The organism is Spirosoma litoris (assembly GCF_054776755.1).
Genome location: NZ_BAAHBI010000050.1, coordinates 1 through 53,595 on the forward strand (window position 1 = coordinate 1; position 53,595 = coordinate 53,595).

The 53,595-nt window shown below is 46.9% G+C and carries 39 protein-coding genes; 22 read left to right on the plus strand and 17 right to left on the minus strand.

Annotated elements, in window-relative coordinates:
• Together ACYVGR_RS27175 and ACYVGR_RS27180 are read left to right on the plus strand one after the other, a co-directional pair.
• The coding region (locus ACYVGR_RS27175) for a hypothetical protein (protein WP_460962746.1) at positions 1-489 on the plus strand (489 nt) is incomplete at its 5' end.
• Entirely contained in the window at positions 486-884 is a 399-nt protein-coding gene (locus tag ACYVGR_RS27180) for an OsmC family protein (protein WP_460962748.1), read from the plus strand. The genes ACYVGR_RS27175 and ACYVGR_RS27180, both read left to right, overlap by 4 nt.
• Before the next feature lie 6 nt (positions 885-890).
• Here the strand turns inward: ACYVGR_RS27180 and ACYVGR_RS27185 are convergent, their stop codons facing one another.
• Positions 891-1,916, minus strand: coding sequence for a LacI family DNA-binding transcriptional regulator (locus tag ACYVGR_RS27185; protein ID WP_460962750.1), 1,026 nt, complete (start codon positions 1,914-1,916; stop codon positions 891-893).
• A gap of 440 nt (positions 1,917-2,356) precedes the next feature.
• Here ACYVGR_RS27185 and ACYVGR_RS27190 point away from each other — a divergent pair, with 440 nt between their 5' ends.
• The 4 genes from ACYVGR_RS27190 (at position 2,357) to ACYVGR_RS27205 (ending at position 8,770) form a co-directional block, all read left to right on the plus strand.
• Positions 2,357-2,950: an RNA polymerase sigma factor gene (locus ACYVGR_RS27190; protein ID WP_460962752.1), complete on the plus strand. Its 594-nt coding sequence runs from the start codon at positions 2,357-2,359 to the stop codon at positions 2,948-2,950.
• 34 nt (positions 2,951-2,984) lie between these two features.
• On the plus strand, positions 2,985-3,752 hold the full coding sequence (locus ACYVGR_RS27195; RefSeq protein WP_460962754.1) for an SDR family NAD(P)-dependent oxidoreductase: 768 nt from the start codon (positions 2,985-2,987) through the stop codon (positions 3,750-3,752).
• A 158-nt stretch (positions 3,753-3,910) separates the two neighbouring features.
• A complete protein-coding gene (locus tag ACYVGR_RS27200; protein WP_460962756.1) occupies positions 3,911-7,141 on the plus strand; it encodes a DUF1553 domain-containing protein in 3,231 nt (1,076 codons plus the stop codon).
• Between the two features lie 180 nt (positions 7,142-7,321).
• Entirely contained in the window at positions 7,322-8,770 is a 1,449-nt protein-coding gene (locus ACYVGR_RS27205; protein WP_460962758.1) for a DUF1501 domain-containing protein, read from the plus strand.
• A gap of 140 nt (positions 8,771-8,910) precedes the next feature.
• Here the strand turns inward: ACYVGR_RS27205 and pafA are convergent, their stop codons facing one another.
• Positions 8,911-10,536: an alkaline phosphatase PafA gene (pafA, locus tag ACYVGR_RS27210; protein WP_460962760.1), complete on the minus strand. Its 1,626-nt coding sequence runs from the start codon at positions 10,534-10,536 to the stop codon at positions 8,911-8,913.
• The gene (locus tag ACYVGR_RS27215; protein WP_460962762.1) at positions 10,502-10,813 is read right to left on the minus strand and encodes a hypothetical protein; all 312 of its coding nucleotides are present in this window, start codon (positions 10,811-10,813) and stop codon (positions 10,502-10,504) included. The genes pafA and ACYVGR_RS27215 overlap by 35 nt, the downstream gene beginning before the upstream one ends.
• Positions 10,814-10,875: 62 nt before the next feature.
• Between ACYVGR_RS27215 and ACYVGR_RS27220 the strand changes: the two genes are divergently transcribed.
• The 4 genes from ACYVGR_RS27220 to ACYVGR_RS27235 all read left to right on the plus strand — a co-directional run bounded on the left by ACYVGR_RS27220 (position 10,876) and on the right by ACYVGR_RS27235 (position 14,262).
• Complete coding sequence (locus tag ACYVGR_RS27220; protein WP_460962764.1) at positions 10,876-11,904, plus strand: sensor histidine kinase; 1,029 nt, start codon at positions 10,876-10,878, stop codon at positions 11,902-11,904.
• Complete coding sequence (locus ACYVGR_RS27225) at positions 11,904-12,701, plus strand: LytR/AlgR family response regulator transcription factor (RefSeq protein ID WP_460962766.1); 798 nt, start codon at positions 11,904-11,906, stop codon at positions 12,699-12,701. Before ACYVGR_RS27220 ends, ACYVGR_RS27225 begins: the two co-directional genes overlap by 1 nt.
• Before the next feature lie 150 nt (positions 12,702-12,851).
• Entirely contained in the window at positions 12,852-13,793 is a 942-nt protein-coding gene (locus ACYVGR_RS27230) for an extracellular catalytic domain type 1 short-chain-length polyhydroxyalkanoate depolymerase (protein ID WP_460962768.1), read from the plus strand.
• 85 nt (positions 13,794-13,878) lie between these two features.
• A complete protein-coding gene (locus ACYVGR_RS27235; RefSeq protein ID WP_460962770.1) occupies positions 13,879-14,262 on the plus strand; it encodes a hypothetical protein in 384 nt (127 codons plus the stop codon).
• A 48-nt stretch (positions 14,263-14,310) separates the two neighbouring features.
• Here the strand turns inward: ACYVGR_RS27235 and ACYVGR_RS27240 are convergent, their stop codons facing one another.
• On the minus strand, positions 14,311-15,837 hold the full coding sequence (locus ACYVGR_RS27240) for an RtcB family protein (RefSeq protein WP_460962772.1): 1,527 nt from the start codon (positions 15,835-15,837) through the stop codon (positions 14,311-14,313).
• A gap of 347 nt (positions 15,838-16,184) precedes the next feature.
• Between ACYVGR_RS27240 and ACYVGR_RS27245 the strand changes: the two genes are divergently transcribed.
• On the plus strand, positions 16,185-17,213 hold the full coding sequence (locus ACYVGR_RS27245) for a helix-turn-helix transcriptional regulator (protein ID WP_460962774.1): 1,029 nt from the start codon (positions 16,185-16,187) through the stop codon (positions 17,211-17,213).
• A 7-nt stretch (positions 17,214-17,220) separates the two neighbouring features.
• Here the strand turns inward: ACYVGR_RS27245 and ACYVGR_RS27250 are convergent, their stop codons facing one another.
• The 6 genes from ACYVGR_RS27250 to ACYVGR_RS27275 all read right to left on the minus strand — a co-directional run bounded on the left by ACYVGR_RS27250 (position 17,221) and on the right by ACYVGR_RS27275 (position 25,721).
• The gene (locus ACYVGR_RS27250; RefSeq protein WP_460962776.1) at positions 17,221-18,402 is read right to left on the minus strand and encodes an ATP-binding protein; all 1,182 of its coding nucleotides are present in this window, start codon (positions 18,400-18,402) and stop codon (positions 17,221-17,223) included.
• Positions 18,403-18,456: 54 nt separating this feature from the next.
• Entirely contained in the window at positions 18,457-19,884 is a 1,428-nt protein-coding gene (locus ACYVGR_RS27255) for a GDSL-type esterase/lipase family protein (RefSeq protein ID WP_460962778.1), read from the minus strand.
• A 249-nt stretch (positions 19,885-20,133) separates the two neighbouring features.
• Positions 20,134-20,961, minus strand: a complete 828-nt coding sequence (locus ACYVGR_RS27260) for an alpha/beta hydrolase (protein WP_460962780.1) — start codon at positions 20,959-20,961, stop codon at positions 20,134-20,136.
• 150 nt (positions 20,962-21,111) lie between these two features.
• Positions 21,112-22,161 carry an LLM class flavin-dependent oxidoreductase gene (locus tag ACYVGR_RS27265; RefSeq protein WP_460962782.1) on the minus strand — a complete coding sequence of 350 codons (1,050 nt, stop codon included), beginning with the start codon at positions 22,159-22,161 and terminating at the stop codon, positions 21,112-21,114.
• A 103-nt stretch (positions 22,162-22,264) separates the two neighbouring features.
• Complete coding sequence (locus ACYVGR_RS27270; protein WP_460962784.1) at positions 22,265-23,221, minus strand: SGNH/GDSL hydrolase family protein; 957 nt, start codon at positions 23,219-23,221, stop codon at positions 22,265-22,267.
• Positions 23,222-23,234: 13 nt separating this feature from the next.
• Positions 23,235-25,721 carry a glycoside hydrolase family 95 protein gene (locus ACYVGR_RS27275; protein WP_460962786.1) on the minus strand — a complete coding sequence of 829 codons (2,487 nt, stop codon included), beginning with the start codon at positions 25,719-25,721 and terminating at the stop codon, positions 23,235-23,237.
• Between the two features lie 672 nt (positions 25,722-26,393).
• Here ACYVGR_RS27275 and ACYVGR_RS27280 point away from each other — a divergent pair.
• Both ACYVGR_RS27280 and ACYVGR_RS27285 read left to right on the plus strand, forming a co-directional pair.
• Positions 26,394-26,921 carry a YbhB/YbcL family Raf kinase inhibitor-like protein gene (locus ACYVGR_RS27280; protein WP_460962788.1) on the plus strand — a complete coding sequence of 176 codons (528 nt, stop codon included), beginning with the start codon at positions 26,394-26,396 and terminating at the stop codon, positions 26,919-26,921.
• Between the two features lie 78 nt (positions 26,922-26,999).
• Positions 27,000-27,866, plus strand: a complete 867-nt coding sequence (locus tag ACYVGR_RS27285) for a helix-turn-helix domain-containing protein (RefSeq protein ID WP_460962790.1) — start codon at positions 27,000-27,002, stop codon at positions 27,864-27,866.
• Between the two features lie 472 nt (positions 27,867-28,338).
• Here the strand turns inward: ACYVGR_RS27285 and ACYVGR_RS27290 are convergent, their stop codons facing one another.
• Positions 28,339-30,606, minus strand: a complete 2,268-nt coding sequence (locus tag ACYVGR_RS27290; RefSeq protein ID WP_460962792.1) for a TonB-dependent receptor — start codon at positions 30,604-30,606, stop codon at positions 28,339-28,341.
• Positions 30,607-30,675: 69 nt separating this feature from the next.
• Complete coding sequence (locus ACYVGR_RS27295; RefSeq protein WP_460962794.1) at positions 30,676-31,365, minus strand: sensor histidine kinase; 690 nt, start codon at positions 31,363-31,365, stop codon at positions 30,676-30,678.
• A gap of 907 nt (positions 31,366-32,272) precedes the next feature.
• Between ACYVGR_RS27295 and ACYVGR_RS27300 the strand changes: the two genes are divergently transcribed.
• Together ACYVGR_RS27300 and ACYVGR_RS27305 are read left to right on the plus strand one after the other, a co-directional pair.
• Positions 32,273-33,853, plus strand: a complete 1,581-nt coding sequence (locus ACYVGR_RS27300) for a Na+/H+ antiporter (protein WP_460962796.1) — start codon at positions 32,273-32,275, stop codon at positions 33,851-33,853.
• A gap of 201 nt (positions 33,854-34,054) precedes the next feature.
• A complete protein-coding gene (locus tag ACYVGR_RS27305) occupies positions 34,055-35,140 on the plus strand; it encodes a glycoside hydrolase family 43 protein (protein WP_460962798.1) in 1,086 nt (361 codons plus the stop codon).
• A 102-nt stretch (positions 35,141-35,242) separates the two neighbouring features.
• Here the strand turns inward: ACYVGR_RS27305 and ACYVGR_RS27310 are convergent, their stop codons facing one another.
• The 3 genes from ACYVGR_RS27310 to ACYVGR_RS27320 all read right to left on the minus strand — a co-directional run bounded on the left by ACYVGR_RS27310 (position 35,243) and on the right by ACYVGR_RS27320 (position 38,869).
• Positions 35,243-36,370 carry a hypothetical protein gene (locus ACYVGR_RS27310; protein WP_460962800.1) on the minus strand — a complete coding sequence of 376 codons (1,128 nt, stop codon included), beginning with the start codon at positions 36,368-36,370 and terminating at the stop codon, positions 35,243-35,245.
• On the minus strand, positions 36,367-37,002 hold the full coding sequence (locus tag ACYVGR_RS27315; RefSeq protein ID WP_460962802.1) for an ABC transporter ATP-binding protein: 636 nt from the start codon (positions 37,000-37,002) through the stop codon (positions 36,367-36,369). Before ACYVGR_RS27315 ends, ACYVGR_RS27310 begins: the two co-directional genes overlap by 4 nt.
• 154 nt (positions 37,003-37,156) lie before the next feature.
• Entirely contained in the window at positions 37,157-38,869 is a 1,713-nt protein-coding gene (locus tag ACYVGR_RS27320) for a PQQ-dependent sugar dehydrogenase (protein ID WP_460962804.1), read from the minus strand.
• Between the two features lie 407 nt (positions 38,870-39,276).
• Here ACYVGR_RS27320 and ACYVGR_RS27325 point away from each other — a divergent pair, with 407 nt between their 5' ends.
• The 3 genes from ACYVGR_RS27325 to ACYVGR_RS27335 all read left to right on the plus strand — a co-directional run bounded on the left by ACYVGR_RS27325 (position 39,277) and on the right by ACYVGR_RS27335 (position 41,900).
• Complete coding sequence (locus ACYVGR_RS27325; protein WP_460962806.1) at positions 39,277-40,182, plus strand: NmrA family NAD(P)-binding protein; 906 nt, start codon at positions 39,277-39,279, stop codon at positions 40,180-40,182.
• A gap of 12 nt (positions 40,183-40,194) precedes the next feature.
• Positions 40,195-40,917 (plus strand): SDR family oxidoreductase, encoded by a 723-nt coding sequence (locus ACYVGR_RS27330; protein WP_460962808.1) that lies wholly within the window; start codon positions 40,195-40,197, stop codon positions 40,915-40,917.
• Positions 40,918-40,979: 62 nt separating this feature from the next.
• Positions 40,980-41,900, plus strand: a complete 921-nt coding sequence (locus ACYVGR_RS27335) for a helix-turn-helix domain-containing protein (RefSeq protein WP_460962810.1) — start codon at positions 40,980-40,982, stop codon at positions 41,898-41,900.
• A gap of 166 nt (positions 41,901-42,066) precedes the next feature.
• On the opposite strand, the gene ACYVGR_RS27340 is transcribed toward ACYVGR_RS27335, so the two are convergent.
• The gene (locus ACYVGR_RS27340; protein WP_460962812.1) at positions 42,067-43,296 is read right to left on the minus strand and encodes a multidrug effflux MFS transporter; all 1,230 of its coding nucleotides are present in this window, start codon (positions 43,294-43,296) and stop codon (positions 42,067-42,069) included.
• A 273-nt stretch (positions 43,297-43,569) separates the two neighbouring features.
• On the opposite strand from ACYVGR_RS27340, the gene tpx reads away from it, so the two are divergent.
• The 4 genes from tpx (at position 43,570) to ACYVGR_RS27360 (ending at position 48,913) form a co-directional block, all read left to right on the plus strand.
• Positions 43,570-44,163 (plus strand): thiol peroxidase, encoded by a 594-nt coding sequence (tpx, locus tag ACYVGR_RS27345; RefSeq protein ID WP_460962815.1) that lies wholly within the window; start codon positions 43,570-43,572, stop codon positions 44,161-44,163.
• A gap of 331 nt (positions 44,164-44,494) precedes the next feature.
• On the plus strand, positions 44,495-45,115 hold the full coding sequence (locus ACYVGR_RS27350) for a class I SAM-dependent methyltransferase (protein ID WP_460962817.1): 621 nt from the start codon (positions 44,495-44,497) through the stop codon (positions 45,113-45,115).
• A 302-nt stretch (positions 45,116-45,417) separates the two neighbouring features.
• Positions 45,418-47,172 (plus strand): tetratricopeptide repeat protein, encoded by a 1,755-nt coding sequence (locus ACYVGR_RS27355; RefSeq protein ID WP_460962819.1) that lies wholly within the window; start codon positions 45,418-45,420, stop codon positions 47,170-47,172.
• Positions 47,173-47,596: 424 nt separating this feature from the next.
• Positions 47,597-48,913 carry a family 1 glycosylhydrolase gene (locus tag ACYVGR_RS27360; protein ID WP_460962821.1) on the plus strand — a complete coding sequence of 439 codons (1,317 nt, stop codon included), beginning with the start codon at positions 47,597-47,599 and terminating at the stop codon, positions 48,911-48,913.
• Positions 48,914-49,557: 644 nt separating this feature from the next.
• On the opposite strand, the gene ACYVGR_RS27365 is transcribed toward ACYVGR_RS27360, so the two are convergent.
• The gene (locus ACYVGR_RS27365; RefSeq protein ID WP_460962823.1) at positions 49,558-53,526 is read right to left on the minus strand and encodes a DUF3320 domain-containing protein; all 3,969 of its coding nucleotides are present in this window, start codon (positions 53,524-53,526) and stop codon (positions 49,558-49,560) included.
• Between the last annotated feature and the right edge of the window lie 69 nt (positions 53,527-53,595).

Below are 53,595 nucleotides of genomic sequence, written 5' to 3' on the forward strand. Positions count from 1 at the left end.
ACCCAAAACTACGGCCCGACTGCGGTGTTTACTTGCCATCATTACTTTTTAAGGACTACCAAAAATAGCTATACCATGGAATCCCATTATGCCCTCAATGACGACTTGTTTGCGCAACAATTTGAGTCATGTCAATTAAATCCTGCTCTGTTTAGTCATGAAGCCCATTTACGGCTAGCCTGGATACACGTAACCCGGTACGGTGTCGAGCAGGCGATTGAAAACATTTGCACGCAACTGGTCCGTTTTGTCGATTCGCTAGGGGCGCTTGACAAGTACAACCAAACGCTCACCATTGCGGCTATACGAGCGGTCAATCATTTCGTCAACAAATCTGACTCCACGAATTTTCAAGACTTCATTGCCCAATTCCCCAGACTAAAATACAACTTCAAAGGGCTGATGGCCTGTCATTATCAACTGGATATTTACACGTCTGACTTGGCCAGAACAACCTATATAGAACCCGATTTACTACCCTTCTCATGAAACTATCGCCTAGTATAAAAAGCGCATTTAATCAGCAGGAAACCGTTGTGCAAACCAATGATGCGGCCAAAGAAATGCAGATTTCGGTCAAAGCCTCGGGTTTTGGTTCTGCCATCAACGGGGGCGAAATGCTCCTACTTTCGCTGGCAACCTGCTTTTGCAATGATATCTATCGGGAAGCCGGGAAACGGAACATAGCGGTATCAGGAGTAGATGTTGTCTGTAGCGGAGAATTTGGCAGCGATGGCGAGCCGGGCTCCAACTTCACCTATACCGCTCAGGTAACCTCCGACGCATCCCCTGAAGAAATCGATGCACTTATCAGGCACACAGATCAAGTAGCCGAAGTTCATAACACATTACGGAAAGGTCTCAGTATTACGCTGATGGTTTAAGTAAACTCATTGCTTCCGCATCGATGAGGCTCGGACAATCAGTTGGGTTTCCATCACTTTTGTTTCTTTAGGAACCATTGTGTCCGTTGCGTTTAGTTCGCGGAGTAACAGACGCACGGTTTCGGTACCCATTTCCTGAATTGGCTGGTTAATACTGCTTAAGGTTGGCGAAAATAGGGCCGAAACCGGTTCATTATTAAAGCTCACAATGGCCACATCTTCCGGAATTCGCAGCCCCTTCTGCTTCAACGCGTACATGGTTGAATAGGCCATCCGATCGCTGATCACAACAATGCCATCGGGAGGTTGCGGCAGACTCATCAAGGCTAGGGTCTGCATAATCGTATTTTCCTCTGTATAATCGCAGTGAAACACATATTGATCGCCAACCGACAAATCGTGCTTAGCCAGAGCCGCCCGATAGCCTGCTACGCGCTGATTACTCAGAACCAGTTGAGTCGGACCGGCCAGAAAACCAATCCGTCGGCAACCGTTTTCAATTAAGTGCTCGGTGGCCTTGAAGGCGGCAGCATAATTATCGACAATAACTTTAGATACGTCGATGCTCTCCGCATACCGGTCAAACAGTACGAGGGGGATGTTCTTACGCACCAGACGTTCTACGTGCTCATAGTTGTCGGTATCGCGCGACAACGAGATGATAAAGCCTTCCACCTGGCTCCGCAGTAGGTTCTGGATATTCGTGGTTTCCCGCAAATACGACTCATTCGTCTGGCAAACCAACACACTATAACCCGCCTGTAAAGCAGCCTCTTCAATGCTATTGAGCATCGCCGAGAAGTAGTGATAACTTAGGTTGGGCACAATAACGCCAATCGTTTTGGTCCGACTTTTCGCTAGATTCTTGGCAAGCTGATTGGGTTGATAATCCAGTTCTTCCGCCAGCCGCATCACCGCCTTCCGGGTATCGGGATGAATTTCCTGCATCCCACGCAATGCCCGCGAAACCGTTGAAATCGAAATGTTCAACGACCGAGCAATGTCTTTTATCGTAATCGGGGTGTTTTTCATGGACTTCAATCGATTAGCGTAGATAGCACTTTTAAAAGGCAAGGCCAGCTGCGATCTAAAAAACCTAAACTCCCAGCCTAATTTGCGTTAGCAAGTATACAAAGAAAATTTTAATCTTTTTAAGATAGTCACATCTAATGCAATCGTTACCGCAAACGTTTGCGGTAACGATTGCATACAAAAAGACATTTTTCGCAAAGAAAAGACCTTGATATGTTGTACTAAGCAAGTATGTTAGTAGAAAATAACCAGAATTGGACGTAATCGCGAGTTACATCAAATTCTACGCGGCAGCTATAGCAGAAATAGAATAATTGTACTTTACCATGAATCAAAGAATCACCTAAACTACTGGCGAATCTTAGTGAAGGCAACTAATTCCCTGACAGACTCTGGTTGGCGTATACCTAAAAACCTTAACAACTTTAGCTAACTACAAGATGACTAAGGCTCCATCAATTCCTTCTGATGAAGTGCTGATGGCACAACTCTGGGTTCGTTTTAAAGCCGACGACGAAGAGGCATTCAATCGGCTGATAGAAGCTCGTTATCGGCTGCTGTTTACTTATGCGACCCGCTTTACGAAAGACCGCGACCTGATTAAAGATTGCGTTCAGGACTTGTTTCTGGAACTGTGGAATCGACGCCAAGTCATTGCCGATACGCCCTACGTGACCATTTATCTAATCAAAGCCTTACGCAACAATTTGCTTCGAAAATTGCGACGGGAGATGCTCTGGCGTTCGACTACGGAGGAAAGCATCGAAACAGATATTCCCATTACCGATGGCTTGACGGCCGAAACGGAATGGATTGCGGAGGAAATGTTACTCAATACGGAACAGAGCCTTCGGCAGGCGGTGGCTCAATTACCCAAACGTCAGCAGGAAGTTATCTTTTTGAAGTTCTACGAAGGCCTTTCAAACGACGACATAGGCCAGGTAATGGCGGTTGGTAAACAGACCGTTGCGAATTTTCTCTACCGTGCTATGTCGCAACTGCGCAGTTGCCCACCTACCCATATTTTCTCGTAACGCAAAAGCATACCATCTCAAAATCGATTCATCAATGAGTTTTTTAGACCAGTTCAGTCTTGCCGGAAAAACCGCGTTAGTAACCGGTAGCAATACCGGATTAGGACAAGCTATGGCTATTGCTTTAGCCGAAGCGGGTGCCAATATTGTTGGCACGTCGAACACGGGCGTTATCAAAGGCGGAGATACGGAAAAGGCCATTACAGCCCTTGGTCGTACGTTTGATGGTTACCAGTTGGACATCTCAAATCGGGACGCATTATATCAGTTTATCAACGACGTAAAAGCCACCCTTGCCATTGATATTCTGGTCAATAATGCGGGGATGATTATGCGCAAACCAGCCGCAGAACACCCCGATGAGTACTGGGATAAAGTTATTTCGGTGAACCTCGATGCTCAGTTCATTTTAGCGAGAGAATTTGGCAGGGAGATGATTGCTCATGGTTCGGGGAAAATCATATTTACCTGCTCCTTACTTAGCTTTCAAGGGGGAATCAACGTACCGGCTTACACGGCCAGCAAAAGTGCGGTAGCCGGATTAGTCAAAGCATTTTCGAATGAATGGGCATCTAAAGGCGTGAATGTCAACGGTATTGCACCGGGTTACATTGTCACAAACAATACCGAAGCTTTACGAGCTGACCCCGATCGGTCAAAATCCATTCTTGATCGTATTCCCGCTGGTCGCTGGGGCGAACCCAATGATTTCAAAGGGCCGGTCGTTTTTCTGGCTTCGGCCGCAGGTGCCTATGTACACGGAACCATCCTGACAGTTGATGGGGGCTGGATGGGCCGATAGTCGGATTTGTGTAAAACAACCTCTTATTTGTGTATTTAAATTTACTTACTTAAATCCTATTTTTGCTATTGATTAGCCAATTGATAGCAAAAATGGTCAAGAGTTCATATTCAAGGTTTTTTCAGCGATCTGGCTATGCCATATCTCCAAAATATGGTATGGCTAGATCGCTGAAAAAACCTTTCTTTTTAGTTCTCACAAGTCTGACTTGCTTCTGCATCGTTGGCTTGCTACAAAGTTGTAATCATGTTGAAAAACCAGCCGCGATTGCCAAACTGGCCGATAAACTCCCCGAAACGGTTGATTATAACCTGCATGTAAAGCCTATTCTTTCCGACAAATGCTTTTTCTGCCACGGTCCCGATAAAAACAGTCAGAAGGCCGGTCTGGAATTAGCCACGCGCGAAGGTGCTCTGGCAGCCCTGAAAAAAGCCAAGGGTAAACACGCCATCGTTCCCGGCGATTTGGCCAATAGTGAAGTCTACCATCGAATTATTACGGCCGATGAGCATGACATGATGCCGCCTAAAGCGTCGAATCGTGCCTTGTCAGATTACGAAAAAGCCGTGCTTATCAAATGGATTGAACAGGGTGCCGAATACAAACCCCACTGGGCGCTTATTAAACCCCAGAAAGCCGACTTACCGACGGTTACCGATACGCGCTGGCCCAAAAACGGGATCGATAACTTCATTCTCCATAAAATAGAGGAAAAGGGCTTAAAGCCTGCACCCGAAGCCGATAAAGAAACGCTCCTTCGGCGGGTATCGCTCGACCTTACCGGCCTACCACCCACTCTCGCAGAAATCGATGCATTTCTGGCTGACACCGCTCCCGATGCTTACGAAAAGGTCGTTAATCGACTAGTGCAGTCGCCCCATTACGGCGAAAAAATGGCCGTCGATTGGCTCGATCTGGCCCGCTATGCCGATACGCACGGCTATACGGTTGATCGCTATCGGCCTATGTGGCCCTGGCGCGACTGGGTTATTCAGTCGTTTAATCAGAATCAGCCGTTTAGCCAGTTCCTGACATGGCAATTGGCAGGCGATCTCCTCCCCCAACCTACCCGTGAACAGCGATTGGCTACGGGCTTCAACCGAAACCATTCTCAAAATACGGAAGGCGGCATCATCAACGAAGAATTCCGGGTGGAGTACGTGGCCGACCGAACCAATACATTAGGGACGGCTATGTTGGGTCTGACGGTAGAATGCGCCCGTTGCCACGATCACAAATTCGACCCCATTTCGCAGAAGGACTATTATAGCCTGTTTGCCTTTTTCAATAATGTCGACGAAGCTGGACAAATCTCCTGGGATGATGCCATGCCCGTGCCGACGATGCTCCTCTCGGAGAAAAAGCAGGACAGCCTGCTCACGTTTATCGACACCAAAATCAAAACGGCAGAAACCGCGCTGACGCAAACAAAACAGACTGAACAAAAGGCGTTTATCCAATGGCAAACGAGTACGAACCAGAACGTATCGGTCGATTTGCGCAAGGGTTTACAGGCTCGATTTACTTTCGATAAGTTGGTTAATGGGCAGTTTGTCAGCGAAGTATCAAAAACGGACAAAGGCACTGTGCTAGAGCCTGTTCTGGCCGCAGGCAAGTTTGGGCAAGCCTTCCATTCCAACGGCGATGATATTCTGAATCTGGGCCAGGTGGGCGTTTTCAACCGGGCACAGCCTTTTTCAATTGGGGTCTGGGTGAATATTCCGACCGGCTTAAACAAAGGCGTGATTCTGCACAAAGGCCAGGGAGATATTCTGTACAATTTCCGGGGTTATTTCCTGAACATTCGCGATGGTAAAGCCGAACTTCTGATGGCCCACACCTGGCCATACAATAGTATCATTAAGGTTAGTCAGCAACTATTGCCCAAACAAAAGTGGGTTCAGTTGACCATGACCTACGATGGCTCAAGCAAAGCCAGTGGATTGAAGCTGTACATCGATGGAAAAGAGGCCCCCATGGTGACCGAAAAAGACAATCTGTACAAGGACATTATCTGGCCAAAGGGGAAACACATGGGCAAAGATCAGCCCGGTTTGCAAGTCGGTGCCGATATGCGGGGAACGGGTTTCAAAAATGGTTTGGTAGACGAGCTGGTTGTGTATAGCCGCGAACTCACAGCCCCGGAAGTAGCGCTCCTCCCTACGTTATCGGCAGCCACTAGCCCCGTCCAACTCCGCCAGCCAGATCCCAAAAGTCTGTTTCCGTATTACTTAGCGAATATCTCAGCGCCTTATCAGCACCAGCGCGACGAACTCCTGAAACTTCGGGCGGAGCGCAACCGAGTAGTGGAAGAGATTCCAGAAATTATGGTGATGGAGGATATGAAAACCCCTCGCCCGACCTATCTACTCAAACGCGGAGTTTATGACGCCCACGGCGAACGCGTTCGTCCAGACGTTCCGGCCAGTATTCTCCCCTATTCGCCAGAATTCCCTCGCAACAGATTGGGTTTAGCCAAGTGGCTACTTCATCCCGATAACCCACTTACGGCCCGCGTAGTCGTCAATCGGTATTGGCAAACGTACTTCGGAACAGGCCTACAGAAATCGTCCAACAACTTCGGCAATCAGGGCGGCTTGCCCACGCACCCCGAACTGCTCGACTGGCTGGCCATTACGTTCAGGGAATCTGGCTGGAACGTAAAGGCCATGCAGAAGCTAATCGTTATGTCGGCTACGTATCGACAATCGTCCCGCGTTACGCGCGAAGGGTTAGCCAAAGACCCGGAAAATACCTGGTTGGCTCGTGGGCCCATGTCGCGGCTGACGGCCGAAATGATTCGCGACAATGTCTTAGCGGCCAGCGGATTGCTCTCTCCAAAGCTGGGTGGACCAAGCGTAAAACCCTACCAACCCGAAGGCTTGTGGGCGGTTAATAGTGCAACCTACGATCAGGATAAAGGCGAAGGATTGTACCGTCGAAGCCTGTACACATTCTGGCGTCGAACGAACCCGCCCCCGTCGATGAATACGTTCGATGCGCCGTCCCGCAGCTATTGTGTAGTCCAGCGGCAGAAAACCAGTACGCCCCTGCAAGCCCTGATTCTGCTCAATGATCCGCAGTTTGTCGAAGCTGCCAAAGTCGTTGCCGAACGGTCATTCATTCAGAAAAAAACGTTACCCGAAGAGCTAACCGAGGTGTTCCGACTACTAACCAGTCGAAAACCCCAACCGAAGGAACTAGTCATTTTGACTCGACTCTATGAACAGGAGTACCAGAAATTCAGAAAGAATCCCGCGAAACTGACTGGCTGGCTTCAGGCCGGTGAACACAAATCAACGGGTATTAACGACCTACCGGCATTGGCCGCTGGTGCTGTCGTGGCGAGTACCGTGATGAATTCCGAAGCGTTTGTCACGAAGCATTGAGAGCGAGTACACTTTTTGTTAACTGTGGTGTCGGTTACTAATAACCGACACGGCGAGGTTTTAAGAAACCTCGTGTCATTAGGTTTTGAGAAACCTAACCAGCAGTCAGGTTAAAGAACCTGACTGCACAATCAGGCAACTGACACCACATATACAAAGTATCGAGTAACCCTAAAACCAATGAACGAGAAACTAACACAAAGTCTGGCCGACACCTTTAATCGACGGTCGTTTCTAACCAAAGCCTCTATTGGTTTAGGCTCATTGGCCTTAGGTTCGTTGTTGCCGCGCAATCTGTTCTCGACGCCCGGCCCTGAGTCGACATTGTTGGTTCCACACCGGGCACCGAAGGCAAAACGGATTGTGTATTTGTGTCAGAGCGGTGGCCCATCGCAACTGGAGATGTTCGACTATAAGCCATTTCTGACAAAAATGCATGGTAAAGACCTGCCCGAGTCGGTTCGGAAAGGGCAGCGATTAACAAGCATGAGCGCCCAGCAGTCGGCGTTACCGCTCGTGAGTTCGCCCTATGCGTTTGCACAACACGGCAACAGTGGAGCCTGGATTAGTGAGTTGATGCCCTACACCGGCAAAGTGGCTGATGACCTGTGTTTCATCAAGTCCATGTACACCGAGCAGATTAATCACGACCCGGCTTTGACGTTTTTCCAAACGGGCAATCAGCTTGCCGGACGCCCTAGTATTGGTTCCTGGATCAGTTATGGACTAGGTTCGGCCAACGAAAACCTGCCATCGTTCATCGTTCTGGTCTCCAACGATGCGCCAAAGGATCAGCCCCTCTATGCCCGACTTTGGGGCAACGGCTTTCTGCCGTCCAAGCATCAGGGCGTGCAGTTTCGCTCTGGTGCCGATCCCGTGTTGTACCTCAACAACCCAAAAGGTTTCACTACTTCCGATCGGCGTTACATGCTCGATGCCTTAAAAGATCTCAACCAGGTACAGGAAGAAATCTACGGCGACCCCGAAGTGTCGAACCACATTGCGCAATACGAAATGGCGTTTCGGATGCAAACGTCCGTTCCCGAAGTCAACGATATGTCTGACGAACCCGATTGGGTCTTTGATCTCTATGGTCCCGAAGCACGGAATCCGGGTACGTTTGCGGCTAACTGCCTGATGGCTCGTCGGTTGCTGGAACGCGACGTAAAATTCGTGCAGCTCTATCATCAGGGTTGGGACCAACACGGCGATTTACCCAAAGGGATTGCCCGACAATGTAAAGCCACCGATCAGGCATCGGCAGCCCTGGTTCAGGATTTGAAACAACGCGGCCTGCTCGACGATACCGTCGTGGTTTGGGGCGGAGAGTTTGGCCGAACGAATTACTCGCAGGGAAAACTTACCAAAGACAACTACGGCCGCGATCATCACCCGCGTTGCTTTACTATCTGGATGGCGGGTGGCGGTGTCAAGCCGGGAATCACTTATGGTGAAACGGATGAATTTGGGTATAACATCGCCCATAACCCCGTGCATGTGCATGATTTTCAGGCCACATTGCTGCACCTGATGGGTATTGACCACGAGAAACTTGTCTATGAATTTCAAGGGCGTCGTTTCCGACTGACAGATGTCGAAGGGAAAGTAGTTAAAGGTCTATTGGCGTAAACTATAGAACGAATCATTTTTGTCCTGCTGATGCAGGAATCCTCTTAAACTATCCTGATTCAACGGTAACACGTTCTACCACGGCCACGACGTCTGCACTGACGACGATCACAATGTATACGTCTGCCCAGAGAACCCCCTTATTTCAGTACGCCACTAATCACTTTCCCAACACTACCATTTGGCTCCAGGATATGAAGCAGGGCCGATACAGTTGGGGCTGTGTCGGCTACAGCGGTGCGTTCGACGGTTTCGCCGGGTTTGATTCCCCACCCATAAAACACCAGCGGAATATGGGTGTCATTCGTATACGGACCACCATGACTGGCCACAATGGGACCTGCCATCCAGCCGGGTTCAATCACCAGTTGAATATCACCACTGCGCTTGGCATGCGTGCCGTTTTTGTAAAGCGTTAGTTGGTAGTCGTTGAGGCCAGCATTGCCTAAGTCGTGCAGATTAAGCACATCGGCAACGCCATTGGCATCGAGAATAACCTCCCGAACAGCCAGATACACATCGTTGACCGTGATTTTTTTCTTGCGCAAGGTCTCGTGGTTCAGATAAAATTGATAATTCTCCGAAGAACGGATGTAGTCGCCAGCACCAAACTTTTCGGCCAATGCGGCTTTTACAGCTGTGTTGATCGCAGCCACATCCAGCCGACCTGCGGGCAGATGGTGCTCTCGCGCTAGCTCCACAACATCCGTAACCCCGTGGTCGGCGGTGATGAAGAATAGATAATTGTCCTTGCCAACCCAGTTATCCAGCGTCGTTAGTAGCTCGGCCAGATCGCGATCTAAACGCAGATAAATGTCTTCCTCTTCAACGGAGTTTGGCCCAAAAGCGTGACCTACATAATCGGGTGACGAAAAGCTAATGGCCAGAAAATCGGTCGATGGACCTTTACCCAGATTCTCATTTTTCAGGGCTTCCAGCGCCATTTCCTTCGTCATGGTATTGCCTTGAGGAGTGCTGGCAATTATCCCAAAGGCATCGCCTGCCCGACCGGCCAGATCATACGGAAAAACGGGTTTCTTCGCCCCCGCCAGTTTAAATTCATAGGCTTTATCATCGGCCGTGCTTTCGGTGTACTGATCAATAGGGAGCAACGTTTGCCAGCCCGATTTCAGGAGTTCAGCGGGGCGTTTTTTGTCGTTATACGCTTGTACCCACTGCGGTAAATCAGGACGATAGAACGTGCTGGTAATCCAGTTGCCGGTCTTACTATCGAACCAATACGCTCCATTGGCCGTATGACCAGCGGGAAGGATAGCCCCCCGGTCTTTGAGCGCAATGCCAATCGTTTTCGACTGGTAGTTGGTGCCAATCCGCAATTGATCGGTAACGGTGTTGACCAGCATGTTTCTCGGCGACATTCTCCCGGCCGATCCATTGGTCGTTCCAACGGCCTGTACCGCACTATCCCCCACGCAATACACCCCGGCTCCCAATCGCTTGTCGAACCATTCATTGCCCACAATGCCATGAATCGCAGGCATCGAGCCCGTGTAAACAGAGGCATGTCCGGCAGCCGTAACGGTCATGGCATAATGAAAATGGTGATTTCGGCAGTTGAACCCGTTTTGCAACAGCCGTTTAAAGCCACCTTCGGCGTACTTGTTGTAATAGCGATACAGGTAATCGTAGCGCATCTGATCGACCACCACACCAACCACAAGTTTAGGGCGAGCAAGTGGTTGATTTGGCGTTTGCGCCCAAAGCGATGAACTAATCAGAAGTAATAGAAGTATAGAGCGAAGCATACGAATAGACTGATTGGGGAAAGAACGAACCATCGCGTTGTGGGTCAGTCTTTCCAGTTATACCACGGCACGTTTTTTTGACAGGATTAACAGGATTTTCAGGATTTATTTCACCAATACTCCACTTAACAAATCCTGAAAATCCTGTTAATCCTGTCAAAAAAAGTACTTGTGCCAAACCCATTATACGAACAATACAAATAATTGACCTGAAATATTCACCTAAGCCACCCGTGCATCGTTCTAATTCACTTTCCCAGTCAGCAGCTTGACTCATGACTTTCGCTGCTTTGGTTTCTTTTTAGTCATGCGAAGGTCGACTGTTGCTTATCTTGGCGTATGAACCTTCGTTTATCCTGGCGACAGATTGCCGGAATTGCCTCGCTGATCGCGGCCGTATTGGTTAACCTGCCCTTAATTCGCTTAACGGCCCGGTCGAACTTAGCCATATTGCCTGGCATTCCCGATGTTGGGCTTGCCATCAGCAGGCTGGTGTTTCATCTCGCCTTTACTTTTTTCTTTATCGAACTGAACCGACGGGTACTGACTACGAAATCGTACAGTCCCCGATTTGGCCTGCCCACCTGGTATGGCCTTAATTTTCTGCTGTTTATAGTCCTGACAGGTTTGTTTGTCGCCATTGTATTGCCCTGGTATCCTGAACGCCCTGTTTTGGTGATTGTGACTACCTATTTTCGAAGCTTTTTTCTGTGGATAACCGCGTTGCTACTGGCCAATTTCCTGACTGTTCTCCAACAAAACCGGACGATACTTCTGGAAAATGAACAGCTAAAACAGCAAAACTTACAGGCACAGTTGGATACACTTCGCGCCCAACTTAACCCTCATTTTCTGTTTAATTCGCTGAATGCGCTTAGTTCACTCATTCGGGAGGGAGGGCCTAAAAGTCAGCAGTATTTAGCCAAACTCTCGCAGGTATTACGGTATTCCTTGCAGGTCCAGCAACAGTCATTAGTACCGTTTGCGGAGGAAATGCAGTTCACGTCGGCCTACACATTTCTATTGACAATTCGGTTTGGCGACAATCTAGAGATTGACAATCAATTACCAACGGAAGCTCCCTGGAAAATTCCGCCGATGTCGCTGCAATTACTGATTGAAAATGCAGTAAAGCATAATGTTGTTTCCAATAGCCGTCCGCTGGCCATTAGCCTGACAGTAGACGCGGCTGGTCAATACATCGTTGTTCGGAATGCCTGTCAACCCAAACTTGCCTCTAGCGATGGAATGGGTAGCGGCCTGTCCAATCTGGATAGTCGATTTCGTTTACTGACCGGAAAGTCGATTCAGATCGTTCGTACTGATGATGCGTTCAGTGTTCATTTACCCATTATTCCTACATTCTGATGCGTGTTCTCCTGATTGAAGACGAGCAAATGGCAGCCAATCATTTAGCGGCTTTACTTCACGAAATCGACCCGTCGTTGACGATAGTGGCTGTTATTGATAGTATTGAAGAAGGCCGGGCACAGTGGGCGCAATTACCGCCACCTGATCTTATTGTTTCGGATATTCAACTGGCCGACGGGCTATCATTTTCGCTTCTGGAACAGGTTTCGGTGCCCTGTCCAATCATTTTCACAACTGCTTATGACGAGTATGCTATTCGTGCTTTTCGTCATAACAGCATTGATTATTTACTAAAACCCATTGAGCGAGAAGCGCTTGAAGCCAGTTTGCAGAAATACCATTCGCTTCCTCGCCCGGTTAGCGATGAATTGGTCCGTCAGATGCAGGCGCTGTTGAGTAGCCATACGTTTCTGCCTCAGGCCTACCGACACGGTTTCCTTATTCAGTTCCGCGATAAACTACTCCCGATTAAAGTAGCCGACATAGCTTATTTTTCGATTGCGGGAGGTGTTGTTTCGGCCACGCTTTTCGACCGGGGAATAGATTATCAGCCTTCAGACCGATCGATTCATTACCCCATCGATTTGAAGCTGGAAGATCTGGAAGCCCAGCTTGATCCCAAACAGTTTTTTCGGGCCAACCGGCAGTTTATCGTCGCTCGAAATAGCGTTCGGGAAGCGGAGTTGTACTTCAATGGGCGATTACAACTTAGGCTTCAACCAACGCCCAGAGAGTTGGTATTCATCAGTAAAGAACGAGCTGCTTTATTTAAAAAGTGGCTGGAAGATTTTTAACTGTTCAGATGGCTCATGCGCTGCTTAAGCCATCAATCTTGCCCTTTCACAGTCGTTTTCAAGCGGCTGCTATTCGAAATAAGTAGGTTTGTAACGTCGATTCGATGGTTAGTCAGTAAGCTACATTACTTCTATTAAAATCAATTGCTTATGTATAAACTGCTTTTTGTGACGCTGGCTTTGGGCGCTGCAATGCCTGCTTACCCGACTTTGGGCCAGTCAAAATCTACGTCGGTCGAACCTAGCGTTCGGGATACGTTGCGGCATGATGGAGAAACAAGAATTTACTGGGTTCATCTGCCTCCTGCCTATAAGCAGACCGACGAACCCTTGCCGCTGGTTATTGCCTTGCATGGCGGAGGAGGAAGCGGGCAACAGTTTGAATCGCAATCGAAACTAAGCGAAACGGCGGACCGGGAAGGCTTTATTGTCGTCTACCCCGATGGCATTCAAAACCCTGGTATCCTGCACTTGCGAACCTGGAATGCAGGTGCCTGCTGTGGTCAGATTGCCGCCACTCAGCAAGTAGACGACGTTGGATTTATTCGGAAGCTGATCGATAAGTTCGTGGCCACCCAGCGAGTTGATCCGAAGAAAGTGTATGCGCTGGGGCATTCGAATGGGGCCATGCTCTGCTATCGATTGGCCTGTGAGTTACCAGATAAACTAGCCGCTATTGCAGCCAATTCTGGAACCATGCAGGTGAAAAGGGCTTGTAAACCCAATCGGGTTATGCCGATTCTGCACATACATTCTCAACAGGATCGGAATGTGCCCTACATAGGTGGCGTCGGCACAAGGAGCATTAATAAACAATGGAACTCGCCAGTAGATAGTACGCTGACCGTGTTCGCCAAATTGGCCAACTGCATGACGACCAAACAGACGGTTACGACAACAGACAAATACACGTTTTACAAATGGTCGGGTTGCGAAGGCGGCTCAGAAATTCATTATTACCTAACGGCAGATGGAGGCCACTCCTGGCCGGGCGGTCTTAAAGGTGCCCGTTTTGTTGGCGATGCTCCCTCCGAAGCATTCGTCAATAATGACCTAATCTGGAGCTTTTTTAAAAACTATTCATTGCCGTAACGCGGACATCCTGTCCGCATAGTTATTGATAAATGGATTTATTCCCATGCGGACAAGATGTCCGCGTTACTTTAATCAAATAATCATGAAAAACAACCTGATCAAACTCGCTTTTTCTGTTTCACTAATTCTTTTTTCGATCGCTTCATTTGGACAGAAAGGAGCTCAACTTGGCCCACCCGAAGAACGGGCTTCTCGTCAAACGGCACGTATGAAAGAAGTTCTGAAGTTATCTCCTGAGCAGGAAACATCGGTGGCCGATATTAATCTGAAGTATGCCAAACAAATGCAGTCGGTGATCGAAACGGGCGGACGAAATTTAAAAACAATGCGGGAGGCCAAATCCATTATGAAAAGCAAGGACAAGGAACTCAAAGGCGTTTTGAATAAAGATCAGTTTGAGCAATACCTGACCATTAAGGAAGAGATGATGGATAAACTAAAAGAACGCCGTCGTCAGCGGTCGTAACGATAAAGTTTTCGTGGTGTCAGCTTTGAGAAGCTGACACCACGAAAACTAATCTTCTCGTCCTTCTTTTCGATTGGCATCGGCCATCCGAACGATTTTAGGCGTGAATTTCGCCAGCACAGATACCAGATCGCTTTGGGCATTGATGACGGTGTCGATGTTTTTATATACCATCGGAGCTTCATCCAGATCACCCCCAATCAACTGGATATCAGCCTCGGCCAATGCTTTGTTCCATTGCGAGCGCGTTAAGGTGTTGAACGCCTGTGTTCGCGACATTACTCGCCCGGCTCCATGCGAGGCTGAATTTAGTGAATCGGCATTCCCACGTCCGCGCACCACAAAGCCCGGCTGTGTCATCGATCCCGGAATAATACCCAACACATCGGCCCCCGCCGGAGTCGCCCCCTTTCGATGTACAATTACTTCCCGACCATCGGCCAGCTTCTCTTTCCAGGCAAAATTGTGGTGGTTTTCGACCATGACCAACGGCTTTTCCCGTAACGCTTTAGCCAGTTTTCGATGGATTTCGTGATGGTTGGCAGAAGCATACTCGCCCGCCAGGTTCATGGCAATCCAGTACTCCTGACCTTCTTCTGTACCTAAATCCAGCCAGGCCAAATGAGCTGCCTGTTTAGGCAGTTTGGTTTTCTGCATGGCCAACTTTGAGTAGTAATTTGCCACGTTTCCGCCAAAGCCTCGAGACCCCGAATGCGACAACAAAGCCAGATATTCACCCGGTGGCAGTTTCAACAAATCATCCTGTGCGTAAACCTCCACAACACCCCACTCCACAAAGTGGTTACCGGTACCCGAGCTTCCTAATTGCCGGTACGCTTTATCTTTCAGATCGCGAATTACTTTGGTAGCCTGCCATTCGGGCAAATCCATCACGCTCTCATCGATCTTCTCACGCGTTTCGCCCCCAATCCCAAATTTGGTCTGCTCCACCAGCGATTTCTTCAACAAATGCGGCTCACGTTTCAAAAAACCAGGTGGTAAGTCGAAAACCGACAAGCACATTCGGCACGCAATATCGACCCCAACGGCAAACGGAATAATCGTATTGGGTTCGGTTGCCAGTACACCCCCAATCGGCAAACCATAGCCCTGGTGCGCATCGGGCATCAGCGACCCCGCTACCGAAATGGGCAGACTGGCGGCCGTTTCCATTTGTTTCAACGCGCCCTCTTCGATGTGTTCCCGACCAAACACAGCATAAGGCAATGAATCTGTGCGCAACTCAAAGCTATTCTCGGCCTGTTTTTCAGAGTTCGATAGCACATAAGGTGCCGGTTCGGCAGGTAGGTATTGCGCGCCTGTCTCGCTCAACGGAACCGAAATGCCTTGCTTGTTCAGTTCATAAATTGCCTGAGCCAGATTTGTGACCTTGTTTTTAGAATAAGCAAACTTTTTTGGGTTCTGGAGCATCTGCGCCAGCAAGCCCATTACTTTCTCTTTCGGGTATTGAGCCCGTTCAACCAGCCCGTTGGTCACCCGCAGAAACGTTGGGTGCAACTGTTCGGGGATTGGCCCTACTGATAAAATATCGTCTAGTGAAATTGGAGTTTCCATGTGTTTGTAAATTAATCCAAACAGGCAAAACGGGTGTAGGACAAGTTTAATGTATGGGCTTGTAAACTGTTTTTTCGACAGGATTAACAGGATTTTCAGGATTTATTTTACCAATAGTTAACGCAATAAATCCTGAAAATCCTGTTAATCCTGTCGAAAAAAAACTTGTCATACACCTGGCAAAACCTATTTGAGTGAGTATTATGAAGGTTTAGTTATGGATGGTGAGTTATAACAACGAACCGACGCGACAAAGGTTGAGCACTATTGCGCAGTCTTTTTGCGCAGTTCAGAAAATTTTTCCATTTTTCTGAAAAAATCAGCTAATCACACCAACAATCAGTTCGATGCCCGCTAACCGAAACGCGCTTGTGCGCTACAAAACACTGGATGCCTGCCTGCGTAATCGGCAGCGTAAATGGACGCTCGATGACCTGATCGAAGTGGTTTCGGAAGCGTTGTACGAATATGAGGGCATCGACAAGGGTATCAGCCGACGGACCATTCAGGCTGATCTTCAACTGATGCGGAGTGATAAGCTGGGGTATTTCGCGCCCATCGTCGTCATCGACAAAAAGTATTACACGTACGAAGACCCTACGTACAGTATCACCAATATTCCGCTCTCGGACGGTGATCTGTCGCGCATGAACGAGGCTGTTGAGGTACTGAAGCAATTTAAAGGGTTCTCGCACTTTACGGCGCTGAACGAAGTAGTTCAGAAACTGGAAGATCACGTGTATTCAACAGCCCAGAAGTCGATTCCGGTTATTGATTTTGAGAAAAACGAACACCTGAAAGGACTACACTATCTGGATGAATTGTATCAGGCGGTTATTCAAAAACGAACGTTACAGATTGAATACCAGTCGTTTTCTGCGCGCCTACCGCAAACGTTTTGCTTTCATGTCTGGTGGCTGAAGGAGTTCAAAAATCGCTGGTTTGCGGTAGGCGTACGGGATGGCAAAGGGTATATCATGAACCTGGCGCTAGACCGAATGCTATCAATCCGCATTGACCCCGATGTTGATTACGTGCCTAATCAGGGTATTGACCCGACGGCTCATTACCACGACGTTATCGGAGTGTCGGTGAGTGAGAACCTGCGCCCCATTCGGGTGAAATTATTCGTCAATCGTTTGCACGCACCTTATGTTGAAACTAAGCCGCTCCATCATTCGCAGCAAGTTTTGGAGCGAACGGCGGAAGGGATCGTTATTCAGCTTCGGGTGCAGCACAATTTTGAGTTGGAAAAGGAAATTCTGGGATTCGGCGAGGGTATGCATGTGCTCGAACCGGAACGGCTTCGGCGGGTAATCCAGAAGCGGTTGCAGGCTGGCGCGGATGCGTATGTGATGTCGAAAACTCCTTCATAATCATAGGTTACCATACTGAACCTCCCCATATAAAGTCAGCGAAGCCACTTGCGGGCAAATTGCGGCCAATCAATTGACAATCTGTTAATTGAATTAGTTTCGCTCGATCCGTCAGAACTTGTAAATCATGGGGTGTACAGGTTTCTTTTACTTCAAAAGCTTGTTGGCGATTCAGAATAAAATCTATTTCTGTACCTGTGGTACGCTCATAGTAATTAATCGGACCCAGGCGAGCCAATTGATTCGCAATTGCATTCTCAAACAATTGTCCACTACTTACTTGCCCCATAAGTTGCAGCAGGCCTGTATCTGAAAAGTAAAATTTGGGTTGTTTTGACAATTCTTTATCCAATCCACCTGTGTAAGGCCGTACAATGTGAATAAAATACGTGTATTCTAACAAGTGTAGATAGTCTTTAATCTTGTGGCGGTTCTCGCCAATCAAACTGGATAATTTACTGTAATCCAATCGGCTACCCACCCGAACGGCTAGCAACTGAATGAGTTTATAGAGCGTATCACTCAGGCTGAAATCAGCTAAAAGTTTTATATCTAATTCGATGTAAGCATTTAAAACATCACGTAGATAATCGGTTTTATCCTTTGACTCCTCTGACAATACGACTTCAGGAAAGCCTCCATACTGAAGAAACTCTTCATAAAAGCCACGCCACCGATCATAAAATGTAAATAAAAAAGGCTGCATCTTACCAATCTGGAATGGCTTCACGTCTTGTCCTTTGAAGAGTAAAAACTCCTCAAAATCAAGAGGGTACATTTCAAATATTTGTTTGCGTCCCGCTAGACTTTCAGAAAAATGATTCTTTAAATAATACGAGCTAGACCCCGTGACAATAAATTTTATACCGTAAGTATCATATAAACTTTTGATTACACTTGGACTATTAGGTACTAATTGAATTTCATCTAAAGCCACGACAGCAGGTTCTGACAGTGATAGACCTAACGCCTGTAACCCCCGCTCAATGTCGTTATAAGAAGTCTGATTAAAGAGGATACGATTTTCAATACGTTCAAAATCCAGGTACAATATGTTCGTGTGCGGAACATGACCTAGCAGATAGCGTAGAGCTGTAGATTTACCTACACGGCGCATGCCCGTAATAACGGTCACTTGCTTTCTGAATAGATGTTGCTCTAGTTCTGAATAAATTTTTCTCTGAACCATAAAACCAGATAATTTGTACAAAAATAATACAAATTATCTGGTTTTATGGTAAATTTAATTACCTAGTGCTTTGAGAATGAAATCGACGATGGGCGTTGGGTTGGGCAGGCTATGTGGATGGTGATTGACGCCGGGTTTGTGAATAACTGTAATCTTGCCCCCCAATGCCAGCACCTGCTTTTCGAAGGGTTCGGTATTTTCGCTTACGGGCACAGCATCATCAGCGTCGCCCACAACGTGCAGCATCGGGAAATTACCTTTCACAATCTGCGGCACCCGATCCAGCGGATTCCCTTTGAAATTCATGGCTTCCTCTTCCGTCGAGAAGCCGTAATCCTTCTTAAAAATAGCCCAATCCGATGCGCTGCCTTTGCTTTTCCCTTTGCCCCCCGGCCAGCTTTTCAGGTCCAGAACGGGCGCGTCGACATATACACAAGCTACTTTTTTGGGGTTTTCAACGGCCCAGTTATACACATAAATGCCACCTCGACTTAAGCCTTCCAAGCAAACCTTATCGGCAAGTCCGGCCTTGTTCATGTACTTATAAAACTTATTCCATAGCTCAACAGCCTCAGCATTACCAAAGAGTTCGGCTACATCGCAGTATACCAGATGAAAACCACGATCCAGCAGGGCAATGTCGGTTTGTGGCTCATGTCCCCAGAAGCGAGCCCGCCAAATCCAGGGCTTTCCGGCGGCTACAACGCGCGGTTTAACCACTTTGCAAGCACGTCCCTGAAAGGTAAAATCAGCGCAATCGTAGCCGTAAAAAGAAGATACGCTAACAGGCTCCTTAATTTTCGAAAAAATATCAAAATTCGGTTGGGTCTTTAGTGTAACGGCTTCGTACAAACGCCGGGCAATCGTGGTCATCATGGGGGCCGATGGATGCAGCTTGTCAGGAAATAAAAGGCTATCGGTAGCCGTTAGGGCATGCAGGTCGATAAGTTCCAGTTTCTCCTCGAAAGCCACTTGCTGAATGCGGGGAATAATCAGTTTCCGAATGGCCGCATCGACCTGACGAGTCGTATCGGTTAGAAATGACGTTACCGGAAGCAACAAAATAATACGAGGGTTAGTCGGTAATGTTTTAAACGACTGGATGAGGGATTTGTAGTCGCCCACAAACTGATCTATTTTCAGGCGATACGGTAATCGGCTATCATTGGTACCCAGCTTGATAAAAACAATATTGGGATTACTCTTTAAGGCGTCCTGATACTGAGTGGTGGTGGTATAGGCAGCTGGGGTATCCCGGAGTAATGTCCGACCGCTCACCCCAAAATTCAATACCTCGTAGCCTTTTCCCAGCAGGTTTTGCAATTGGCTCGGGTATGCATCCCGCTCCCGGTTCGCCAGAGTTGCCCCATAGGTAATACTATTCCCTACGCAGGCAATCCGAATTGGGCCTTGGGCGTAAACGGAGGCCGAAAAGGCCAGGAAAAGTAAGCTGATGAACCAGCGGAATGTAGAGGAAGGCATGTGATTTCGATACGAATGGACAGGTTGGAAAGTCTAACGCCGATCTTCCTTACTCTTTTTAACTTGTTACTACGAAGAACCTGTCTTTTGTACTTCTGCAAGGATTAATTTAACCGCAGAGAACGCTAAGAAAACACGCAAAGAGCGCTGAGTAATTAACTAAATATCGCTGAGACCTTTGCGAATTTACCTCAGTGCTCTCTGCGGTTATATCAAACAGCATTGAAGTCAAAAAACTTCCGCCCATACCTACTCTCGCTTCATCTTATCAAAATACTGGCGCATGAACAGCAACTGGTAGGTTACAGCATTCGTCCAGTAATTCCAGTTGTGGGCACCGGGGCGAGTAGTGTAGTCGTGGGCAATATTTCGTTCCAAGAGCTTGTCGTGCAGGTTGTTGTTGACTCGAAAAAAGAAATCGTCGGTGCCGCAATCAATGATCAGCGACAAGGCTCCGGGCGTTAGTAAATGAAGCAGGTTAATAACCGTGTTTTGCTCCCATCGTTCGGGGAATTGGGCGTACGTACCCAACCGTTTGGCCATGTCCCAGTTGTTCGGGAAGGGTCGAATATCAACACCACCACTCATGCTCCCCGCAGCACCGAACACATCCTGATGCCGGAAAGCCAGATACAGGGCTCCATGCCCCCCCATACTTAAGCCTGTAATGGCTCTTGCCTGTCGGTTTTTGATGGTTTTGTAGTGACTATCTACCCAGGATACCAGCTCGTTGCCCACATAGGTTTCGTACTTAAACGAAGGATCGACCGGGCTGTCGAAGTACCAACTGCCGAAATTACCGTCGGGACAAACAATGATGAGTTGATGCGCATCGACAGCTTGTCCTAAATTCGGTGCTTTTTTCGCCCAGTCGCTGTAATTACCGCTGTAACCATGCAACAAGTACACGACCGGAAATTCATTCCCAATTGTATATGAATCAGGCGTCATCACCACCGCTTTGATCGTCTTTTTCATCGACGGACTATAGGTACTCACGGTATCGATTTTGGCTGCTTGAGCAAGGTCGGCAAAAACTAAAAGACTACTAATGAGAAGTATTCGAAAGGCGGTCATGTTGGGGTTTCGTATTGATTAAGGGTTACTGTTAAAAAGAATCGACTAGCTCGCTAGTACTCGACCAACTTAGATTCTATCGATTCTTTTGACTCTATAGCTGCGATCATGCTGATAACCAGAATCAAAAGAATCTAAGTTGGTCTATGACTAGTTCACATTTGCTTTCTGCGCCAATGCCTTCCGTACTTCAGGCGCTACTTTAGTCCCGAATAATTCGATGGCGTGAAGCATTTTTGAATGGGGTAAATCATGCCCACTAATCATCTGAGCCAGATAACGGGTATTCCCAAACAACTCGTGGAAATAGAGAATCTTGTCGATGATTTGCTGCGGACTCCCCACCATCAACGGGCCGTATTCACGACTATGCTCAAATTGGGCGCGGGTAATTGGCGACCATCCTCGCTCTTTTCCAACGCGATTCATTAGCACTTCGTAAGTTGGAAAAAACTCATCCGAAGCCTGTTGCGAATCATCAGCCATGTAAAAATGAGAGTTGATCGCCAACTGTAATTGGTTCGCATCGTGCCCTGCCCGTTGTGCGGATTGTCGGTATAGATTCGCAAACGGCACAAATCGGTCGGGTGGGCCGCCCAAAATGGCCAACGTCATAGGCAAATTCATAGTACCGGCTCGAACGGCCGAAGCAGGCGTTCCACCCACTGCCAGCCAGATCGGAAGGGATTCCTGATAAGGACGCGGATAAACGCCCAGATGCTGAATGGAAGCCCGATGTTTACCCACCCAATCCACAATTTCGTGCTGATTGATGTTGACTAACAGGTCTAGTTTTTCGGTAAACAGCTCATCGTAATCCCGCAGATCATACCCAAATAAAGGAAACGACTCAATAAATGACCCACGACCAGCCATAATCTCCGCCCGCCCATTTGAGATAAGGTCCAATGTAGCAAAGTTTTGAAACGTCCGAACTGGGTCGGCTGAACTCAGCACAGTAACAGCACTGGAAAGCCGTATTTTTTTGGTGATCGTGGCCGCTGCGGCCAGAATTACTTCGGGGGCAGATATAATAAAGTCGGGGCGATGGTGTTCGCCCAACGCAAATACGTCTAGTCCAACTTCATCGGCCAATTTTATTTCTTCGAGCAGGTCCTGCATCCGTTGATGCGCGTTGACCGCTTTCCCGGCTACGCCATCAGGTCTGACATCGCCAAAACTACTGATTCCTAATTCCATGGTTGATTTTGCTGATATGCCTTTACAATCGCTTTAAACCCGGATACGGTTCCTTGAAAGTGGGGTTTTTGCTTTGTAAAATCCGTGAGCCACGCCCAATAAACTACTTCCCGTTTACAGCAGTCCGAATTTTTGTTTCCAATTCATCATATTGCTTTCGGGCCTCAGCCATTGGAATTCCCTGACGCATTTCAGGACGTTTGTGGCCAGTAGAACGAAGCCAGGCATCTTTCATAATAGACTGGCGTTGAGCGATCAAATTCCTAATTTCCTCACCCCTAGGATTTACAGTTAAGGTAGATTTTACATCAGGTGCATTCGCAACGTTCTGACCAAGATAGTTTAGTATGGCTTTCGCCATGAGCCAATGCCCTTCGTCGCCGGGGTGAACGCCATCGTTAGCCAATTTAAACGAGGGGTCGATTTTCCGTTTTTCTTCCAGATACTGCGTCATGGGGAAATGAATGTCGACTACTTCCCATTTCAGGGAATCCCGTTGCGCCAGCAGCCATTCGGAATAGGTGTCAAGGGTAAGATTATAGCCTTGCGTACCCACATTTTTATCATCGTGAACGGGGGGCGTCAGGAAAATAATCCGCTTTGCTCCCACTTTCTCTAGTTCGGCATGTAGCCATTTTTGCCCGTCCCGATAAGGCCGGAAGCGCGATTCATCGAGCGGCAGATAGATCCCATCATTCATGCCGTAGCACGCAAAAACAACATCAGGTTTGGTTTGGTCTAACACACGGGCCAATCGTTCGTGTAGGTCAGGGCGCGGAAATCGACCGTCGGCATGATTGGGTTCACTCAACCCCGACACCGTTTCGCTGGGCAGTCCCACGTTAATAAACTCGTATGACTGAGCGGGATAATGGGTAACGAAATACGACTCTACATCTGTGACGTAGGCCCCCGCATACGTAATGCTATTTCCCAGAAACAGAATCCGTTTGGTACCTTCAGGAAAAGGCGTCGGGCTTTGTGCCTGGGTAACGGTGGTTAAAATGAGGAAACAGAAAAAGAGAATAAAGCGATTGATAACTGCTCTGTATTGTTCCATTGATGCACTCAGTTTACTTACTCACCAGCGTATAAACTTTTCCAGCCTGCGTATCGAAATCGAGTAGCTGCGTTTCCTGAATGGGAACTGGCGGAACAACCGATATTCTACGGGAAATAAGCGGTTTTGTAATCGCATCGACCGTGTAAAACGGATTTGGGTTTAGCCCTTGTGCAGAAAAGAGCGACAGGCCGTCGGCACTTAAGGCATTGGGCACCCGCAAACGACAGATACCGCCCAGATTCGACTTGATAACCACTTTAGCGACCTTGCCTCCTTTCCATTCCAGCGAAACAATCTCGAAACCACCCCGCGCCCGCAAACCCGAAATGTGGCCTTCTTTCCATCCATCGGGCAAGGCTGGCAACAGATGTAACGCCCCGTCATGACTCTGCATCAACATTTCGGTGATCCCGGATGTACAGCCAAAGTTTCCGTCAATCTGGAATGGCGCATGCGCATCGAACAGATTGTTGTAAGTCCCTCCTCCCCCTTCGTTGACGCCAACGGGCGTAAGCTGATTCTGAATCAATTTATAGGCATGATTGCCGTCCTGCATCCGTGCCCACCAGTTTACTTTCCAACCCATGCTCCAGCCTGTCGAAATGTCGCCACGCTGGATAAGCGTCGTTTTGGCCGCACTGAACAATTCCGGATTTCGGTAAGGAGAAATCTGCGACGAAGGGAATAACCCGTACAGATGCGAGATGTGTCGATGTTTATCCTTTGGGTCATCGAGATCGTCGATCCATTCCTGCAACTGACCGTATTGCCCTACCTGCATGGGTGGCAAACGCTGCCTGACAGCAAGTAACGTATCAACAAATCGGTCATCTTTTTGGAGGATTCTAGCGGCTCGCATCGCTACGGTCAGCATGTCGTACACAATCTGGTTGTCCATCGTACAGCCCGCATCGAACGAAATACCTTTCCGAAAAGAAGGCGCGTTTTCGGGTGAGGTGCCCGGGTTGATAACCAGATATTTGCGTTTGGGATCTTCGACCAGGTCATCGACAAAAAAAGTGGCGGCTCCTTTCAGGATCGAGTAGATGTCGGCCAGGTATTTTTTATCGCCCGAATACAGATACCGCTCCCACAAATGCTGAGAAAGCCACGCCCCTCCCATGCTCCAGACACCCCAATAGATGGCATCGACAGGGCCGGTAATTCGCCATAAATCGGTATTGTGATGGGCCAGCCAGCCCCGCGAACCGTACATTACCCGCGCCGTTTCGGGTCCGGTTTCCGATAGCTCTTTCACCATTTGCAAAAGCGGGTCGTGCATCTCGCTCAGGTTCGTTTTCTCGGCTGGCCAGTAATTCATCTGGGTGTTGATGTTGATCGTATACTTGCTGTCCCAGGGTGGGTCCATACGGTCGTTCCAGAGTCCTTGCAGTGTGGCAGGCTGGTTATGAAATCCATCTTTGGCTTGTAAAGCGTCATCAGGCTGCGACGACGAAATCAGCAAATAGCGGCCGTACTGAAAATACAGACTCACCAACTGCGGGTCGTTAGCTGATGCAAATTCTTTCAACCGAACATCGGTGGGTTTTCGAACAGCCTCCGAACTTCCCAAATCAATCTTTACCCGATTGAAATATTTTTGATAGGAAAGAATGTGCTCATTCAGTAATTGCAGATAGGGTTGTTTACTGGCTTTGGTCAGGTATTGCTTGGAACGTTTTACGGCATCGGCGGTCAGGTCGTGATAATTGACATAATTCGTAGCAATAGAAATCAGGATGAAAGCCGAGGTTGCGTTACGAACCTGAACGGTCGAATCGGTAGCCGATACAGTACCGCCTTCGGTTTGAATTTGGGCAATTCCATCAAATTTGACCTGACCCTCCACGCCTTCATGACTCCCCGTCATTCCGTGCAGAATCAGTTCATTTTTACGGGCCATTACCGTTGCGTTTTTTTGCAGGGTCGATAAACTTGCGGTAAACGAAAGCATACCCGGCTTATCGGCCGACAGTCGCACAACAACCGTTTGCGCCGGTACAGAGGCAAACACATTGCGAACATAATTCACCCCATTCACCTGGTACATGGTTGTTGCAATAGCCTTCTCAATATCCAGCTCCCGGTAATAATTGGTATAGGTTTCGTGCCCTGGAAAGTACAGTTGAAGATTCCCAACCGGCTGAAACATCTGCCCATTCGATTTCTTCGATTGCATGGTCTTTTCGGCCAGTTTCTGGGCTTCTCCCTGCTGGCCAGCAAAGACTAATCGTCTGATTTCAGGGAGGGAAGCTAGCGCATCGGGGTTATCGTTCCGATTAGGGCTACCCGTCCAGACGGTACTTTCATTTAGTTGAATGGTCTCGTTGGTCACGTTGCCATAGACCATAGCACCCAACCGACCATTGCCAACCGGCAGCGCATCGGTCCAGACCTTGTTGGCGGGTTTATCGTACCAGAGTTTTAAGGCTGCTGGATTTTGGGCAACAACGGATACCGTACAGAGAGACGTTAGCAGAACTAGTAATTTCTTCATTGAAGGTTAAAGACGTATAATTTAGCTGACTACTGAAAAGCGCTGTTTGTTTCGATTTTGCGATACACTGGGGCATTAGACGCTGCCTGGGCAATTTCGTCATAGAATGAATCCTGGAATCCTATTGCCTAAAGTTTACATCTGCCAGGCGGTTTCTCGATACTGACCGGGCGGCACCCCAAACCGACGTTTAAATAGTCGGGAGAAGTACAAATCCTGGGCTACAGCAACTATAAAATCCGTACGCCCTTAAGTAACCGAAATTGACCTCAACGTCGACCAAACCAATACACTGGAGACTGGATGGCCAGTTTGAACAAACTTATGAACGATGCCAGCCAAACTCAAAAAACCGCTCGACAAAAGAACCGCGAGTGATGGCGTCAATTCTAGGATCGAAGCTATATACATATTGACACCAAAGACACGGCCGTCATAATAGGGTTTACGCTATCATTGGCGCTACAACCATTTAGGGTAGAAGTAAACAGAGCTTCCCGAAGCTGGGAATGAGAAAAATTTAAAAAAGATGAAAATTCTGATTCAATGTGTCGGACTTACCCTGAAAAAAAAATGAACGTTTAGCAACACTTTTTGAACGTTACTCTATCCTCTCTCGCCCTTCTTTTGGCTGACCTTTGTCTTGTAGTATCAACCAAAATAAAGACAAGTATGACAGTATTAGCAGCCTCTGCGCTCAATAGCAGCAACACCTCCCAAACGTTTACCTTAAAAAGCGACGAACTTAGCGGTCAATTGACCAGCAAACAGTACTTCAACGGAATGGGGTTTTCGGGCGAAAACCAGTCACCTCAACTTTACTGGGAAAACGCCCCCCAAGAGACGCAGGCGTTTGCCGTAACCATGTACGATCTGGATGCGCCAACTGGCAGTGGTTTATGGCATTGGGTTGTATTCAATATTCCGGCGGCTGTATGTGCACTTGAATCGGGTGCCGGTGATCCCGCAAAACAATTATTGCCCGATGGGGCCGTACAGAGTAATACCGATATGGGGGTTCCTGGTTATGTTGGTGCCGCGCCACCCGAGGGTCCTGCACACCGTTATCTGATTACGGTGTATGCTCTAAGCAAAAAACTGGAATTGGATAAAAACGCCACGCCAGCTTTTGTTGGATTCAACATGAATTTTACCACCCTGGCGAAAGCGTCTCTGCTGGTTTACGGACAAAAGCAATAAGCGGTTAATATGGGGAACTTGCCCGGAGATTGTATTGTCTTCGGGTAAGTCGTTACGTAGCATGAATTGGCCTGGCATATGAAAGCTTACTCCTTACAGACCGATCGACTATCTGCAGGTTCAAAAACCGACACAGAACCGATTACCATCGTTCGTTATAACTCCGAAATTGCCAGTGTAAAGAACCGAATTACATTGCAGCAGAATCTATTTAGTTTTCTGCTGGAAGGCGAAAAAACTGTTTACTACGCTGGCAAAACAATAAAAATAAAACCCGACCAGTTTCTACTACTCTCTGCGGGTAACTGCCTCATGAGCGAAAAGATAGCAGCGCCGGCAGGCAGCTATCGGAGTATTCTGATCTTCTTCGACAACAAAGCTCTCGCCGACTTTTTCACCCGGCATCCTGGCTTACATCAAACCAAAGCTAATGAATTTGCGGAGGAGCCTTTTCTGCTTTTTGAAAAAGACGCCTTTCTTCACAATTTCATCGAATCGCTTGGATACATGCTCACCACTAGCCAGTCTGTATCCGCCAATATGCGGCTCGTTAAACTAGAAGAACTGTTACTATATCTTGGCGAAAATCACCCCGGACAGTTACAAAAGCTGCGGGCTATGAGCCAGGAAGCCGATGAGGAAGTACGTATCCGCCAGGCAGTTACTGCCAATATGGAACATCCGGTTTCGGTAGAGGAGTTGGCCTTCTTGTGTCACACCAGCTTATCTACGTTTAAGCGCCGGTTCGCCAAACTCTATGGTACTTCGCCTACTAAATGGTTACTGGAAAAAAGAATGCAGAAAGCAGCCTTGTTACTTAAACAAGGCGATCATAAGGTCAGCGAAATTTATTACGAGATTGGCTACGAGAACCTGTCAAGCTTTATTCAATCGTTCAAGCAGATATATGGCGTGACGCCTAAACAATACCAATTAGCGAACTGAACAATTAGGGAGCAAGTCGTATTACTGGGGCTTATCCCGTAATCAATGAGTTCGTCAAAAGTTACAGTTTCCCTGTAAACTACGACCCACCACGTCGACATTTTAGATGATCTTTAGGGCATTGCCGCCATTGCTGTGGTCATCTTTCATTTTATGGAGTTCATCAAGTGTATAGTGTAGTGATTTAGTTCGGCTTTATGGTAGGTATATATCAAAACAACCACGGTCAGTAGTAAGGTAATCATCAAAATTACATGGCTTTCCATCTGCAACTAAGTCTTGGTAATACATCATTTCGTAATGAATGTATCCATTCTGGAATGCTTACGCGCATTTTGTTAAAGAAAGTTATTTTCCTTAGTACAGGTCGAGGAATAAGATAAAATGAGGAATTGAGTGAGTTGAATTGCTTGTTTCATGATTGCACTCCTGTTTTGGGAATGAAATCGTCTTCTGTCATAACCATTGAAAACTACCAGAAGTAGGTCAGACTTAATCGGGCGAAGAAAGGAGTGCCGGGTGTAAAATGAATCTCTTCTACCGGGGCTGCTTCTCCTTTCAGCCGACTTTCGGTGGCAAACTGCGTTTCTTTCCAGCGGGTATTTAGCAGATTTTGCGCCGATAGGCCAAGCGTGTATCGTTTTCGGGCATAGTTCAGCTGCATATCGGTTACAAAATAGCCTTTGGCAACAATCGTATCATCTTCATTGGCAGGCCGATCGGCCATGTACCGATACCGTAACGAACCGCTTAGCCCATACTTGGTTTGTAAGGATAAACCACCCGTTGAGGTAAATAAGGGGGCCAAGGGTAGGTAGTTTTGCCCTGCTTCGGCATCCAACGACCGAGGATTGGCGGTATTCAAATCCACATCCGCATACAAACTTTTCGTCAACTGGTAACGGACTGACAAATCCAGGCCCATCCGGCGCGAGCGTCCACTGGGTTCAACCACGCCTTCATCGCCAACATACACAAACTCTTGCTGCATCCACAGATACCAGGCTGTAGCATTGATCAACAGGTTGGGGAAAGGTTTGATAATGACCCCTAAATCGGACCCATAAGCTGCGGGTATTATTTCGCGGCCATTCTGTGCCGTCACCACGCGGGCGTCATTGGAGTGAAACCCTTTACCAGTATTCAGATAAAATTGAACGCTCGGATTAACCGTGTAATAGAGGTTTAACTTAGGCGACACAATGGCCTGCGTGGCCCGCTTGGTCGTAGCAGGGTTGGCTAGTAAATCTTCGTATTGCGACCGGAAGTAATCAACACGTAGCCCGGCATTTACCGAGAAACGGCTCGTTAGCTGAAGCAGTTCATCGGCATAAAGCGCTGCATTGATTTCATTAACATTGCCAAGTTGAATCGGATTTAGAGTTTCAACGCGATTTTTGGTGTGCGATAACTCGGTCCCCTGTGTAATATCCTGGCGATATTGGGCGCCGAGCGTTGTTGTCCAGCTTGTTTTCCCAATGTGTGCCTGAGTCGAATAGCTGCCATTGTAACCAAACAGATTCCGATGCTCTTTCTGACGAATCTGGTCGCCGTTTACCGTGTCGTTGAGGAAGAACGTGAAGTTGGAATAAAGCTCGAAATTGTAATTGCTGTAATAGAACTGATTCTTGATCACATGGTTTTTCGGGGTCACGGTTACCAACTGGGCATTCAAATTAGTGCGACTCGTTTCTCCTCCCTCGGTTGGATCGATGGAGCCAAACCAGTCGATCAGGCCTGATTCAACGGCCCGATCTGGAATTTGTCCCGAATGATTCCACTTGCTCCAGAACGTAGAGCCCGTTAGCGTCAAGTTCGTGTTGGCCCCTACGTGTCCATGATATTTACCCAGTACGTTGAGCCGCTTGAAATGCTGTGGATTATCGAAGTACGAATTAGAATAGGAATACTCCGATGCCAGATAAGCCGATTGGTTCTTGTCTCGACCAGCCTGCCCCAGCAAATTGATCCCCGCCACGGCTCGATACGTATCGTATTGGCCAACTTCGAACTTCGCAAAACTTTTATCCAGAGCCGTGCGCGTTCGAAAATCGGCCCAGCCCGCCGTTGCTAAATTACCCTTGTCGGTAGTATAAGGGCCTTTTTTAAAATCCACTCCTTCTACTAATTCGGGAATAACGAAGTGTAAATCCGCATACCCTTGGCCATGTGCATGCGAGACCATATTGACCGGCATACCATCAACCGTCAGGCGAATGTCGGTGCCATGATCCAGGTCAAAGCCACGCAAGAAAATTTGCTCGGCTTTACCTCCTCCGGCGTGTTGGCCAATAAACAAGCCAGGCACGGAGCGGAGAATCTCCTGCGAATTGGTGATCGGGCGAAGTTTAATATCCAGGCTACTGATGAGTTGCTGATCATGTGCGCGTGTGGCCGATACCTGCACCTGACTCAGTTCAATAGGCGCACTAATCAGCGCGATTTTAACGAATGTAGTCTGATCATCGCCAACGGTTGTTGCAACTAGCTGGCTTTGATAGCCCACATGCGAAAACTCTACTTTATAGGGCGCGGCTACCAGATTCGTAAAGCGAAATTGCCCCAGTTCATCGGTAAGCGCCAATTTGCCTAAACCCGTCAACTGGACCGTTACATTCCGCAAAGGCAAATGCGTCGACTGATCGTAAACAATGCCGGCAATGTTTCCCAAATGGGCAAACGCAACCTGAATTGATACGAATCCTACTACCAGTGTAACAAGTATATTTTTCAATTTCATTAAAGATAAGCTCTATAATTCCGACCCCACAGAAGGCAAACGGTCCAATCTATGATGGACGTCGACAAGCTATGCAGACGTAAGGTACAAAGGTATGACCGCTCTAGTACTCGTCCAATTTAGATTCTTTTGACCCCATAACCTCTGATTATCAGCACAATAGCAACAAAAAGAATCTATCTGAACCGCATCGCGTAGTCGGGCTTTTTGGAGATCGATATAATTCGCGATGTAATTGATCTCCTGGGCCAGCGCTACTTTATCCCGGTGCGCATCGCGAATGATGTACCGCATGAACTCCGAGAGTTTCACAATTGTATCGGCGGTTCGCTCATCCTGCCGAATGGCTAAGGCGTAAATACTATTGAGCGTATTGAACAGAAAATGCGGTTGAATCTGGGCTTTGAGCTGGCGTAACTCTGCTTGTAATTGATCATTTTTAACCTGACGAAGTCGGCTGGCGGTCTGAAAGGAAATAGAAATAAGGGTACTCAGACTGCCTAGTAAGAAAAAGATGCCTAGCTTCACAGGAAGAAGCAGCGTAAACGGAGGGCCAGCGTGATTATCAGGTCGTTCGCCGAATGGAGGCCGGGGAGGTTTGCCAAATCGATGTGGTCTAGATTGCTCACCGCCTGGCTCAAACGAGCGCTCAGGCTCATCGGGCCGCGACTCAAATGGGGGGCCAGAGGGGCCTACCAGCATCATTTCCTCCACAAAGATTTGGCGAGCCCAGGCTTGCGGGGTGTTTTCTGCCGGCATTTTGAAGAAAGCCCATTGCTCAATCCGATATGGAAGCTAAACGGCGGCTAAAATGCAGCTGATGATAATCGCATACTGACGATACCGTTTTGCCAGAAACCAGCGGGGCACAAATACAGTCTAATTTAAATAAGAGAACAGGACAAAGAAAATGTAAGCTAGCCTATTCTGTACCAGATGTTCGTGCGGTCATAGTGGAGACCAGCTTACCCCATTGTATCCAAAATAAAATAGTGGTAGAGTCAACAGGGCAATTCCGATCAATACATAGATGCAATGCGCTCTTAACTAGGTGCCCATTCAATTCGTTAACTAACAAATGTATATCAATCGCCTGGAGCCAGAGAATAATTGTGGCTAACCAAACAAAAACTGGGGTTAATGAAATTAACCGCCAAATTGGGTGTGCTTGGTATGCTCGGTTTGTGTCCGCACCTAGAGTGTATACACATCATTGGGGCATGTTTGAAACTCCGTTAGGAGTGGCCTGTTAATAGAAAACACAGGATTGAACATAACCTGAAGCGCCGTAGGTGCGCCCTATATGGACCTAATTAGGGCGCACCTACGGCGCTTCAGGTTTGTACTAAGCGACAATATCTATTGACAGGACGCCCTTACCGGGCTGATTCGACTATATCAGAGATGTATATATATACTCTAGGTGAAGACACAGACAGCCTGTGAGGACACAGACCGAGGATGCGTGGGGTGCGTTTCTAAAGATTCTATTGCTTCTATCTGAGTTTTTCACCGATATCTATGCAATAGAATCAAAGAATCCTGTAAACTAGATCAACCCCGAAAATCAGAACAGATACCTGTCAGGGAACGCTGCTGCTGTGCGGAATCATCCGGTTGACTGTTGGTGTTGAAAAATAAAAGAAGAACGATAACCCTTGTTTAAATGCATACCATTTTGCCTTTTTTGCTCGCTATGATAGCCGCCATTGTGCTGCTCGAGATGCTGGCAACCAAACTCAAAATTGCTTATCCTATTCTGTTGGTTGTGGCCGGATTGCTGGTCAGTTTCTTACCCTGGCTACCCAGAGTAACGGTCAACCCCGATCTTATTTTCTTTATATTTCTCCCCCCCTTATTGTTTGAAGCGTCCTGGTCTGTTTCTTTCAAAGAGATGAAGAAGTGGTGGCGTATTATTGGCAGCTTTGCCTTTCTGGTCGTGTTTTTTACTGCATTTTCAGTCGCCATCGTTACCCATTATTTCATACCCGGCTTTACTATTGCGCTGGGTTTCTTGTTAGGCGGTATTGTATCACCTCCCGATGCGGTTAGTACAGGCGCCATTACGAAGTTTGTCAAGATCTCGAAATCCACTTCCGCTATACTGGAAGGAGAAAGTTTACTCAACGATGCTTCGTCGCTGATTATTTTCCGTTTTGCGCTGGTAGCAGTCGGTACGGGTCAGTTCATTTGGCAGCAGGCCGCAACGAGCTTTTTATGGATGGTAATTGGCGGAGTGGGTGTTGGTTTATTCCTGGCTTGGTTCTTTGTTCAGGCTCACAAACGACTGCCTACCGACCCTTCGTCCGACATGGCGTTTACGCTCATTGAGCCCTATTTTATGTATTGGGCGGCTGAGCAATTGCATTGTTCGGGCGTGCTGGCCGTGGTTAGTGGCGGCTTATTTATGTCGGCCCGACGGCTGTCTTTTTTAAACAGCTCTAGTCGCATCCGGAGCTTTAGTGTTTGGGAAAGCTTTGTATTTATTTTGAATGGTATTGTCTTTCTGATCATCGGTCTAGAACTCCCCGAAATTGTTGAAGGACTACAAACAATGGGGATTCCCCTACGCACCGCCATTGGGTATGGCGTACTGGTAACGGGGGTGCTAATTGCGGCCCGAATCATCAGCTCGTATGCGGCCATGATTGCCACCTTAATCTTTCGTCCAAGCGTAGCTCCCCGAAGTCGTTCGAGAAGAGGCTGGATGCTGATGCCGCTTCTACTGGGCTGGACAGGCATGCGTGGCGTTGTCTCGCTGGCAGCGGCTTTAGCCATACCCATCAATTTAGACAATGGCAGCCCTTTCCCAGAAAGAAACCTGATCCTGTTTATCACCTTCGTAGTGATCCTGCTTACACTTCTGGTGCAGGGACTTACACTACCCTATATCATAACCCGGTCGGGTTTATTTCAAGGGATAGACGACGAATCGGAGGAATCGAGCAAACAGAAAATGAAACAGGGCTTAAAACAACACGTCTATCAGTTTCTGAAAAACAAATATGAAAGCGAGCCCAATGGCAATGCGGGTCTGGAAAAATTCCTGAAGCAATGGGAAGAGCGGGCCAAAGCAACAGACGATAGCTGGATGAACGGCAAAACAAAAATCATCTTTGTCGAATTGCTTGAGATCCAGCGGCAATACCTCACGGAGCTAAACAAAGACCCGAAGATTGATGAAGAAATCATCCGTCATCAATTGTACCAGCTAGATCTGGAAGAAGAGCGTCTGAAGATCATTTAAGGGATTTTAGAACCGGAAGAAGCGCTTTTCTAAACAGCTTCGCATTTCATTTGTCGAGATTCTTCATAAAAGTGGGCTTTCACTTAGAGCCGTGCCACGGTTCTATTGAGCATCATACTTAAGCGTGGCACGGCTCTAAGTGAACGCTCTAAGGAGAAGTCAGCCACCACGCGCTTTTCTGGTCAATAAGAATTTGCAACGATGAAGCTTACCGCCTTAGTTATTGGTTTAATGATTTCATTGGGAGGGGCTTTGGCCCAATCCAAACCAGAGTCAGCCTCCGAACAGCCAAAAGGAAATCAGCCGCTTACGCTCGAAAAAGATAAACCGGTCTGGATGCTGACGTACTTCCGTCAACGCTATCCGACACGAATCGAGATTGACGCTAAGGGCAATACGATTGAAGTTCCCCTTCCGGACCCTATGCTGATCAACAAGCTGCACATTGCCTTATCCAACGATGGACGCCATTGGACACCCTTAAATGATAATAAGCCCGTCTGGGAACACCACGTTCGTGATCCTTACGTTCGCAGAGGACCCGATGGACTTTGGCGCATATTATCTACCGGGGGCGGAAACAGAAACGATCGGGAGAAAGTAGGCCCAAGCTGTCTCTACATCACCTCAAAGGATTTGATCCATTGGCAAGTGGAAGGTTCGCTGCCTTTGATGAAAGATGTACGGAACGAATCAGGCGCCTTCGCCGGAAATATTTGGGCGCCCGAATGGTTTTACGACGACAAAACCAAGGAATATGTCCTATTCTGGTCTTCGTCATTTAAAGATGCAGGCTGGAAAGAAAGTCGGTTGTGGTCTTGCCGGACACGTGACTGGAAAACATTTACCCCAGCCAGCGTTTTTTTCAATCCGCCTTATTCGGTAATCGACGGGACTTTACTCAAACAGAATGGGACTTATTATCTCTTTCATAAAGAGGAAGAGTTTGGTGCCAGAACCGGCGAAAGAAGGGCGATTCGGGTAGCGACGTCCAAGCACCTGGAAGGGCCTTATAGCCTCATCGATGGGCCTTTAAATCAAGGACAAATTGTTCCGGTAATTACCGAAGGCCCAACTGTACTCAAAGATCCTCGCAAAAAAAGCTGGCTATTGTTTTATGACTATTGCATGACGAATCGGTTTGGCGTGTCTTCGTCACCCGATCTGATTCACTGGACAGTAGAAGAAAATGTTAATTTCCCACCCGACGCCCGGCATGGTTGTGTTTCGCTCTTAACCGCAGCGGAAGCCCAAACGCTACTGGATACTTATCCGACTAATGAGTGAGTCTCCCCACAAACGATTCTTCACCAACGTGCCCTATTTCCAACGCGCCAAACAAAGGGTGACCCAGTAGGTTGGGGGGACGATGCCGCCTTTATCATGCCTCTACCCTATTGCCTGATACTGATAGCGATACAGGAGTCCCCAGGCAGCCACTGCGTTTCCAACGACCAGGAGTTCGGTGAATCCAAAGAGAATGATTAACAGAAAAAGAATAAACAGCCCGAATATCGACCGCAAATACGTCTCCATCCGTTGACCAAGTTTGTAAAGAAGGCTACGAAATAATAACGTGGTGCTGAGTAGTAAACAAGCGCCAATCAGGCCCAGACCGAACCCGCCTAGCACCAGCAAACACACGATTTCAGGGAGCAGCAGTAAACCATGTAGAGTGACTTGCTGGCCGTATAATTGCCACTGGCTGTAGGGAAAATTTCGTGCAAAACGTAGATAAAACAACTCAAATTCACTCGACTGATAGATCAGAATAACATGTGCCAGAGCAACACAGATACTTATAATTCCAAACAATCGCGCATCCGTATGGGAGTCTGGGAATAGGCTAAAAATGAGCACAATACTAATCAGGGACACGGCTTTTGTTATGGCATAAGCAATCCGTTTCTTCTGAATCACGTCGTACAAAAACAGGCTAAAAAGGGGTTTGGGCCAGCTTCTGAGCCAGCTTAGTTCGCCAACTTTTGCCGGTTCATCAACCCTATTATTGATTAATCCCGTATAGTACCAGGCACTATAGAAAACAAGTGTGAGCAGATAAACAGGGAGTACTAACGGAATGACCCAGTGACCAAAGTTTAGCCCGATGACCATGGCAAATAGCCCTAAGACGATTATCGGTAGGGATATCACCAGTTGAACGACAGCCCAGGATTGAATCTGCCGCGACCAACTTAAGGCCGTACTGCTGTAATACAAAAACTGAACATCTACGCCTTTCAACCGCCCGGCTACATATTGCCAACTTTTTACATGATACAGGAAACAGAGTACAAATAGGAACACTACGCCCAGTGGTTCGCTAACCGACGTAAGAACCAGTTTTAAGGCATTCAAAATAATTTGTTCATGAGTCAGGTGCGTCTGATTGAGCACACTGGTGTAAAAGAAATTGATAAAAATGACGATGAACAAGGATAGCAATAAGCCGGTATGGGTCTGATAAAAACCGTTGGCCACGATTTTGATTAAAACGCGGATAAGGGGCCTTTTCATAAGGTAAACTGTACCGTTTTATGCTCAATTCGTATTTCCTGCACATTCGGCAAAAGCTCACCTTCGAATGATTGATGGGAAGATAGCAAAAAGAGCGTTTGCTGGGCCTGGTACTGGCTGGTAATCCAGGAATACAGGATAGGAAGTGATTCAACGTCAAGAGTCGTCAACGGTTCGTCTAACAGGATACAACTGGGCTGTCCTAAAAAAGCCAGAACAAGGGAAAGCTTTTTTAGCATCCCACTCGAATACGTGCTGATAGGGTCGCCCACGTAAGTTGTCATCTGCATACTTTCCAGAAAAAAATCTTCCTGATGACTGGGTGCATTTTTTGCCACCTTAAAAAGCCGGATGAGTTCGGTTCCCGTTAAAAATTCGGGAAATATGGGTTCGGCCTCCGCAAAATTCACCAGGCTCCGATAGACCACCGACTGTTTCTTAAGACTCCATTGGTTATTGAGACGTACATCGCCCTCGAAAGGCGTCATACCAGCTAACGCTTTCAAAAACGTACTCTTACCCGACCCATTCATACCCCGAACCCAATAGATGCCCGGTTTAATAGTAAAATCATCAACCTGAAGAACGACGTGGCGGTTATAGGATTTACTAAACTGGTTAATTTGCAGCATATTGATGAACGCTCGTCTGGAATAGCTTATTGGCGCATTACAATTCGTAAATGTACCACTACAGCTTCAAGGCTTTTGCAAAATTATACGAACGGGAAATACGCGTAATAAAGATGCGTTAACATAAACCTGCCCCTTAGTCGATCAATTTTACTTAATGATTTACAGCTGTTTTGATCCGCCTGATCTTACCATCGCCTTTGGTCGTGATGTACATTTCCTTTGTCAACCGATTGTAGTTAACGCGGAGGTCGACCCGCTTTGAACCCGACAGTTCTGCCAGGTTTGTGGCTTTCCCATCCTGCACAATAGTCAGTTCATGTACAGAATGGTCGGTCAGGTTTTTATCGATATTGGCGAAGAAAACCCGGCCCCTCGCAATATCCCCGAAAATGTATTTATGTTTCAAAGCTATGATTGGGCCATCATAGACATAGCCTCCACTGATCGCATTGCCGTCGATATGGTCGTATTGTAGAAATGGCTTAATGAATTTGTTAGATTTTGTGTCGGGTACGGGATACACATTCTTCAAATCCTTCGACGAGATCCCGTAATTTCCCTCCCGTACATTCCAGCCATAATCGCCCCCTTTCTGAATCACATTCACTTCTTCGAAATTAGACTCCCCTACATCTGTCGAAAACAAACGGCCATCATACCAGGCCAGCCGGTGCGGATTTCGGAATCCATAGGCATAAATCTCCTTACACACCGCAGGATCAGTGGCTTTTACAAAAGGATTGTCGGCTGGAATGCCATACTGTCCATTCTTGCTGTTTCGTCCCAACGGATCGATTCGGATAAGTGTACCCAGCAGGGAAGTAAGTTTATGGCAAAGCTCCGGATGCTTACCGATCGTTGAGCCACCGTCGCCGATACCGATGTACAGCTTACCATAGTCAGGGTTGCCTTTGACAGCCTCTGGGTTAAACCCAATATCCTGCATACCATGTGCTGCGGACGGCATATTTACACGCAGCAATTCTCGCCGTTTACCGCTGAATACCTGGCCAGTTACATCATCCTGTTTCCACTCCGAAACCACCCATTGCAAAGCCACCTCCACCGAATCGCTGTAGGCATAATCCGCGCGTTTGCCCTTAGCAGCTTCGGTATGGGTGATATACATAAGCCCATTGGTCAGGTAGTCGGGGTGGAATGCAAAACTGCCTAAACCGGTGCCGAGCCCCGGCTCGTTAATGAAATTTTCGATCAAGGGGCGAACATCCAGAAAAGGCTGAACCTCTCTGCCAACGATACGATAAATCAGTCCGCGTTGGTCACTTACGTACTGCGACCCATCGCCTGAAGGATGAGCGCGCATCGTAGCGATCCGGGTACGGGGCATTTTATCACTGGAGGGCGGAATGGTAACAAAATCTTCCAGCTCGATGGTAAGATTTGATTTAGCTACAGGTTCTGTCAATCGCGCTGTCGCTCCTCCCATATCGTTTTTGACTTCCAGTGGTTGACTATTGTGCTTTTGGGTCTCTTCGGCAATGTAGGCCACAATGGATTTCAGTTCGTCATCTTTCAGAAAATCGAAAGACGGCATAATCATTTTGTAGCGTTTCGAAAGACTCACCGCCCGCGCATTTCCCGACTCAATCGCTTTAACCGGATTCTGCATGAATGCAATGAGTTCTTTCTCAGACAACAGGCGGGTAATGCCCCCAAGTTTTGGCCCGATTCCATCCTGTTCCAGCGCATGGCAGGACACACAGTGCGTTTTAAAAAGCGCCTGTCCTTGTGAGTCAGTTATTGTTGGTTGCGTTCGGACAGAAACCGACAAATTATTGGCGATATTTAGCCATACCAGAGCCAGAAAAGGTATGCTGTAGAGGTAACGCAGCGAATGGTTCATGCATAATGAGTCAAGACCTTTAAAAGCCAAGTTATACTAGCAACTACCATTCGCGGATCGACAACCACTGTTTTCAGCGGAGATTACTGTCAACTAAACTAATCAATCCAGGTTGACTAGTACTCGTCCAATTTAGTCTCTATAGATTCTTTAGATTCTATCGTCTTTGATTATCAGCACAATAGAATCAACCGCGCGGGCGGCCCCGAGAATCTATATGAATCCCCTAGAATCTAGTTTGCCAAAGCACTAGTATAACCAACCTAATGAGGGATTTACAATGGAATGGTGATTGGCTCGAAGGCCCTACCAGCTTACAACGGTACTTTGACTACAACATTCTGCCTTTCGGCTAAAACGGCTTTGCCCCTGCTGCGGACTTTTGCATAGACAAAACAGTTAACCACATGAATATTGTATTAACAGGCTCGCTGGGAAATATTGGCAAACCGCTCACTCAGCAATTGGTGCAAAAAGGGCATTCCGTTACCGTTATTAGCCGTAACGCTACTCGACAAAAAGAGATTGAAGCGATGGGTGCCAAAGCCGCTATCGGGACCATGCAGGACACTGATTTCCTGGTCCAAACCTTTACTGGCGCCGATATTGTTTACCTCATGGAAACCATGGAAGCCGTCGGAGATAGCTTTGATCAGTCGGTCGACTTCATTGGACAAATCACTCAAATTGGTCAGCATTACAAACAGGCTATTGAGCGCTCGGGCGTCAATAAGGTGGTACACCTGAGCAGTATTGGCGCGGATATGGATCAGGGAAATGGTATTCTTCTGTTCCATTATAACGTAGAACAGCTCTTACGGCAGCTACCTGCAGAGGTAGCCATTAAATTCATTCGCCCCGTTGGCTTTTACCTCAATATGCTCTCGTTTATATCCACCATTAAACGGCAAGGAGCCATTATTTCCAACTACGGAGGGGACACCAAAGAGCCGTGGGTGTCACCCAAAGACATTGCCAATGTGATTAGCGAAGAGATGGATAAATCGTTTGATGGTCGTACAGTTCGCTATGTGGCCAGCGATGAAGTATCGCCAAATGAAATTGCCAGCGCGCTGGGGAAAGCGATTGGCAAGCCGGATCTACGCTGGAACGTCATTTCGGACGAACAACTGCTGGCCGGTTGGCTGAATATCGGATTTAATGAGCAGGTAGCCAAAGGTTTTGTCGAACTGCAGGCCAGTCAGGGTAATGGCAAGTTGTATGAGGACTATTACCAGAATCAGCCAGTGCTGGGAGCCGTTAAACTAGCCGACTTTGCCAAAGATTTTGCCCTGGTATACCACAATGAATAAACCAAGTTTTCCATGAAAACAGTACTCATAACAGGCGCCAACAAAGGAATTGGTTTCGAAACAGCTAAACAGCTGGCGGAGCTAGGCTACTTTGTTTACATTGGGAGCCGGAACCAACAAAATGGCCTTGAAGCCGTAGAAAAGCTGAAAGTTCTGGGATTAGTCAATGTCGATTTTATCCAGATTGATATAGCCGAGCTGGATTCCGTCAAAGAGGCCAGAGCTGAGCTGGAATCAAAGATTGATGCCCTGGATATTTTAATCAATAATGCCGGCATCTCTGGTGAGCAGCCTCAGTCATTTTCTACCGGCGACATGGCTAATTTACGCAATCTGTTTGATACCAATTTTTTCGGCACGGTTCAAACAACGCAACAATTCCTGCCGCTGTTGAACAAGTCGGCTCAACCCGTGATTGTTAATGTATCGAGCGAAGTAGGCTCGTTGACCCTGCATGCGAGTGAAGGCAAAAGTCCGAACTGGAATTTATACAGTGCGTATGGATCAACCAAAACAGCCCTGAATGCTTTTACTATTATGCTGGCGAATGAATTGAGAGGAACCGCATTTCGGGTAAACAGCGTGACACCTGGCTATACCGCTACCGACCTCAATCAGCATAAAGGACTCAAAACGGTAGAAGAAGGGGCAAAACCAATCATACGTATCGCGACTCAACTGGATAGAAGTGACACCGGAAAATTTTATAAAGACACCGGCGAAGTACCCTGGTAGGCTAATCTTTTCGGGTGTCGTTAGCCCGCTTACGTAGTCTCATCAATAACCCTACAGTAGCCATGTCAAGTGTTCAGCGCATCAAATCCGTCAGCGAGTTTCACCGACTCAGAGGCCTGCCCAAACCCGAACATCCACTCATCAGCGTGGTGGATTACAGCGCCATCCAGCGTACACCAGACATGAGTTTGGTAAGCTGGGTGCTGGATTTTTACCAGATTTCCATCAAACGGGGCGTGTCTGCCAAGCTAAAATACGGCCAGCAGGAGTATGATTTTGATGAAGGTGTCATGTTTTTCATTGCCCCTGGCCAGGTATTCCGTATTGAAGCCGATCCAGACCCGAGCAGTCAGCGTTCGGGTTGGATGCTACTGATTCATCCGGACTTTTTGTGGAATACGCCCCTGGCCAGGACTATCAAACAATATGAGTATTTCGACTATTCGGTGGCAGAAGCTCTGTTTCTCTCAGATAAGGAAGAGACAATCAGTAACACCATCATTGAAACAATCCGGCAGGAGTATCATGCCAATATGGACAAATTCAGTCAGGGAATTATTATCTCCCAATTAGAAACCTTACTGGGCTATGCCGAGCGTTTTTATCATCGTCAGTTTATCACCCGAAAAATAAGTAACCATGCGATTCTGGAGCGTTTGGAAAATGTGCTGACGGATTATTTTCGCCAGGGTGAGTTGCTAAAAAGTGGGCTACCCAGTGTTCACTATTTGGCTGATGCCCTGCATGTTTCGCCCAAGTATTTAAGTAGTTTGTTAAAAGTGCTGACTGGGCAAACCGCCCAGCAGCACATTCATAATAAGCTCATTGAGCGGGCGAAAGAGCATTTGTCCACCACCGACCTTTCGGTGGGCGAAATTGCCTTTGCTCTGGGCTTTGAGCACCAGCAATCCTTCAGTAAGCTATTTAAGGCAAAGACTCAGCTTACCCCGTTGGCGTTCCGGCAATCGTTTACCGAAAATTGACTATGGCTCTGTTCCAGCTGTTTCTCTGTGATCAGGTCGGCAAATCGTTCGGCAACGGGTTGAACAGTTGAAGGCTGTAATCCTCCAAACGGATGGGTCAGTCAAAAGGATAGCATCTTAAAAGTAAGCAGACAATCCCAATCAGCCCAATAGATATCACAGGCAATCAGTGTAGCAAAGCAGCATCGGCATCCTGTTGAACCTCAACCTGTGTGCGGATCGTTCGGCGGCCCACCAATAATACCAGTAACGCCAGTGTAGCCGCTCCTGCCATGCCAATCACCATAGGTATAGCCGAAGGTACCTCGAACATACTGATGAACACGGAGATCAGGGTGCCCATGCCCATTTGTAGAGCGCCCATCAAGGCCGAGGCACTACCGGCGTTTTTGGCAAAAGGAGCCAGCGATAAGGCCGCAGCATTTGGGTTTGTATAGCCGATGCAGCAAAGGTATAGAAACAGAAAAATAATGGTGGTCGAAAGAGTCAGCCAGCCCGCTAGTGCCACGGCTAGAAATGTCAAACCAACGATAGACTGACAGATCAACGCCACATTAACAATCTGTTCACTCTTGTAACGTCGGAGTAGTAGAGTGTTTACCTGACTTGACCCGATGAAACCGACAGAAAGAAAGGCGAATATCCAGCCATATACTTTTTCATCGGTATGAAACACCTCCATAAACAAAATTGGCGAGCCGGAAACATAAGCAAAAAGGCCCGAAAAGGCGATGGCACTGGTGAAGGCATAGGTATAAAACTGCGGTTCACGTAGGACCTGCCAGAAATTAAGTAAAATCGGTTTTGGCTTCAGCGAAATCGACGGGTCGGGTTTATACTTGGCAGGCAGCCAGAAAAAAACGGCGATCAAAATAGCGACTCCCATCCCCATCAGAATAACAAATACGGCTTGCCATCCCAACGCAGCGGTAACGTACCCCCCAACCGTTGGCGCGATCATTGGCGAAGCGCCCACCACAAGCAGGAGAAGAGAAAATACCTTCGCATTGTCTTTCACCGGAAACAAATCGCGCACCATAGCTACCGAGGCTACCGCTGCCGCACAGCTTCCTATGGCCTGCACAACCCGCATGAAAATCAGACCGTCAATACTTACCGTCAAAGCACAGCCGGCCGAGGCTAGTATGTATACAATCAGGCCGATGTATAACGGTTTTTTTCGGCCAAAGCGGTCGAGCAATGGGCCATACAGCAATTGCCCTAACGAAATACCAATGAAAAAGCCGGACAGGGACAGCGAAACTTTTGCCGCCGTGGTATGCAGATCTTTAGCAATGGCGGGAAATCCCGGCAAGTACATATCAATAGAAAACGGTCCCAGCGCCGTTAGGCTACCCAAAATCAGGATAAGAAAGAAATAAGTCTTTTTGGACATCGAGCGTAAAAGCGGTGAAAGCAATCGGAATGGGTTGGCTGACCTAATGGCCAGATAAAGAAGCAGGCTATTTTACCCAATTCAGACCTATTCTTTATACACAAGTTCGGGCTTAATAATTTCCGGAATGCTCGGGGATTATTTCAGAATCAGAATTGAACTTGCTATTTATTACTGGACAGTAAGATCATCCTTAATTTTGTACTCAGCTTAACCTAGCAAATCCTGTTTCCTTTGTACATTTGAGGTACTACCCTCAATATAATCCATTTTATGACTGGTATTAAAAACTCCTTACACGCCTTTAAACTCTTTTTCTGGGGACTTGCAGGCATATTCATTACAAGTATTTCGCTAGCTCAAACGACAGGCACGGCCCTTACGCTCGGTGGTAAAACAATTCATACCGTTGGTAAACTACCCGCAGTAGGAACGTCTATTAAAGATTTCACCCTGACCGGTGTTGATCTTAAGGATAACACGTTAGCCGATTATAAAGGCAAATATGTGATCATGAATATTTTCCCCAGTGTGAATACGGGTGTTTGCTCCAAATCGGTACGAAAATTTAATGAAGATGCGGCTGGCCTAAAAAACACCACCGTGCTCTGTATTTCTAAAGATCTGCCATTTGCGCAGAAGGCTTTTTGTGGTGCGGAAGGCATTAAAAATGTAGTGATGCTTTCTGATTTCAGAACAGATTTTGGCACTTCTTATGGCGTTCAAATTGCCGACGGACCCATGAAAGGCCTGTTAAGTCGTGCGGTAATCGTCGTTAATCCGGAAGGGAAAATCGTTTACGAACAGCAAGTACCTGAAATAGGGCAAGAGCCTGATTACGCTGCCGCTATTGCAGCCATCAAGTAAGGTCCAGACTAAATTTCCGTATTTTGTGGAACTGTTATGGTGGGCCACTAATCTCGTTTAAACAGGCTCAACGGTTCACCATAACAGGGTCAATTTCACAGGTGATCGCCCCTACCGACAAGCGTTTCGGCCACATTGAAAACCGGTAATATCCTTACCCTGAACATAGAATTCGGTTTGCATCAGGCTTAGAAACTCAAAATCCCGCTCTGGCTTGTTTGAAGCTATTAACCATAAGGTTCAAGGGACTCCTCTGGCTATGATTTGATTACGACGAATGCCATGCCTGGCACATCAGGGCTTCCCAGCTTTGTTCAAGCACTAGTTCAATATGAAGAAAGAGCTACTAAATTCATCTGGTACAGCTAGTATTTTCCATTTTCACAAAACGTTGATCGAACGGTATGGCGCTGGTACAACCCGAGCATTGGGGTGGCAGAAAATTGAAGGCCAGTGGATGCGTTTTGAAAAATTAAGCCAAATAAGTGATTTAAGCGGGCACTCTGTGCTAGATGCCGGATGTGGGCACGCAGATCTTTTCCCCTTTTTAAAGAAAAGGTTTTCGTCAATTACTTACTATGGATGTGAACAAATACCTGAATTACTCCAGATAGCTACCCGACGATACCAACATGAGAATAATGTAGTCCTATTACAGGGGAACTTTCTCGATACAACGATGCCCATGACCGATTTTGTGTTGGCTAGTGGATCACTTACTTATCGGCATAGTGATGACGAGTTTGTTTACAAGGCTATTGAAGCCCTGTTTGCCAAATGTCGTATCGCCTTAGGATTTAACTTATTGAGTGGAGGTGTGGAACCGAACACGCTGCTGAGGGCTTACACTCCCGATGAGATACTTCAATTTTGTCAGACCCTATCAAAAACGGTGCAACTCCAGGTTGGCTATTGGCAAGATGATTTCACCGTTTTCCTATACAAAGAATGAAGGCAGCCTCCTTATGCAGCTAAATTAGTTTGGACAAAATTAAGGTGTAAAGCCACTCCTTGACTAAACCGAATTGCTTATCCCTGAAAGCAATCACCACGGCCCGATCGAAAAATTAGCTGTTGCTAAAACGGCCAATCACCCCCGCTTGATTAAAAATAGACTGATCTAGTTAAGCCCAGATTTGTCAAGCTATTTCATAGCTGACGCCGTTAGGATGGTCAATTATATAACAATCTTCTGCTTAAGAACGTCTTTCTTATGCCAGTGTCGCTTCGTCACTCCTCAACGCTGCCCAGAAGATGATTTTTCCTAGCCTGTCCAGACTGATCTTACTACTACTAATTACCAGGCCATTATTTTTTCAGCCCGCCAAAGCCCAGATCGATACCTTATTTCGGCTTAGTCCCGATCTGCGGATTTTTCGTCTGTTTCAGCAGCAGGCGCCTTATTACTCCATTGGGCATACGCCCTATCTGAAGAACGCGCAGGATTCAGCCCGCGTATTCGCCCAACTCGATCGGCTGGCCACCTTTGCCCAAAATCAGGATGACGACCGTCTGTTCTGGACCGTACAACTTCATAAAATCCTGTGCCGGCATGAACTGGTTAAAGCAATGGGCAAACTCTCTTCGGTTTTACTAGCCGCTCAGCCCTATATGGACCAGTGCCCGGTTCCCGTCGTTCAGGCCGCCTATTGGCACCATCGGGGTCGGTATGCCTATGAAACCCAACAATTCGACGAAGGATTTCGGTGGCTGCTACGGGCTCAGCAGACTTTTGAGCAGATTGGTTACGAGCACATTCCCGAAATTAACGACTACCTCTATAACTTGGGGGCAGAATATTATTTCTTTGGTGAGTACAAGACCTGCCTTCATTATCTACTGAGCTCTTTCTACTACCCACCCCTAGTCGAACGAATCGGGATTGCCGCTCACAATACGGTTGGTCTTTGCTACCAGCACCTCCATCAATATGGTAAAGCACAGGCGTACTTCTCCCAAACCCTGAGGCTGGCTGGTAAGCACGGAGACTCGGCCTATGTGGCCATTGCCAATTCGAATCTAGGCCATTTACTGCTGCTACAGAACAAGTCCAGGCTGGCCCTGCCCTATCTGTATAAGGGCTACCAATTTAGCTTTCAACGCAGACCTGAGTACCAGGTACCTGAGAATGCAGCCCTGACAGCCTTATATGTGGCTCAGGCCTTACTGAATCTGGATAGTACCCAGAAAGCCAGGACCTACCTTATCCACTCGACCCGATTGTTTACTAACCGCCCCTGGTCGGACTATGATCTGCAGTATTATCAGGTCCAGACTCAGTATTACAAAAAAATGGGCAACTTCTGGCTGGCGACCATCTATCTGGATTCACTCCGGGGAATAGAAAATTCTCAGCGGACCCTGTTCAATACCCGCCTGCTGGCAGCTAGTCAAAGTCAGGTTAACGCCGAGCGGTACCTGAACGATCTGCGTAGGCTGGAAGCTAGTCAGAGCAAGGCGGTGTTGGTACGCAATATGATCCTCCTTGCTGCGATGCTACTGATGCTGGTTGGAATCTATGCCTTTCGGCAAAATCAGCAGAAACGCTGGCAGGAAAAGCAGGTGCTACTGGCCCAACAGCAACGTGCGGAACAATTGCTAGCTCAATATATGGTTAACATTCAGGAGAAGAACCACCTTATAGACACCATTTCAGCCCAACTCGCCCCCGATGAGCTAACCCATCCAACACGACCATCCATTAAAAGTTTACAGAATCGGGTTATTTTGACCGAGGAAGACTGGCAGCAGTTCAAGGAACTGTTTGAAAATGTTTATCCTAATTTTTTCCCTGTTATTCTAAGTCGCTATCCTGACCTAACCAAAGCTGAAATCCGCCTGCTTGCCCTCTCCAAACTCCAGATCGACACCACTCAAATGAGCCGAATTTTAGGCATTTCACCCGAATCAATTCATAAAACAACGTATCGGTTGCGAAAGAAACTAGGAATCAGCGGCAAAATAAACCTAAACAACCTGTTCGAAGACGAGTCCACAACGCAATCTTGATAAAGTAGCGGTAATGACTTTATTGGCCTTCGCTAGACCTGTTGTTAGAATGGCTGCTCCTCCCATTTATAGCACCCCTCCGCTAAAGGCGGGATAGGCTTTCCTCGAACGCATTACCCCCATTCTAATCTGTTTTTTGCTCCATCTGGTTCGAACAGGACGATTACGTCAAGGGATTAGCAGGCTTTTAGCTTCAAGCGCTTGTCGGGCTTTGAGAAATTTTTCTGGCATGAATCTTCTCCAAGTTGAATCAGATCTAAAGGCCCCAGTCAAGGCAATGCCAAACTGATATTGTAGTAACGAAACAAAAAATCAGAGAACCACACTTAATCTCCTCTTAGGCCTATTTTGTAAACACTCCGTATGAGAATCGGTTAGGGGACTAGGCAATCAGGCACATTGGTTGCGCTCCTATTACCCATATATGGTTACTCAATTTCTGTTTGCCACTGGCATCGAAAATAGCAATCCAACCATTCAGGGCGGCACCTATCGCCAGGATGAATTAGCCAAATGCGGACACTACCAGCACTGGCAAACCGATTTCGACCTGGTCGAGGAATTGGGTATTCGCTTCCTGCGCTACGGACCGCCCATTCATACCACCTTTCTGGGCCAAGGAAAATACGACTGGGCTTTTGCAGACCTAACCTTTGGTGAGTTGCGTAAGCGTGATATCGTACCCATTGTGGATCTGTGTCATTTTGGGGTACCTGATTGGATTGGCAATTTCCAGAATCCCGATTTTCCCGCTCTTTTTGCGGGCTATGCTCGCGCGTTTGCCCAACGCTTTCCCTGGGTTCAACTTTACACACCCGTCAACGAGATGTATATCTGTGCTGAATTTTCGGCTCTATATGGCTGGTGGAACGAGCAACTCAGTACCGATACTGCTTTTGTGACGGCCTTGAAGAATATTGTCAAAGCGAACGTACTAGCCATGAGTGCTATTCTGGAAGTAAGACCTGATGCCTTGTTTATTCAGAGCGAGTCGTCGGAGTATTTCCATGCCGAAAATCCGGCGGCTATCAAACCTGCTGAGATATTGAATGCCAAACGCTTCTTATCTCTTGATCTTAATTATGGGCGTCGGGTCGACTCGGAGATGTACGAATATTTGATGGACAATGGCATGACTCGTGAAGAGTATCATTTCTTTCTGGGTAATAGTCTGAAGCAGTATTGCATTATGGGTAATGATTATTACCAGACCAATGAACACCGGGTAGCTGCCGATGGTAGCACGCGTGCATCGGGTGAAGTATTTGGCTATCATGTCATCACGCGCCAGTATCATGACCGGTATCGTCTACCAGTCATGCATACCGAGACGAATCTTTGGCAGGGCCCCAACGGCGACGAAGCTGTGAACTGGCTTTGGAAAGAGTGGGCCAACGTCCTGCGGGTACGGAATGATGGCGTACCCATGATTGGTTTTACCTGGTATTCCCTGACGGATCAGGTCGACTGGGATTCGGCGCTACGGGAAAATAATGGCAACGTTAATCCGCTTGGCCTATGTGATCTTAATCGTCAGATTCGCCCGGTCGGTCAGGCCTACAAGCAACTTATCAGTGACTGGAAGCAAGTGCTGCCAGCCCAAAGTGTTTGTCTTGAGGTACCTATTGTGATGCCCAGTGAAAGCAATCAGCCGTGGGCCTACCAGAAGCAAACCGAGGCAAAGCAGGCTCGTCAGCGTGTAGCTGATGCCGTTTCTAAAGACAATCAAACAATTGAATAGAACCTCATACGATTTCAGGAAAAAGTAGCCATCGTGACGGGGAGTGGTAGTGGACGGGGAGCGTGCTTGTATTGGCCCGGATAGGGACAGTTGGCGGCTTACATTGCACTAAAGTAAGAATTAACAGGAGGCAAGCACAAATTCGATGAAACGCCTATAGTATAACTATTCATTATGTTACTTGCCCTTTGTCTGCAATAGGCTTGTTTGAACGATTCCATACACCAAACCGTATACCACTAAAAACGAATAACCCCTAACAGTTGAAAACTCGAACAAGTTAGTAGAAGGTTTGCACAGAATATATGAACTTAGGTCGGTAGCAGACTTTGAATTTAGCCCCTAATTACAAAAAAGGGTTACTTCAGGAGATTCGAGTAAAGCAGCCACAATAGTCTTCCATCATTTTTCTACTTTTACTTAGCTCTATACACCAAAAGTGGGCAGATGAGGTTTTACATTTCACCTAAATGCGCTTATATAATAGAGTGTGATGGTTTTCGATTGAATTTAGAGGAGCTTGGTTCAGCCTTTTGGGAATATAAAGTAGTTTTAGTTGAATTGGGCATAACTAATTAGGTTTACAGAGCTCTTCTTCTTTTTACTACGTAGGACATCATTAGTTCACTATACATCACAAAAGGTTATAAAAATAGTTTACCACTATCCTCTTGGAAGATTTTATGCTTGATAAGCTGATCAATTCTGTCACTAATGATAGCGCGGAATTCAGCACTTAAGGCTTTGAAACCGAGTAAAACACTAACTTCTTTCGCGGCTTCTTCACGGGTAAGCAACCGAGCTAGCCGTGTTGTGTATTCAAGAGCTAAATCAATCTCGGCAGGCGGAATATTAGCCACCTTTCGTGTACCAACTGGAGCATTTTCATCTCGTACTCGAACTTTAACTGGTACATCAATCATTGATATGAATAGACCTTCCTGCTTAATTAAACGCTCTCTGTAGAGTACTTCTACACCCTTCAATACCAATGAACGAAATTTATCTCCAGCTTTAGCCCAACCCCATTGCTCACGCATTCGAGTGATTAATTCATCAACATGCATGGGGGATTCAACAGTTAATATTTTTTGTGCTAACGTACTTATTTGCCCAGGGTTAAGTGCATATGGATCCTGATTTGGAATCCACATCTTAGGGGCCTCAAGATAAGGAATTGTAAAAGACTGACTTTCTTCCTGTTTACGGGTCAGATGAAAAATATTGAGTTCTTCTTCTGGTTTAATGATGTCAATTTGGTCTGCGTTGGTAAGGAAAGCTAATGCTTCATCATAGGCGGCCTTAATTTTAGCTATTTCCTGCTCTTTTTTTCGAAAAAAATCAATTCCCCACAAACGATGTATTATCCAGCCCTGCGATTCAAGAATAGATTGGCGGAGCCGGTCTCGTTCTCTAGCTGAAGGAGATGAATGATAAGCAACACCGTCACACTCAATGCCTATAACATAACGCCCTTTACGTTCGGGATCTACAATAGCCAGATCAATAAAGAAGCCTGCTATGCCGACCTGCGTATGCACTTCCCAGCCGAAACTTGATTCGAGGGCTTCTTTGACTGCGTCTTCAAATGGACTTCCAGTTGGGCGATCGCTCTGTTGGGCAATATCCAACTGACCTGTACGTGTATAGTGTAGAAACTGCTTTAGGCCTGCTATCCCTTCACCAGTTGTAGGACTAAGTTCAATGTCTTGATCTGTAATAGAGGCAAAGACTTCGCACCGTTTTCGCGCACGAGAAATAAGAACATTTAGTCGCCGTTCTCCTCCTTGCCGATTAAGAGGCCCAAAATTCATACCTAGTTTCCCATTTGCATCATGACCATATCCAACAGATAGAAATATTACATCTCGCTCGTCACCTTGAACGTTTTCCAGATTTTTAATGAAGAAGGGTTCATGAGGATATAAGCTGAAGAATTCTTCACATTGAGGAGTTTGACGGCGTAGATATTCTACCTCATCCTGAATGGCTCGCTGTTGAGCCATAGAGAAAGCAGCCACACCTAGGGTTTGATCAGCGTGATTTAGAGCATGGTCAATAACTGCTTTTGCTACTTCCTTTGCTTCAATTTGGTTGGATCGTGTATTTGATCGATCATAGACTCCTGCAACAGGGTGCCAAACCAGTCCTAGACCGGCATTCTGTTTCCAAGGACTGGGGACTACATAAAGTTTATTTTCGTAATAACGCTTGTTCGAGACAGCAATTAGCGAATGGTGCTTACTTCGATAGTGCCATCGAAGCAGTGTATCTGTTAATCCTCGTGCCTTACCGAGCGAAAGAATGCTTTCCATTTCTTTCGCCTTCACCAATCCAGCATCTATATCTTCCTCATCTGTATCTTGATTTCCATCATTAGATGTTAGCTTAGAAAAGAAATTACTGGGTGGAAGCTGTTTATCGTCTCCAACAACGACAATCTGGCGACAACGAGCAATAGCCCCAAGTGCATCCACCGGCTTTACTTGACTTGCTTCGTCGATCACTAACAGATCAAATTCAATCTTACCAGGTTCGAGGAATTGAGCTACAGATAACGGGCTCATCATAAAAACCGGTTTAAGATCCTGAACTACTGAGCCCGCTTGGCTCAATAACTGGCGAATTGGTCTATGTGAACGTTGTCGATTTACTTCCCCTAATACTGTTCCTATAGCACCAATAGGCCGTTTAGGAGGTATATGTTGATAGTGTTTAGTTAGGACGTTGACTTTGGCAAGGTCAAGTCTCTGAAGGTCAGTAGTTTTAAAGTGCTTTATCTTTAAATTATGAAGGTTGCCATTAAAATTAGCTAATTCCGAATCTAACTGAAAAATCTTGCCTAATTGCTGCTGAGCAATAATGCGCCGAAATGAATATAGTACCTGTGATACAGGGATTTTACCCTGATCCATAAGTACGACCAAAGGAGAGATTGGACTAGCTTTACCCTTTGCTAGTTCACACTGATAAGATACCCAGTCAGGTAAATGATCTAAATTGTCTCCCCAAATAGCCAAAATCGACCGACACGCATCAAGAGGGGCATTCATTACTTCCATCCCATTTAAATAGGGTGTCATGGAAATGGATAACGTTGTCTGAAGTTCTTGCCAACGTTTTTGATAGTCAGTTAATAGGGACTTAAGACTTATAGTATCATTAGCTGTTTGGCTAATATCAACAGTTAATGCAGCCGTGCGCTCAGTAGCATCATAACCATTTGCACTTAATAGCTCAATCCATTCAGCAATTGACACCAATTGTTGACCTATGCCTTCTTCTTCCCAAAGGCCCCCAAATGCCTGTTGGCCTAGAGTTTGTTTAGACTGAAGTTTTTGATACGCTTGCTGCCCTTCAATTACTCGATTAACGAGTAATAACTGTTCATTAATATCCGAGGGGAATGCAGTTTTTAGAGCAGTAGTAACCTCTTTTATAGCTTGTCGATAGCTACTAAATAGAATTTTATACCATTTCTTTCCATGTAATTCAAGCTGCTGATAAACCATGCTCCAATCGTGCTGCCAACACTTTGGCTGGACTTGGTTTTGTAGCTGAACTGCAATTTGATCGAATGTTTGTCTCGTCTTTACAATTGATAAAACTGCCTTAGGAGCTTGGTCCCAGATAGGTTGATTGATCGACTCAAATTTATCTATTGGCCTTTTACCAGCGATTTCAGCCAGTGCTTGTAGCCATATAATATTATTTGGTGTTAAATTAGTAATGTTTACTTTTAGGGCGTTGGCTAATCGAATTATAATCTGGATTTGAGTATCAATATTATAAATGAGCTGGCTGATAGTTTCTTTTATACTTTGTCTTTCCAAGCCAGTATATTGTGTAAGGGAAACACCCCTCCATGGATGCGTCGATAAATTACCAACGACTTCTAGACGCGTCGTTAATTCATTCAAGAAAGCCTCTTGAGCCCTAATATTCTGGCGAGTCCAATGCTCTGCATCTGGGAAAGAGATTATAGTCTCTTCGCCTTGGGGTAAGCCGTAACGAGTTAGTACACTGATATGATCGAATGCAGATTGATGATTAGACGATATAGTATTGTGTAATCGATCTGGGTGTTGATTAAGATGCAAGCGTTGGCTTGTTAGTATTTCATTTAGCTCTTCCAATCCTTGTGCTGATGGATTACCTAACTCCCAAGTTGCTTTCAATTCATTTGCTACAGTACTCTTACGAGCCTTATTAGAGTGTAATTCTAAACAAAGTACACCCAAGCCTTCACGCTCTAACCTTTGCTTAACTACTTCTAAAGCAGCTAATTTTTCAGCTAAAAACAATACCTTTTTGCCGTCTAATACCGAAGTAGCAATTATATTGGTAATTGTCTGGCTTTTACCAGTACCTGGAGGACCCTGAATAACTAAGTTATGACCTTCGCGAACTAACTCAATGGCAATAGTCTGAGAGCTATCAGCATCTACAACATGATCAAGTCTGTTGGCAGGAATCCGATCATCTAATCGCTTCTGGTCAGTCCAGCTATGTATCTGTTCAGAAGAATAAGTATCGACATTAGGTGCTAGCAACCTGCGAATCAGATCTTGCTTAAGTGGTGAGTTTTCGTCAGGCCAAGACGTTGCGTCCAAATCTTTATACTGAGATGGTCTAATAAATCGGCACAGTGAACTTGCTTAACTTGCAAGAACATGCAGCCA

Coding starts and splice junctions, on each gene's coding strand:
- ACYVGR_RS27350 (WP_460962817.1), top strand. CDS start 44,495: ATGAAGAAAGAGCTACTAAATTCATCTGGTACAGCTAGTATTTTCCAT.
- ACYVGR_RS27295 (WP_460962794.1), bottom strand. CDS start 31,365: ATGCCGGCAGAAAACACCCCGCAAGCCTGGGCTCGCCAAATCTTTGTG.
- ACYVGR_RS27230 (WP_460962768.1), top strand. CDS start 12,852: ATGTATAAACTGCTTTTTGTGACGCTGGCTTTGGGCGCTGCAATGCCT.
- ACYVGR_RS27330 (WP_460962808.1), top strand. CDS start 40,195: ATGAAAACAGTACTCATAACAGGCGCCAACAAAGGAATTGGTTTCGAA.
- ACYVGR_RS27195 (WP_460962754.1), top strand. CDS start 2,985: ATGAGTTTTTTAGACCAGTTCAGTCTTGCCGGAAAAACCGCGTTAGTA.
- ACYVGR_RS27250 (WP_460962776.1), bottom strand. CDS start 18,402: ATGGTTCAGAGAAAAATTTATTCAGAACTAGAGCAACATCTATTCAGA.
- ACYVGR_RS27315 (WP_460962802.1), bottom strand. CDS start 37,002: ATGCTGCAAATTAACCAGTTTAGTAAATCCTATAACCGCCACGTCGTT.
- ACYVGR_RS27335 (WP_460962810.1), top strand. CDS start 40,980: ATGTCAAGTGTTCAGCGCATCAAATCCGTCAGCGAGTTTCACCGACTC.
- pafA (WP_460962760.1), bottom strand. CDS start 10,536: ATGCTTCGCTCTATACTTCTATTACTTCTGATTAGTTCATCGCTTTGG.
- ACYVGR_RS27225 (WP_460962766.1), top strand. CDS start 11,904: ATGCGTGTTCTCCTGATTGAAGACGAGCAAATGGCAGCCAATCATTTA.
- ACYVGR_RS27200 (WP_460962756.1), top strand. CDS start 3,911: ATGGCTAGATCGCTGAAAAAACCTTTCTTTTTAGTTCTCACAAGTCTG.
- ACYVGR_RS27285 (WP_460962790.1), top strand. CDS start 27,000: ATGAAAGCTTACTCCTTACAGACCGATCGACTATCTGCAGGTTCAAAA.
- ACYVGR_RS27240 (WP_460962772.1), bottom strand. CDS start 15,837: ATGGAAACTCCAATTTCACTAGACGATATTTTATCAGTAGGGCCAATC.
- ACYVGR_RS27220 (WP_460962764.1), top strand. CDS start 10,876: ATGAACCTTCGTTTATCCTGGCGACAGATTGCCGGAATTGCCTCGCTG.
- tpx (WP_460962815.1), top strand. CDS start 43,570: ATGACTGGTATTAAAAACTCCTTACACGCCTTTAAACTCTTTTTCTGG.
- ACYVGR_RS27205 (WP_460962758.1), top strand. CDS start 7,322: ATGAACGAGAAACTAACACAAAGTCTGGCCGACACCTTTAATCGACGG.
- ACYVGR_RS27255 (WP_460962778.1), bottom strand. CDS start 19,884: ATGCCTTCCTCTACATTCCGCTGGTTCATCAGCTTACTTTTCCTGGCC.
- ACYVGR_RS27215 (WP_460962762.1), bottom strand. CDS start 10,813: ATGAGTCAAGCTGCTGACTGGGAAAGTGAATTAGAACGATGCACGGGT.
- ACYVGR_RS27265 (WP_460962782.1), bottom strand. CDS start 22,161: ATGGAATTAGGAATCAGTAGTTTTGGCGATGTCAGACCTGATGGCGTA.
- ACYVGR_RS27325 (WP_460962806.1), top strand. CDS start 39,277: ATGAATATTGTATTAACAGGCTCGCTGGGAAATATTGGCAAACCGCTC.
- ACYVGR_RS27310 (WP_460962800.1), bottom strand. CDS start 36,370: ATGAAAAGGCCCCTTATCCGCGTTTTAATCAAAATCGTGGCCAACGGT.
- ACYVGR_RS27290 (WP_460962792.1), bottom strand. CDS start 30,606: ATGAAATTGAAAAATATACTTGTTACACTGGTAGTAGGATTCGTATCA.
- ACYVGR_RS27180 (WP_460962748.1), top strand. CDS start 486: ATGAAACTATCGCCTAGTATAAAAAGCGCATTTAATCAGCAGGAAACC.
- ACYVGR_RS27305 (WP_460962798.1), top strand. CDS start 34,055: ATGAAGCTTACCGCCTTAGTTATTGGTTTAATGATTTCATTGGGAGGG.
- ACYVGR_RS27270 (WP_460962784.1), bottom strand. CDS start 23,221: ATGGAACAATACAGAGCAGTTATCAATCGCTTTATTCTCTTTTTCTGT.
- ACYVGR_RS27300 (WP_460962796.1), top strand. CDS start 32,273: ATGCATACCATTTTGCCTTTTTTGCTCGCTATGATAGCCGCCATTGTG.
- ACYVGR_RS27360 (WP_460962821.1), top strand. CDS start 47,597: ATGGTTACTCAATTTCTGTTTGCCACTGGCATCGAAAATAGCAATCCA.
- ACYVGR_RS27275 (WP_460962786.1), bottom strand. CDS start 25,721: ATGAAGAAATTACTAGTTCTGCTAACGTCTCTCTGTACGGTATCCGTT.
- ACYVGR_RS27355 (WP_460962819.1), top strand. CDS start 45,418: ATGATTTTTCCTAGCCTGTCCAGACTGATCTTACTACTACTAATTACC.
- ACYVGR_RS27185 (WP_460962750.1), bottom strand. CDS start 1,916: ATGAAAAACACCCCGATTACGATAAAAGACATTGCTCGGTCGTTGAAC.
- ACYVGR_RS27340 (WP_460962812.1), bottom strand. CDS start 43,296: ATGTCCAAAAAGACTTATTTCTTTCTTATCCTGATTTTGGGTAGCCTA.
- ACYVGR_RS27190 (WP_460962752.1), top strand. CDS start 2,357: ATGACTAAGGCTCCATCAATTCCTTCTGATGAAGTGCTGATGGCACAA.
- ACYVGR_RS27245 (WP_460962774.1), top strand. CDS start 16,185: ATGCCCGCTAACCGAAACGCGCTTGTGCGCTACAAAACACTGGATGCC.
- ACYVGR_RS27280 (WP_460962788.1), top strand. CDS start 26,394: ATGACAGTATTAGCAGCCTCTGCGCTCAATAGCAGCAACACCTCCCAA.
- ACYVGR_RS27260 (WP_460962780.1), bottom strand. CDS start 20,961: ATGACCGCCTTTCGAATACTTCTCATTAGTAGTCTTTTAGTTTTTGCC.
- ACYVGR_RS27235 (WP_460962770.1), top strand. CDS start 13,879: ATGAAAAACAACCTGATCAAACTCGCTTTTTCTGTTTCACTAATTCTT.
- ACYVGR_RS27320 (WP_460962804.1), bottom strand. CDS start 38,869: ATGAACCATTCGCTGCGTTACCTCTACAGCATACCTTTTCTGGCTCTG.